Here is a 57,671-nt window from a genome sequence, read left to right on the forward strand (position 1 = left end):
CGTTCATCCTGAGCCAGAATCGAACCCTCCACAAAAAACCTTGCAGAAAGACATCGACAGATGACTCTCAAAAAAAACAATTGACGGAACATCCTATAAGGAAGGACGTTCGCACAAAAACCCCGACACCCATCAAACCCCCTCGGGTACTCCAGGAAAAACCCCGAGCGGGCATCGGACTGGCAATCATTGACTATAAAGAAGTAAGTAGTACAACACGCTCTTGAGTTCTCAAACCACCACACACAGCCAACCCCGGAAACCAACCACACAAAGGGAAGAACCAGAAGCTGACCGGCAGCAAGAGATAAACATACACCACCCCGCACCACACCGCAAACCCACACCACAAAACCACCCCGGAAACGTTGCAAACACAACACTCCCACGGCGTGTCGAAAACAAGCCCAACAAGCCCTACAACCACCACGATACCCACCACCACACCACCACCCACACCACAACCAACACAATTCACCCACAACCAACCAACCATTCACCCAACCCAACAACCACAACCCGGCGAAACCACCCACCGACGCGCTCCGCGCGCCACCTCCCGCCAGCGGGAGGAACAACACCCAGCCACACGCGGGGCTCCCGCCCCCGCCGGCGGGGGCTCCCGGCGAAGCCGGGTGGGGGTGGTGCCAAACAACCAACAACCACCACCCAACCACCCTCCGACGCGCTGCGCGCGCCACCTCCCGCCAGCGGGAGGAACAACAAGAAGCCCCGGCCGGCCACGACAAACCAACCAGCCAGCGGGAGGCTTCTAATACGACGAAACCCGTCTCGCGGGGAACGCGGACGGGAATCTGGAAACGAATGGGGCGGACGCCGTTGTCCGTATCTGTATCGGTTGTCGAACTCGCGGCACTCTTCCGATGCCTCAACCTCCCGGCATCGAACAGTCGAACCGCTACTTGGATACTGTCGAATCAGTAGGCGATTCAGCGGTTGCCGTGACGACGAGCGGTCTCGGCCATCTTTTCGCGGGCGATGCTCTCCGGGAACATGTTGTCCGCGCAGTAGCTGAGGAGATCACCGAAGATGTTCTTGTTGGCCATGATGTCCACCTTTCCTAATCAGTTCCGCCAGCCTCGTATTCCGGCTGACATCTCACATGATAGACACTGCCGACTTCTTTTGCAAACGTATTCTGAAACCGGTTTCAGAACGTTGTCATACCGCCGTTTCCTCGGCGTGTCGCATCGTAGGCGAGACGCATATCCACCACCGACCGCATCGCTCCAGCCCCGTCGCCGCCCCGTCCACCGGAATGGACCGAGCGGCTCGCCCACGCACATCCCGGGAGCCGTCCCATCCCGCACCGTCCCATCCCGCACCGATCGTCCCTATCGCGCAACTGATGTCCCGGCCTACAATGGGACCGAATCCACATCATCGACGAATGGGGGCATGATGAGCGGTCAGCAGACAACCATTTCACCGGAGACGTCATCAACGACGACAGCGAGCACGACGCCGGCGGCATCACCGGAACTGACGTTGTGCGACAAGACCGGCACGAGCATCCCGCAGATCGGGTTCGGCACGTTCCAGATCCCGCCCGAGGACACGCAGCGCGCGGTCGAGGAGGCGCTGGAGCTCGGCTACCGGCACATCGACACCGCCGCCGCCTACTACAACGAACAGCAGGTCGGCGACGCATTGCGCGCCACCGGCATGGCGGGCAAGGTCTGGGTGACCACGAAACTGCGCAACTGCGACCAGGGCTATGACGCGGCACGCGTCGCGTTCGACGAGTCCCGCCGCAAGCTGGGCGTCGACGTCATCGACATGTATCTCATCCACTGGCCGTTCCCCGCCGCCGGCTTCTACCGCGAGACGTGGCGCGCCCTGCTGAAGCTGCGCGACGAGGGCGCGATCCGCGTGCCGGGCGTGAGCAACTTCCTGCCCGAGCATCTGCGCGCGATCATCGAGGATTCCGGCGAGGCGCCGGCCGTGAACCAGATCGAGGTGCATCCGCGCTTCAACCAGCCGGGCGTGCGCGCGTTCTGCAAGGCGCACGGCATCGCGGTCGAGGCGTACAGCCCGCTCGGCCACGGCAGGGACATCGCATCCGAACCGGTCACGAAGGCGGCGGAGGCGCACGGCGTAACGCCCGGACAGGTGGTGCTGCGCTGGCATACGCAGGAGGGGCGCATCGTCATTCCGAAGTCGAAGCATGCGGAGCGTATGCGCGAGAACCTCGCGAGCGCCGGTTTCGACCTGACCGCCGCCGAGATCGCCGCCATCGACGCGCTCGACGACCCGCACGCGAACGTGAGTTCCGATCCGGCCACGTTCACGCACTCCCAGTCGTGGGCGGACCAGCACGTGCGCGGCAACATCTGAGCCGACGCTCGCGTCCACTTCCGCGGTAAGGACCGCGGACGGAGAACGGGAACGGCGCTCCCTCCTCACCTTGGAGGGAGCGCCGTTCCCGTCATATGGCGTCATGACGACCGTATGACGGTCATCGCGACGTCACCGGATACCGTCCGGGAGTCACTCGGCGCGCTTGCGTGCGAGCACGATGCCGGCGGCGGCGAGCGCCAGCGCGGCGATGGCGATGGCGGAGACAGAGGAGCCGGTCCTGGACAGGTTCTTCGTGCTCTTCTTCACCGTCGTGGTCTTCTTGGCCGCGGTACCCTTGGCCGTCGTGGTCTTCTTCGCGGCCGGCTTCTGGGCCGTGGGCTTGGAGGCGGGCTTGGTCTGGTCGCCGGGCTGCGGCTTGGTCTCGTTCTTCTTCCAGCCGGCGTACACGGTGGTGTCGGCGAAGAGCTTCAGCTCCTTGAGGTCGACGGTCGTGGTGAGGTCCTTGTCGGTGTACCAGCCGGTGAATGTGTAGCCGTCGCGCGTGGTGGCGGCGTCGCCGTCGTAGCCTTCGCCGGCCTTGACCTGCTGCGGGGCGATGGCGCTGCCGCCGTTGGTCTCGAAGGTGAGCGTGAACGTCTCGTCGGCCTTGACCCACTTGGCGTAGAACGCGGCCCATCCCTTTTCGGCGAGCGTGTGCTGCGCGTCGATCGGGCTGCCGGCCAGATTCTTGTTGTCGTACCAGCCGGCGAACACGTAGCCGTCCTTCGTGCCCTGCAGGTCGGCGAAGTCGTAGCAGTCGGCGATGGGCTTGCCGATGGTGCACAGCACGGACTGGTCGGACGCCTCGGAATCAGGGTCGGAGTAGAAGTGGTAGAACGCGGTGGCGGGTTCCGGCTCGTTCTTCTTCCAGCCGGCGTACACGGTGGTGTCCTGTTCGATCTTGAAGTTGATCAGGTCGAAGCGCTGGGTGAGGTCCTTGTCGGCGTACCAGCCGGTGAACGTGTAGCCGTCGCGTGTGGGTTCGTCCGGATAGTAGGTGCCGCCTTCCTGGACCGGCTGCGGGGCGATGGCGCTGCCGCCGTTGGTCTCGAAGGTGAGCGTGAACGTCTTGGGCTTGGGCGCTTCGGTCTTGACGGCGAGCCTGACCGGCGTGGTCAGCTTCCATGTCTTGGCGTTCTCGTCGTAGGTGAATGTGGCGGTGTAGTTCGTGCCGCTCCACGACTTGTCGAAGTCGGTGGCTTTGACCGACGGCGTGAGCCACGAGAACTTGCTCATGACCATGGTCCAGCCGTTGGACAGGTTGTTGGAGCCCAGCGTCGCCTGGATGGTCCAGACGCCGTTCGATTGGACGGGCTGGCCGAACTCGTATCCGCCAAGGAACTCGTTGAGGTTCGTCTCGATCGTCGCATTGCCAGCGTCCGGGGCGACGACGACCACGGTGCCGTCCTGTTCGGCGAGATTGTACCTGTCGACCGTCGGCGCGGATGCCGTCGGTTGCGCCGGAACCACGGCCGTCGGTTGCGCCGCAGCGGGGGCATGCGTCATCGCCGGAGCCTGCGTCGCGGCCGGTGCCGGAGCGGACTGTACCGGCGCCGGAGAGGCGGCCTTCGCGACCGGCGCGGCCGGTGCCGACGTCTTCGCCGTCGGAGCCGCCGCCGGTGCGGCCGGAGCCGACGACGACGTGCTCTGCGGCTTGGACGTGTTCTGCGACTGCGTCGCGGCGGACGCAGCCGCACCGGACTGCGCCGTCGTCTGCGCGGCGGCCGCCGCGGCGGACGGTGCCGCGCCTTCCGCGGCGCTGGCGGTCATGGCGAGGCCCGCGGACGGGACGATCATGCCGATGGTGAGCAGCGCGGCGATCAACGGACGCTTGAACGCGCCGGTGTGACGCGTGTCCTTCTGTGTCGTTGTTTCCTCCTCACGGGAGGCAGGGGACGGCGCCCGCACATCGGCCGGTCCGACGCGGCGCGGCACCGTCCCCTCCCCTCTCGCCCTCCATCATCGTCCGGCCATGCCGCGCCCGGACGGACGCGGATGAACGCGCGGGTGAACGTTGGGGGAACAACAGGCCATGCCGGTCAGATCACGTGATACTCCCTGAGCAGCGTGGCGATGTCAGTGCCGTCGAGCTTCTTCAGCACCTTGCCGAGCACGGCGCGTTCCACGAAGTTGAGCTTCATGTCCGTGACAGGCGCGCCGTCGCGCAGCTTCACGGTGGCGTTGAGCAGGTTCCTCACGTCGTAGACGCTGCCCCACACCTCGGGTACGCCGCGGTCCACGTCGAGCAGCGTGTAGACGGCCTCCATGCCGGTGCGCATCGAGTATTCGGTGGTGAAGATCGTGTCGCGCGGAGTCTCGGCGAACTGGCCAAGGAACGCGAAGTTGACGGCGCCGTCGGGCACGACGTCCGGACGGTCGCCGGCGGCGCGCGGCATGAAGAACGCGGTGATGTACGGCATCATGACCGGCACCGTGTTGGCGTGCTTCGCGGCGAGCGCCTCGATTCTCTCCGTCGGCACGCCCATGTGGTAGAGCCATTCGGCGCAGATCTCCTCGCCGGTGCATTCGGTCATCGGCTTCTTCACGTAGTCGCCGGGCTTGTCGGGGAACAGGCCGTACACCCACACGCACAGCTGGTCCTTGCTCTGGTCGCGGAACTGCTGCTGGCGGTTGAGGGTCCAGCTCATCAGCCAGCTGGAGTCGGTGACGGTGACGATGCCGCCGGTCACGACGCGGCCCGAGAACGGGTCGCGCTTGCAGATGCGCTGGATGTAGGGCGGGATCTCGCCGTCGAGCGTGGTGACGGTGGCGCTCATCCACTTGGTGGCCTGCGGGTCGGAGCAGAACGTGTCGGGGTGTCCGAAGCTCGGGTCCTGCGCGGCGATGCGGCGCCACATGTCCCAGCCGCCGCCCGGCTTCAGGTCCGGGTTCCACGGCGCGGGCGCATGCTGCGAACCCATGGTGGAGTTCTCGACGCAACCGCCGTTGGTGATGAACACGTAGTCGTTCTCGGTCAGGTCGATGGAGGATTTGTCGCCCTCGTGGTCGAGGTCGAGGCGCACGGCGATCTTCTTCGTGGCGCTGCCGTACGGGTTGCGCTTGAACACGCCGGAGGTCGCCTGGATCTTGAGGATCGTGTCCTGGCCGACGCCGGTACGCTCGCGCTTCGGCCCGTCGCCGCCGCCGATCGCGAATTCGACGTTCTCGACCTTGGTTCCGTAGCGGAATTCGACGCCGTGCGATTCGAGGTACCTGACCATCGGCAGGATCATCGACTCGTACTGGTTGTAGCGGGTGAAGCGCAGGGCGCTGAAGTCCGGCAGGCCGCCGATGTGGTGGATGTAGCGCTTGATGTACAGCTTCATCTCCAGCGCGGAATGCCAGTTCTCGAACGCGAACATGGTGCGCCAGTACATCCAGAAGTTGGAGTCGAGCACCTCGTCGTCGAAGAAGTCGGTGATCGGCTTGTCGTAGAGCTCCTCGTCGGGGGTGAAGAAGAGCTTCATGATCTCCTGCGCGGCCTTGTCGGACAGTCCGAACCGGCCCTTGGTGCCGGCGTCCTTGCCTTGGTCCTTGGTGGCGCGGCACAGCGAGTAGTTCGGGTCCTCCTTGTTGAGCCAGTAGTACTCGTCGAGCACGGAGACGTCGGGGTCCTCGATGGAGGGGATGGAGCGGAACAGGTCCCACATCACCTCGAAGTGGTTGTCCATCTCGCGCCCGCCGCGCATCACGTAGCCGAGTCCGGGGATCTGGGCGCCGTCGCACGCGCCGCCGGGCACGTCGTCCTTCTCGATGATGTGGATGTTCTTGCCGGGCATCTGCGCGTCGCGCACGAGATAGCATGCGGCGGACAGGGCCGCGAGCCCGGTGCCGATGATGTACGCGTGCTTGCCGTCGACGCCTTCGGGCTTCTTCGGCCGCGCGAACGCCTCGTAGTTGCCGTTGGAGTAATACATATGCCGCCTCCTTGAGGATATGTTGACAGACCGTCAACTCTGCCTATCGGTCATCTTGCCGCACTTCGCTCTCCCCTGCCATAGACAGTACACCTGTGTTTCGCGCAAATACGGCAACGACCGGCGGAACGGCGCGACGAAGTCCGCCCCGCGCGCGACGGCGACGACAGGCGTGCGACGGCGGGCGCATCGGCGCGCCCGCGACATGTCCGGCATACGGCGTTTGCGTTGAAGCGCACTTGAAGTGCTTCAATGGATTGTGAGCGATAACACCTGAATCACAGAAAGAGCAGCAACGATGAAGTACCGCAACGTAGGCAAGTCCGGACTGAAGATCAGCGAGATCGCGCTGGGCAGCTGGGTGACCGACCTCAAAGGCACCTCCGCCGAGGACGTGGCGAAGCAGACCGTCGACCTCGCGTTCGACAACGGCGTGAACTTCTTCGACTGCGCCGACGCGTACTCCGCGGGCGCGGCCGAACGGTTCTTCGGCGAGGTGCTGAGCCGCTTCCCGCGCCGCGAGCTCGTCATCTCCTCGAAGGTGTTCTTCCCCACCGGGGACGGCGTGAACGACCGCGGCCTGTCGCGCAAGCACATCTTCGAAAGCTGCGAGCAGAGCCTGAAGAACATGCGCACCGACTACCTCGACCTCTACTACTGCCACCGCTTCGACGAGTCCACCGACCTGGAGGAGACGCTGCGCGCGATGAGCGACCTCGTCGCGCAGGGCAAGGTCCTCTACTACGGCGTCTCCGAGGAGTGGGGCGGCGCAAGGCTCCAGGAGGCGCAGCGCATCATCGACCACCTCGGCCTCTACCCGATCACCGTGGTGCAGCCGCAGTACAACCTCGCCGACCGCTACATCGAACACGAGATCATGGGCGTGTGCTCGAAGCTCGGCATCGGCATCACCACGTTCTCCCCGCTCGCGCAGGGCCTGCTCACCGGCAAGTACCGCAAGGGACAACCGCTGCCGGCCGGCTCCCGCGCCACCTGGCAGGCCGACCACCAGATCAACGACCTGCTCACCGATGCCAACCTCGACATGGTCGAGAAGCTGCGCGGCGTGGCCGACGAACTCGGCACGAACCTGCCGGTGCTCTCCCTCGCCTGGATCCTCCAGCACAAGGAGATCAGCTGCGTGATCGCCGGCGCCAGCAAGCCCAGCCAGCTGGAGAACAACCTCAAGGCCTCCGGCTTCGAGATCCCCGCCGACGCGATGGCCGAGATCGACGCGATCACCGGCTTCCACCGCTTCGAGCGCCACGTCGGCTGAGCCGCGAGGCTCAGCTCCGGTACTCCCGGTCCGCGATCATCCTGCCCGACTGGTCGAGCGCGGTGGAGAACCGGCCGTAGTCGGACAGGATCACACCCATGTAGAGCATGTCGACGAGCGCCACGTTCGCGACGCGCGAGAAGATCGCGTTGCCGTAGATCGTATGCGAACCGGATCCGGTGATCAGCGTCACGTCGGCGGAACCGGCCAACGGCGAGCCGACGTGATTGGTCACGGCGATGGTGCGCGCGCCCGCCATCTTGGCGAGGCGCAGCGCCTTCACCGTGTCCGCCGACGATCCGGAATGGGAGAACGCGATCGCCACGTCGTCGCCGGTGAGATGCCCCGCGCCGATCTGCTGGAGGTAGGCGTCCGTGTTGAGACGGCAGTCCAATCCCAGGTACATGAGTTTGGTGAACAGGTCGGTGGCGGGCACGAGCGAGTTCTCCACGCCATAGATGTCGATGGCATCCGCGCCGGCGAGCAGCGTCGTCGCCTTGCGGAACGCCTTCACGTCGAGCGAACGCCGCAGTTCGTCGATGAGCGACGTGGCGCCGGCGGCCGCCTTGGAGGGCACGCTCTCCGGATCGTCCCACGGGTTAAGGTCGAATCCCTCCAACGGATCGAACGTCACCTGACGCTCCGCCTCGGGGTGACGCAGCACGTAGCGCAGCTCACGATAGCCGCCGAATCCGAGTTTGCGGGAGAAGCGGATCACGGTCGGCTGGCTGACGTGCGTCGCCTCGGCGAGCTGGCCGACGGTCAGCCCCGCCGCCTCCTCGATATGGTCGCGGATGTACCGGGCGACGGACCGCTCGGCCGGTCTCAATGACGGATACACATGGTCGATGCGCTCGCGAATTCCCACCGAAGGCTGCAAGGTTTCATCTCCTCGCGACAGTTCCACCATCATCTCGTATTGTCGAGGACGACGATAGCCCGCCCGGGTGTGCCGCCGGCTGACGAAACCTGACCGACAGATGAACCGTACGTTAACTTTCCGCGCCGACCGCCACCGGTTCCGAGCCGCTCACGGCTCGATGATCCAGGAGAGCCCCACGAGGACGATGAGGAAGAGGACGTTGACGGCCGAGTAGACGACGAGGTAGCGGCCATTGCGGTCCGGATACTTGCGCACGACGTTCTTGTAGCCGATCAGCGAGGCCATCGAGGCGATGAGCGTGCCCATGCCGCCCAGGTTCGTGCCGATGATGAGCGGACGCCACTGCTCGGTGAACCCGGACAGCAGGATCGTGGTGGGCACGTTGCTGATGAGCTGGCTCGAGCCGACCGCGACCTCCAGCGGGTGCGCGTCCACCAGCGAGGCGGCGAGCTCGTAGAATTCGGGCACGCGCTTCATGTTGCCGATGAAGATGAAGAACATCGTGAAGGTGAGCGGCAACCCCCAGTCGACGTTGCGGAATGCCTTGCGGTCGCACACGAGGAACGCGGAGAACACGATCACGCACATGAGCCACAGCGGGATGACGTCGCTCACCGCGAGCAGGCAGACCACGAACAGCAGCGCGTAGACGACGGTGCGCCATCCGCCGTAGCCGGCGCCGTAGCCGGTGATGCGGATCTCGTCGGGGCGCGGCTTGCCGCTTTCCGGCGCGAGCACGCCCTGCTCGATGCCGGCGCCGTCGAGCGCACTGAATTCGGAGACCGGTTTGGAGCCGAACACGACGCAGGTGATGATGACGAGCAGCACGGCGGCGGTCACGGAGTACGGCGCCATGATGCCGATCATCTCCATCGACGGCATGCCGGTGAGCGCCTTCAGATACAGGTTGTGTGCGTTGCCGATCGGCGTGAGCATGCTGCCCACGTTCGCACCGATGGTCATCAGCGTGCCGACGAGCACCGCATGCTCCTCCATGTGCGCCATGACGAGCACGGAGATCGCGAACGGGATGAACGTGACGAGCGCCACGTCGTTGGTGATGAGCATCGCGGAGAAGAACGTGAGCGAGATGAGCGTGAGGACTAGCCCGCGCGCGGTGCGCACGTGATGCAGCAGACGCGATCCGATGATGCGGAACACGCCGATGCGCTGCAGGCCGCACACGACGAGCATCAGACAGACGAGCTGGCTGATCGTGCTCATATGCACGTAGCCCTTGTAGTCGGAGTCCGGCGGGACGATGAAGCATGAGATCAGCGCCAGCACCGTGGCGACGATGAGAATCGTCTCGCTCTTCAACAGTCCGACCAGCCAGCGCCGCATCGATTCCTCCATGGAACAAGGGGATTTACCGTAAGTATCCTAACGGAAACCACGCCTAGGTACGTAGCCTCGGCGTGCTGTTTTCCGACCGTTTTTCGCGGAACATCGCGTGACGCTTACTCGTTATTGACTTTGTTTCCCGACTTTTTCGATTTCGATGAGATGAATTGCGAATGAATGGAACATGAAGAACAAGGTTTCCGCATCCCCTCGCCCCGCCCGCGCACGGCGCAGGACTACGTCGACTACACACCGTCCACGTAGTTTCACTTGCTGTTCACCATGGTTTCAGGCAACTTTCCCCTGCACGCCGTCCAAGCGGCCCGAAGCGGCGGCACGATAGGAGATGCAGCGCGGTTCGGCTGCCACGGTATGAAGTCCGACCGCGATAACTGAATACCGATCACGGCGCCGAGACCGCGGCGCCACCCGCGAACGGGCCGCGGACACCGCGCCCCGGACAGAAAAGGCAGTTGACGAAATATGCTCGAACTCAAGGACATCACCAAGTCGTTCGGCGACACCCACGTGCTGAACGGCATCAGCCTCGAACTGGACAACGGCAGGATCATGTCGATCCTCGGCCCGTCCGGCGGCGGCAAGACCACGCTGCTCAACATCATCCTGGGCATCACCGAGCCGACCAGCGGCCGGCTGATCTACAACGGCGAGGACCTCACCCACGTGCCGATGGAGAAGCGCGGCTTCAACATCGTGTTCCAGGACTACGCGCTCTTCCCGAACCTCACCGCCTACGAGAACATCACCTACGGCCTGAGGAACAACCCGGGCATCTCCTCGGAGGCCGAGATCAAGGAGCTGATCAGCCTGCTCGGCCTCGAGGAACACCTCAACAAGCACATCGACGAGCTCTCCGGCGGCCAGAAGCAGCGCGTGGCGCTCGCCCGCACGCTCGTCATGAAGCCGAAGCTGCTGCTCCTCGACGAGCCGCTGTCCGCCCTAGACGGCGTGATCAAGGAGTCCATCAAGGCGAAGATCAAGCAGATCGTCGAACAGTACGACCTCACCACGATCATGGTCACCCACGATCCGGAGGAGGCGTGCACGATGAGCGACAAGGTGCTCATCATCAACCACGGCAAGGTGGCGCAGTACGACACCCCGGAGAACATCATCGAGCATCCGGCGTCCGATTTCGTGCGCAAGTTCATCCTCCACCAGCTCGAGGTGAAGCGCAACAACATCTACACCCTGTTCAACGAGGGCGACGAGGCCGACACGGCCGCGCACGCCAATGCCGAACTCGCCGCCGCGGGCCAGGAGGACTGAACGCCATGTCGGTAGAATCCATCCAGGCGGGCAAACAGCTGCCCAACATCCGCCCCGAGATCCACAACTACGAGGCGCGCCCCTCCAAGCCGAAGCAGACCGAGCTGTGGACGCTGCTCGCGATCGTCGCCGTATGCTTCATCGGCTTCCTCGTCGTGCCGATGATCCTCGTGATCATCCGCTCGTTCACCACCGCGGGCGGCGAGGCCACGTTCGACAACTACACGACGATCCTGTCCCGCCCCGAGTTCGTCCGGTCGATCACGAACTCGCTGACCGTCGCCGCCGTCTCCGCGCTCGTCGCCGTGCTGCTCGCCTTCCTGCTGAGCTACACGATCAACTGCACGAACGTGCCGCGCGGGTTCAAGAAGGCCGTCGCCCTGCTCGCCCAGCTGCCGATGCTGCTGCCGACCATCACCTACGGCTTCGCGATCATCTACTCGTTCGGCAAGAACGGCCTGATCACGCAGCTCATCGGCCACCCGCTGTTCGACATCTACGGGTTCAACGGTCTGCTCATCGGCTATGTCATCTACACGCTGCCGACCTGCTTCCTGCTCATCAACAACAGCTTCCAGTTCGTCGACAAGAAGTTCATCATCGTCTCGCACATCATGGGCGACAACCCGCTGACGACCTTCCTCAACACCGTGCTGCGCCCGCTGGTCGGCACGCTGGCCGTCGCGTTCATCCAGTCGTTCTTCCTCGCGTTCACCGACTACGGCATCCCGACCTCGGTGGGCGGCACCTACGACGTGCTGGCCATGACGCTGTTCAACCAGATGCTCGGCTCGATCCCGAACTTCAACCGCGGCGCCGTGATCGCCGTGTTCATGCTCATCCCCTCGATCATCTCGATCATCCTGATGACCGTGCTCGAACGCTTCGCGATCCGCTACAAGCAGATCAGCCAGATCGACCTGCCGAAGGGCCGGAAGCGCGATTGGATCTGCGGCATCGCCTCGGTCGTCACGCTCGTGTGCACGCTCTCCGTGTTCCTCGTGATCCTGCTCATCCCGTTCGTCCAGGAGTGGCCGGACCATCTCGGCTTCACGTTCGCGCACATCGCGAACCTGTTCACCGACTCGCAGCTCACGCAGGTGTTCACCAACTCGCTGTACGTCGCCGTGATGACCGCCATCTTCGGATGCGTGTTCGTCTACGCCGCCGGCCTGGTCACCTCCCGCTCGAAGCTGCCCGCGTGGGCCCGCCGCTCGGTGGACGCGATCTCCGCGATCATCAACACGGTCCCGGGCATGGTGCTCGGCATCGCCTTCCTGTTCATGTTCTCCGGCTCGCCGCTGCAGAACACGTTCTGGATCCTCATCATCGCGAACATCGTGCACTACTTCGCCACCCCGTACCAGATGATCAAGGACTCGCTGACCAAGATGAACGCCGGCTGGGAGACCACCGCCAAGCTCATGGGCGACAACTGGATCAAGACGCTGGTGCGCGTCGTCACGCCGAACGCGTGGCCCACGCTGCTGCAGATCTTCGGCTACTACTTCGTCAACGCGATGGTCACCATCTCGGCCGTCGTCTTCCTGACCGGCGCCCGCACGCAGGTCATCACCACGAAGATCTCCGCCCTGCAGCACATCGCCAAGTTCGACGACGTGTTCGTGCTCTCGCTGCTCATCCTCGTCGTCAACCTCGTGGTCAAGGGCCTGATCGCCCTGTTCACCCGCGACCGTTCCGCCGAACGCGCCAAGGAGGCCCGCAAGGCCAAGGCCGCCGTGAGGACCCCGCAGGTGGCCGCCTCGTTCAGCACCGTGCGCCCCAGCCGCCAGCTCGCGGCCGCGGCCGCCACCTTCCGGCTGCCGGACAGCGGCAACCGCAGGAACCGCAGCCTGCTCACCGGCATCGCCTCCGCGGTGTGCGTGGCGCTGCTCGTCACCTTCGGCGCGGTCTCCACGTCCGCGTCGGCGGCCGGCGGCAAGGTCGTCATCTACACGAACGCCGACGAGGAGGCCGTCACCGCCTTCGAGCACGCGCTCGACCGCAACGGCTACAAGGACCAGTACATCATCCAGGAGTTCGGCACCTCCGAGCTCGGCGGCAAGATGCTGGCCGAGGGCAAGGCCCTCGAGGCCGACATGCTCACGATGAGCTCCTACTACGTCGACTCCGCCCAGGAGCGCAACCACATGTTCGCGAACCTGACCGACGTGCGTTCGCAGCTGCTCGGCGACACGGAGAACTCGAAGGCCCCGGCCTACCGCTCCCCCACCACCGCGCAGGAGGGCGCCATCATCATCAACACCGAGGCGCTCAAGGCCGCGGGCGTGCCGAAGCCGACGAGCTACGCCGACCTGGCCAAGCCCGAGTACAAGGGCCTGATCTCCGTGCCGGACATGGAGGGCTCCTCCACCGGCTGGCTGATGGTCCAGGCCATCGTCGACGCCTACGGCACCGGCGAGAAGGGCAAGCGAATCCTCACGGACATCTACCGCAACGCCGGCCCGCACCTTGAACAGTCCGGTTCCGGACCGCTCAAGTCGGTGCGCGCCAAGGAGGTGGCGATCGGCTTCGGCCTGCGCCACCAGGCGGTCGCGGACAAGAAGAACGGCCTGCCCATCGACTACGTGGACCCGACCGAAGGCAACTACTCGCTCACCGAGTCGGTGGCGGTGCTCGACAAGGGCCGCGCCACCAACCCGAAGGCGCAGAAGATGGCCGGCGTCATCATCGACAAGGGCCGCAAGGAGCTGCTCGAGACCTACCCGACCCCGCTCTACAAGGGCGAGAAGGCCCCGGCGAACGCCTCCAAGCGTTCCAAGTCGTTCCCCGAGCCGCTGACCGTCGACCTGCTCCAGAAGCATCAGGACTTCTCGTCCGAGTGCAAGCGGGCCGCGGAAGGCCAGGAGTGACGGGGCGCGTCCGGACCGCGCAGGTGAACGCGGTCTGAACGCAACTCGGTTACTACAAACGACACTCCGCCCGCAGGGCGAAATCTACGTAGAAATATCCGAAAACTTCCTTCGTGATTACACTCTGCGGGCGGAAGCCGTATCCAAAGCACCTAACGAACATCCACAGCATCCGACGCATACTTCGTCCAAGCCAGGAACCCACGGGATCCGACGGATCCATGGCATCCACGGAAAAGAAAGGAAACGACCATCATGGCCAACGAATACAAGCTGCTCACCCCCGGACCGCTGACCACGACCCGCACGGTCAAGGAGGAGATGCTCTTCGACCACTGCACGTGGGACGAGGACTACCAGCAGATCACCCAGAAGATCCGCCGCCAGCTGCTCGAGCTCGCCCACTGCGACCCGAACGACTACACCGTCGTGCTCATGCAGGGCTCCGGCACGTTCGGCGTGGAGAGCGTCCTGACCTCCGTGATCGGCAAGGACGAGAAGGTGCTGCTGTGCACCAACGGCGCGTACGGCGACCGCCAGGTCAAGATCTGCGAGCACGCGGGCATCGACTACGTGCAGTACGCCGAGCCGTACGACCGCATCCCGGACGCCGACAAGGTCGAGGAGTACCTGCGCCGCGACCCGTCCATCACGCACGTGTCGATGATCCACTCGGAGACCACCTCCGGCCTGCTCAACGACATCGCCGCCGTGGCCACCGTCGCCAAGGCGCACGGCTGCACGTTCATGGTCGACGCGATGAGCTCCTTCGGCGGCGTCGACATCCCGGTCTCCGGCTGGGGCATCGACTTCCTCGTCTCCTCCGCCAACAAGTGCATCCAGGGCGTTCCGGGCTTCAGCTTCATCATCTGCAACAAGGCGAAGCTCGAGGCCTCCAAGGGCAAGGCGCGCAGCCTGTCCCTCGACCTGTGGGACCAGTGGAACACGCTGGAGAAGGCGAACGGCAAGTGGCGCTACACCTCCCCCACCCACGTGGTGCTCGCCTTCTCCAAGGCCCTCGACGAGATGTTCGCCGAAGGCGGCATCCCGGCCCGTTCCGCCCGCTACGCGCTGAACAACCACCTGCTCATCGCCCGCATGGAGGCGCTCGGCTTCCGCGTGTTCCTCAAGGAGAACCAGGGCCCGATCATCACCACGTTCCTCTACCCGGAGGGCACGAAGTTCGACTTCCACGACATGTACGAGTTCATCAAGGAGCGCGGCTACGCGATCTACCCGGGCAAGCTCACCCACGAGGAGACCTTCCGCCTGGGCAACATCGGCGAGATCTACACCGACGACATCGAGAAGGTGACCGAGCTCCTGGCCCTGTACATGGGCGAGCGCGGCCTGCTCGAGGCGGCCACCGGCTCGGCCTCCGTGCCCGCGGCCATCGCCGCGATGGACAAGGCCGGCGAGCCGATCAAGGCCGCCGCCCCGGCGAACGTGAAGCTCACCGCCTGAGAACCGCCCGGACAATCGGAACAAAGGAGACAGGGACAATGACCAACCGTTTCGAAGCCGTGATCTTCGACTGGGCGGGCACGACCGTGGACTACGGCTGCTTCGCCCCCGTGAAGGCCTTCCAGGAGGCGTTCAAGGAGTTCGGCGTGGAGCCGACCATGGAGGAGACCCGCAAGCCGATGGGCATGCTCAAGCACGACCACATCAACACGATGCTGCACATGAACCGCATCGCCCGCGCGTGGGAGGACGCCCACGGCGCCGCCCCGACCGACGCGGACACGGATGCCGTGTACGCGCACTTCGAGCCGAAGCTGCTGTCCATCCTCGACGGCTTCGCCGACCCGAAGCCGGGCGTCGTGGACGCGGTCGCCGCCCTGCGCGAGGCGGGTCTGAAGATCGGCTCGACCACCGGCTACACGGACAGGATGATGGAGATCGTCGTGCCGAAGGCCAAGGAGAACGGCTACGACCCGGACTTCTGGATCAGCCCGGACGGCACCGACGGCTACGGCCGCCCCTACCCGTACATGATCTTCCGCAACCTCGAGGCCCTGCACGTGACCGACGTGCGCCGCGCCGCGAAGGTGGGCGACACGCTCTCCGACATCCGCGAGGGCAAAAACGCGGGCGTGTTCACGATCGGCGTGACCGAGGGCAGCTCGCAGATGGCCCTGAGCCAGGCGGAGTTCGAGGCGCTGAACGACGCCGACAAGGCGGCCGCGCGTGCGGCGGCCCGCGACGCGTTCGTGAACGCGGGCGCCGACGCGGTCATCGACACGATGGCCGAGCTGCCGGCGCTGCTCGCCCAGCTGGCCTGATCCATCGGGATTCGCCGGGTCCAGGCGATTCCCGGCGATTCCGAACGGCGGCCCCGTGGCGGTCTTCTCCCCGAAAGGATGGAGACCACCGCGGGGCCGCCGCCGTCGATGCACACATCCGTCGATGCACATCCGCCGACGGGCGCGGACGCACAGCATCCACGCATATAGCGCATATATAAGAACACATGCATATATAAGAACGTTTACGAATATGGACAACCGCCCATCCCCGTTACCTGCCGTTCATACAATGGTTCGCGGCCATTATGGAATAGGAGAAAGAAGAAGGTCCATGTTCTCAACCCATGCCAAGCGCATCGCCGCCTTGGGCGCGGCCTGCGCGATGCTGCTCACGGCGGCCGCCTGCGGCGGCTCGTCCAGCTCGTCGCAGTCCGACGGCCAGACCATCATCTCGGTGAACAACACCGAGCCGCAGAGCCCGCTGGTCCCCGCCGACACCAACGAGATGGGCGGCGGCAAGGTCATCCGCTACCTGTTCGAGGGGCTGGTCAGCTACGACGTCAAGGGCAAGCAGCACCTCGAGGTCGCCAAGTCCATCACGCCGAACGACGACGCCACCCAATACACCATCAAGATCAAGGACGGCTGGAAGTTCACCAACGGCGAGGCCGTGACCGCCGAATCGTTCGCCAAGGCGTGGAGCTACGCGGCGAACGTGAAGCACGCCATGAAGCAGGCGAGCCGCATGTCCATCATCAAGGGCTACGACGAGCTGCAGGACCCGAACGTGGCCGACGACGCGCAGCTGAGCGGCCTCGAGGTCAAGGACGACCACACGCTGGTCGTCACCCTCGACCACCCGGATTCCGTCTTCCCGGTGCAGATCGCCCACCAGTCGTTCTTCCCGCTGCCGTCCGTGGCCTACAAGGACATCAAGGCGTTCGGCAAGAACCCGATCGGCAACGGACCGTACAAGCTCAAGTCATGGAATGTCGGCAAGGACATCACCGTGGTGAAGAACCCCGACTACAAGGGTTCGCGCACCGTGAAGAACGACGGCATCGAGTTCCGCGTCTACACCGATGAGAACGCCGCCTACTCCGACGTGCTCTCCGGCAACCTCGACGTGCTCGACGAGGTGCCCGCCAGCGCCGTCAAGACCTTCCGCTCCAACAAGAGCGTGACCGCCTACAGCCAGCCCGGCTCCTCCTACCAGGGCTTCGTGATCCCGGAGCGCCTCGACCACTTCGGCTTCGACGAGGAGGGCCAGCTGCGCCGCCAGGCCATCTCCATGGCCATCAACCGCAAGCAGATCGTCGAGAAGGTGTACTCGAACACGAAGACCGTGGCCACCGACTTCACCTCGCCGCTGGTGCCCGAATACTCCAAGACGCTCAAGGGCGAGGAGAACCTCAAGTACAACCCGACCAAGGCCAAGGAGCTGTGGAAGAAGGCCGACGCCATCTCCCCGTGGAGCGGCAGCTTCAAGATCGCCTACAACGCCGACGGCGGCCACAAGCAGTGGGTCGACGCCGTGTCCAACCAGCTCAAGAACACGCTCGGCATCGACGCGCAGGGTGACGCCTACCCGACGTTCAGCGACATCCGCGAACGCGTCACCGACCGCAGCATCTCCACCGCGTTCCGCTCCGGCTGGATGCTCGACTACCCGTCCGCCGAGGACTACATGACCCCGCTGTACGCCTCCGCCTCCGCGGACGGCCACGGCTCCAACGACGGCGACTACAAGAACCCCGAGTTCGACGCCGCCCTGGCCAACGCCCTGTCGCAGACCGACGTGGCCAAGCGCACCGAGGCCCTGCGCACCGCCCAGGAGATCCTCATGCAGGACCTGCCGTCCATCCCGCTGTGGTGCGACAACGTGGCGGCCGTCTCCGCGCAGAACGTGAAGAACGTGCAGTTCGACTACACGAACATGCCCACGTACAACACCATCACCAAGTGATGATGCGGCGCGGTTGAGTCGCGCATCGATATGAAACAGCCCGACGGGAAATCCCGCCGGGCTGTTTTCTTTACGGCTCGGTCCTGCAATCAAGGACCGGCCTGCGGCCGGACCCAATCCTGCCTTCGCTCGGCTTCCGCCTCGCTCAGGCTGACGCTACGCACGGTCCACCGGACCGTGCGCCTGACGCGTCAGCCCTGCACCATGCCGCCGTCCGCGCTGCGGTAGCCGAGGTTCATCATCTCGCTGTTGTAGGCGATGACGCCGCGGCCCCGGGCGGGCAGGACGATCATGCCGCCGTCGCCGTGGTGGGCGGCGACCTCGTCGAGCGTGGCGACGGCCGCGTCGTGCACGGACTCGCCGGCGAAGCGCACGCGGTCGGACACCTGGTGCGCGGCGACGACCTTGATGAACGCCTCGCCGATGCCGGTGCAGGAGACCGCCACGGTGCGCTGGTCGGCGAAGGTGCCGCAGCCGGGCAGCGGCGAGTCGCCGACGCGGCCGTGCATCTGGTTGGTGATGCCGCCGGTGGACGTGCCGGCGGCGATGTCGCCGTTCACGTCGCGGGCCACGGCGCCGATGGTGCCGTGCTTCTCCCATTCGTCGCCGCCGGACTGGGCCTCGGCGAGCGACTGGCGACGCTGCTCGGTGATGAAGTACTCGTTGGGTTCGGTCGCGACGCCCCAGTCGGCGATCTCGCCGTCGGTCGGGTCGGCGAACAGCACGTGCTTGGTCTGCTCCTTGACCGCGCGGGCCGCGTCGATCGGGTTCCTCACCGTGGACACGCCGGTGACCGCGCCGACCTCGCCGTCGCCGGTCATCAGGCAGGCGTCCATCTGGGCGATGCCGTCGCTGGTGAGCGCGGCGCCGCGACCCGCGTTGAATTCGGGGGAATCCTCCATCACGTGGATGGCGGCGATGACGGCCTCGTGGGCCGGCGCGCCCGCCTCGAGCAGCGCGTAGCCGGCGTCGAGCGCGCGGTCGAGGTCCTTCTCGACCTGCGCGATGCGTTCCGGCGTGCTGCGCTTGCCGCGGCTGCCCGCGCCCGCGTGGATGATCAGGGTGATGCCGCTTTCGCTGCCCGCCGAGATGGCGGTCACCGGAGATGTGGACGATGCCGTGCCCATAGTGTCTGTTGTCCCTTTCCTTGCCGGCCCGCGCCGTCGGAGGCCGACGGATGCGCGGAGCCGTGCTTCCTGCGTCGTGATGTCCGCGCCGCGGCACCGGTCGCCCGGCGCCGCATGCGCCATGTGTATGATACGCGGCCGCGACGCGCAACGCGACCATGCGGCCGCACCGCAGGCGCGCTACGCCTCCGCCAGGGATTCCGGCAGCGCCAGCCCCGCGTCACGCAACGCGTCGCGCAGCGAGGGGGTGACCTTGCCGTCGCGGCCGCGCACGCCGTGCGCATGGAGCAGCGAGCTGACGATGGCCTCCTCGCTTGCGGCGGCCACGGCGCGGAAGCACCGGTCCATCGCGTTCTCGTTGAGCCGCGTCACGGTCTCGACGAGCGGCCCGCCGGCCGGCGTGGGATGGTCGGACGGTTTGGTCAGGTCGTCGCCGGCCCAGTGGTCGATGCGGTTGGCGGTGCTGAACGCGACGACGATCTCGCCGCTGCCGTTGCCGATGTAGCCGCCGCATCGCGCGATGCCGACGGTGACGCGCTTGGCCATGCGCCTCAGCTGGCGCGAATCGACGGGCAGGTCGGTGGCGATGACCGCGACGATGCTGCCCTTGTCCTCGCCGCCCGCGTTCCCGGCGGCGGTCCCGTCCCCGTCCCCGTCCCCGTCCGCGGCCGATATCGATGCCGATGCGATGCGCTCCGCTTCGGCGAGGTGCAGGCCGACCGGCTCGCCGTCGAGGCGCAGGCATTCGCGCGAACCGAAGTTCGTGAGCGTCAGCACGCCGATCACGTGGTCGCGGCCGTCCACGCGCACCACGCGCGAGGCCGACCCGACGCCGCCCTTGAGCCCGAAGCAGGTCATGCCCGTGCCGGCGCCCACGTCGCCCTCGTCGAAGTCCTCGCCGGCCGCGGCGATCGCCTCCAGTCCGTGCGCCGGCGTGACGGCGCGGGCGCGTATCGAGTTGATGGGGCCGTCGTTGCATTCCATGACCACCGGGTTCACCGTGCCGGTGTCCACGCCGATGGCGGGGTGGGCGGCGAGCGCATGGTCCACGAGCGCGTCGAAGCAGGCGCCGCAGGAGAGCGTGTTGGTCATGAGGATCGGCGTTTCGAGGCTGCCGAGCTCCCCGACCTGTACGAGTCCCATCGATTTGCCGAAGCCGTTGGACACGTATGCGGCGGCGGGCAACTTGCTCGCGAAGCAGTCGCCGGGCGGCACGATGGCGGTCACGCCGGTGCGGATCGCCGGTGCGGCGCCGTCGGGCGAGCGCAATGTGACGTGGCCGACCCTCACGCCGGGCACGTCGGTGATGAGGTTCCGCTTCCCCGCGGGGCCGTCGTACAGGTCATGGTTCCATATGGCATTCGTTCCCATGGAGGACCATGGTAGCCCGCCCGCGGCGCCGCCGGTCAGCGCGTCATGGCGCGCACGGCGTCGCAGATCAGGCCGATGCCGTCCTCCAGGTCGCGCGCGGCGGGACGGACCATGTTGAGACGGATGTGCGTCTCGTCGGTCTCGTCCACGTCGAACACGCCGCCGGGCATGAACGTGACGCCGAGCGTGCGGCACCGGGCGAGCAGGTCGAGCGCGCGCACGCCGTCGGGCAGCGAGACCCAGATGTAGTACCCGCCCTGCGGCACGGTCCAGCGCATGCCCTGCGGCGCATGCCGTTCCAGCGCGGCGACGGCCGTGTCGCGGCGGCGGCGGTAGGCGGCGGTCAGGTCGCGCACGTGCCCGGCGATGCGTCCCTCCTTGAGCAGTTCGAGGCAGATGCGCTGCGACGACGTGCTCGTGTGCTGGTCGACCATGCGCCGCAATGCGGCCAGGCGCGCGATGACGTGCGGGTCGGCCGCCACCCATCCGGTGCGCAGCCCGGAGGTGACGGTCTTCGAGAACGTGGACAGGTACATCACGTATCCGGCGTTCTCCATGCCGGCGAGCGGCACGGGGCGCGCCGGGCCGCCGGGCCCGCCGTACCACAGCTCCCCGTAGGCGTCGTCCTCGACGATGAGGCACTGGTAGCGGCGCGCCACGTCGACGAGCCTGCGGCGGCGCCCCATCGGCATCGTCGTGCCGGTGGGGTTGTGGAAGGTGGGGATGGTGTAGATGAGTTTGGGCCGGAAGCGCGCGCAGTAGCCTTCGAGCAGGTCGGTGCGCATGCCGTCGGCGTCGACCGGCACGCCGACGATCGACGCGTCGGCGGAACGGAACGTCTGCAACGCGGGGAAGAACGTGGACTGTTCGACGAGCACGCGGTCGCCCGGGTTCACGAACGCGCGCACGATGAGGTCGATGCCCTGTTCGGAGCCGGACAGGACCATGACGTTGCGCGCCTCGCAGGCGACGCCGCGCGTGCGCATGTGTTCGGCGAGCAGCGCGCGCAGCTCGTCGAAGCCTTCGATGGGCGATTCCGGCTGTCCGTCGAACTCGTGCGAGGCGAACGCCTCAAGGCTCACCGCGCGCAGCAGGTCGTCGGGGATGTCCGCCGGATCAGGCGAGCCGGTCGCGAAGTCGATGACGCGTCCGCCCGCGCCACCGCGCCGGGCGCGGTCGATCTCGGCGATGTCGTGGTAGGTGAACCGGTTGGAGTAGTCGCTGAACAGCACCGACCACGGGGGCCGGATGACGGACGGCTCGGGCGCGCCGGCGTGCTCGGGGGCGCCGGCGCCGCCCTCCGTGCGGACATCATGGATCGTATGGACCATGCCGCCGTTCCCCGCGCTCTCCCCCGGGGCGCCCGACGCGCCGGGCATGCCGATTCCCGTCGCACCGGAGGAGGCGCCGTCCACCGGCGTCACGAACGTGCCCTTGCCGACCTTCGACGCGACGAGGCCTTCGTCCTTGAGCCGCTGGTACGCCTGCAGGACGGTGGTGCGGTTGACGCCGAGCCGGGCGGCGAGCTCACGCTCGGGCGGCAGCCGGTATCCTTCGGCGAGTTCGCCGGAGACGATGCGTTCGCGCAGCTGCGCGGCCAGCTGCCGGTACATCGGCACGCTCGCGCGCCTGTCGAGTTCCAGCCGCATGGCCACCGTCCTTTCCCGTTCCTTGCCGCGACGATCGTCCCCCGACGATTATCTTCCGATCACAGGGAGAGGAACAGCTCGTGCAGGCGCGTGTCGTCGGTGAGTTCCGGGTGGAACGCGGTGGCGAGGATGTTGCCCTGCCGCAACGCCACCGGATGCCCGTCGACCCGCGTTTCGACGCGTGCCCCGTCGCCCACGGAGACGACGTAAGGCCCGCGGATGAACACGAGCGGGAAATCCTTGATGTATTCGGCGTCGCCCGGCTCGCCGAAGTCGGCGGTGGCGGCGAAGCTGCCCAGCTGGCGTCCGTACGCGTTGCGGCGCACGACGGCGTCGAGCGCCCCGAAGTACACGTGCTCGTCGTTGTCGAGCCTCTTCGCGAGCAGGATCATGCCGGCGCAGGTGCCGAACACGGGTTTGCCGGCCTTGATGTGCGCGTCGATCCGCTCGAACAGGCCGGTGGAGCGCAGGAGCTTGCCCTGCGTGGTGGATTCGCCGCCGGGCAGAATCACCCGGTCGATGGAGTCGTCGAAGTCCTCGGCGGCGCGCAGCAGCTTCCACGGCGCGCCGAGCCTGTCGAGCACGGCGGCGTGTTCCGCGAACGCGCCCTGCACGGCGAGGATGCCGGTCACGCCGTGCCGGTCCTGACCGGATTCGACGCCGTCGGATTCCTCCTTGGAGATGTATTCGACCGCTACGACCATGTCATTCCTTTCCCGCTCCCGCTGGCGGGAGCTGTCGAACGTAGTGGGACCGAGGGTGGTCCGTCGGCAACGCCCACCCCCAGTCAGCCTTGCGGCTGCCAGCCCCCGCCAGCGGGGGCTCATCCGGTCGGAACGGTCACTCGCCTCGGGCGGCCATGATGGTCTGGATCTCGTCCTCGTTGATGCCGACCATGGCCTCGCCGAGGTTCTCGGAGAGCTTGGCGAGCAGGTCGGCGTCCTGCCAGTTGGCGGTCGCCTTGACGATGGCGGCGGCGCGCTTGGCCGGGTCGCCGGACTTGAAGATGCCGGAGCCGACGAACACGCCCTCGGCGCCGAGTTCCATCATCAGGGCCGCGTCGGCCGGGGTGGCGACGCCGCCGGCGGCGAAGTTGACGACGGGCAGGCGGCCGTTGTCGTGCACGTACTTGGCGAGGTCGTAGGGCACGGCGAGCTGCTTGGCAGCCTCGTACACCTCGTCGTCGCGCAGGGAGACGAGCTCGTGGATCTGCTTGTTCATCGTGCGCATGTGGCGCACGGCCTGGATCACGTCGCCGGTGCCCGGCTCGCCCTTGGTGCGGATCATGGCCGCGCCTTCGGCGATGCGGCGCAGTGCCTCGCCGAGGTTCTTCGCGCCGCACACGAACGGCACGTCGAACCGGTTCTTGTCGATGTGGTAGACGTCGTCGGCCGGGGAGAGCACTTCGGACTCGTCGATGTAGTCGATGTCGATGGCCTGCAGGATGCGGGCCTCGGCGATGTGGCCGATGCGGACCTTCGCCATGACCGGGATGGACACGGCCTCCTGGATGCCCTTGATCATGGCCGGGTCGGACATGCGGGAGACGCCGCCGGCGGCGCGGATGTCGGCCGGGATGCGTTCGAGCGCCATGACGGCGCACGCGCCCGCGTCCTGGGCGATCTTCGCCTGTTCGGGCGTGGTCACGTCCATGATCACGCCGCCCTTGAGCATCTGGGCGAGGTTGCGGTTGAGTTCAGCACGGTTCTGCGTCATTCGAGTTCCCTTCTGGTTCATGCGATGCCATGTGACGCCGCGCGCCCGATGGGAGACGGGGCGGACGCGGCATCCGTCGCCGACCATTATCGGACTTAGGCGGCAAGACCAATCCAAACCAGTCCAATTTGGATGGGGCCAATCCGCCGGTTCCCGACCATACCAATCGCGGAACCAACCACGGAACCGACCACGGGACCGGAATCCCCCGCGCCCTCAGCCGACGTTGTTGCCGTAGACCTGCGACTGGATGTCCTTGCGATGGGTCTCCATCCGCGTGATCTCGCCGAGCAGCGCGATCTTCTCCGCGCCGTCGGGCATCATGGCCATCCGGCGTTTGGCCGCGCCGATACGCCGCATATACCCCATGTCGAGCAGTTTGACGAGCAGTTCGGAGGCGTATCGGCTCTCCGCCTTGGTGGGCGGCCTGAGCCGCGCGTCGACCATGCCCGAACCGTCGGCGCCGGATCCGTCGGCCGCGTTCCGCCCGTCGTCCGGCAGCGGCAGCGGCATGACGGCCAGCTCGTTGATCGTCGATTCGAGCATCGGCCCTCCCGCCTTGGTGAGGTTGTGCATCCACAATCCCTGCGGCGTGTCCGGGGAGGGCAGTCCGCCGGCCGCGGCGACCGCCTGAAACATCGTGCGGAACACCGGCGTCATGAAGTTCCCGAGCGTCAGTTCGGCGAACCCGTTGGGATTGACGGCGAGCGGCACCTGGATGAGCAGCGCCATGAACTGCTGTTCGGCGATGAACACGGCGTCGTCGATGCGGAAATACGTCTGTTCGGTCGCGTCGCGATGCTCGAGTTCCCGGCGTTTCGCCGGATCGGCGTACGGATCGCCGTCGCGTCCGCGCGACGATCCGTCGCGGTCGAACGCGCCGCCGCCGTTGAACCGGCGTCGCGGTGCGTACGCGTCCTCGTCGCGCACGTGCTGACGGCGACGCTCGCGTTCCACCTCGCGCTGCATGATGTCGAGGTCGACGCCGATGCGGCGCGTGGCGCGACGCGTGTACAGGTCGAGCAGCGACCGGTCGCGGATCTGCGCGACCAGCGGCGCCACCGCCTTGACCGCGCCCATCTGGCCGGTCGCGTACTGGGTGTCGAACCGGCCGATCGCCGCCTCGATCACGAAATCGTAGAGGGGTTTCGCGCGCGTGACGAGCGAGCGGACCGCCTCGTCGCCGCGTTCGATCCTGAGGTCGCACGGGTCGAGATTGTCGTCGGCGACGGCGACGAACGTCTGCGAGAGGAACGCGGAGTCGAGGCCGAACGCGTGCAGCGCCGCCTTCTGGCCGGCGGCGTCGCCGTCGAACGTGAACACGACGCGCGAGCTCACCGCCTGCCCTTCGACCTTCAGCGGACCGACAAGCTGGACGGCGCCGAGCGAATCGTCGGCGATGAGACGGCGCACGATCTTCGCGTGCTCCGCGCCGAACGCGGTGCCGCACGTGGCGACGGCCGTGTCGACGCCGGCCAGATGCATGGCCATCACGTCCGTGTAGCCTTCGACGATCACGACCTGGCGTTTCTTCACGATCGCCTTCTTCGCCAGATCGATGCCGTACAGCACCTGGGTCTTGCGGTAGAGCTGCGTGTCCGGCGTGTTGATGTACTTCGCGGCGATCTGGTCGTCGTCGTACAGTTTGCGCGCGCCGAAGCCGAGCGTGCGGCCGGTCGAATCGCGGATCGGCCAGGTGACGCGGCCTCGGAAGTAGTCGTAGACGCCGCGCTGGCCCTGGCGTGCGAGGCCCGCGTCGAGCATCTCCTGCTGCGTGAACCCCTTGGACGCGAGATGACGGACGAGGTTGTCCCAGCCTTGGGGCGCGTACCCGCAGCCGAAGCGTTCGCAGTCGGCCTGGCTGAACGTGCGGCCTCCGAGCAGCTTGCGGGCGGCGAGCGCCTCCTTGCTCATGATCTGGCTGGTGAAGAACCGCTGCGCCTCCTCGTTGGCCTCCAGCAGGCGCGCGCGCTTCGAGCCGGAGCGTTCGCCCGGCTTGCCGGCGCCCGTGCTCTCGTAGTGCAGTTCGATGTGGTATTTGTCGGCCAGCAGTTCGACGGCCTCGCGGAAGTCGATGTTCTCCTGCTGTTCGACGAATTTGAACACGTCGCCGCCGAGTCCGCAGCCGAAGCAGTGCCAGACGCCGAGCGCGGGGCGCACGTTGAAGCTGCCGGTCTTCTCGTCGTGGAACGGGCATAGGCCGACGTACGTGCCGGTGCCCGAGGGCTTGAGCGACACGGATGCGGATACGATGTCGTAGAGGTCCGCGGCTGCGCGCACCTTCTCGATGTCTTCCTTCTTGATCATTCCGGCCATGACACACTACCCTACCGCCTTGCCGCGGCACCGGTACGGGTATGCCGGTTTCCGCCGTCGGCGTGTGTCGGAGCGGCCCCGCGCCGACCGGCGGGACGGTTCAGAACAGGATCGAGTGGAGCGCGAGCGCCGAGGAGTCGGTGAGGGAGGCGACCTGGTCGACGGCGACGCGCAGGCGCTCGTCGTCGTTGGCGGCGGTCTCCCAGTCCTCGAGGAACTGGCTTTCGAGGATGTCGCTGGGGCGGGGCGCGTCGGACATGAGCACGTCGACGAGGTCCTCGACGATGCGGCGCTCCTCCTCGTGCATCGGCTCCTGCTCCCCCGGCGCCATGACGAAATGCACGGCGATGCCCTTCAGCGCGACGATCTCGTACGAGGTCTCCTCGGGGATGACGAGGCTCGCCGTATAGCGGGTGAGCGGGCCGGCGCCGTACGTGTCGCGCGTCGCCTCCTCGACGCTCCACGCGAATCGGCCGATCAGGTCGGAGGTGATGTTCTTGAGCTGCGCCAGGGCCGAGCGCGACCCGTTGAAATGGTCGGGGAACATGTCGAGCCGTCTGAGGCGCGCGAACGCCTCGACGAGCCGGTCCGCGTCCCATTGCGGGCCGTACCACGCGCGCGTCTGTCCGACGATCGCGTCGATCGTGCGCGGGTCGGCGAGCGCGATCGCGTCGATCGTGCGCGGGTCGGCGAGCGCGATCGGGTTGAACGCGCCGGTGGCGATGGCGTCCTCCACGTCGTGCACCGAGTAGGCGATGTCGTCGGCGAGGTCCATGATCATGCATTCCATGGGGCGTGCGGTCGGGTCGGCGAGGCCTTGCTTGAGCCAGTGGAAGACGGGTTCGTCGTCCGGGTAGACGCAGTATTTGGCGCTGCGTTCGCCTTTGGGGTGCTTCGCCGCCTCGGCGAGCGTCCACGGGTATTTGACGGCGGCGTCGAGGGAGGCCCGTGTGAGGTTCACGCCGGCGGAGCGGCCGTCCGGGTGGAACACCTTGGGTTCGAGCCGGGTGAGGAGGCGCAGCGTCTGCGCGTTGCCTTCGAATCCGCCGATGTTCCGGGCGATGCGGGAGAGCGCCTTCTCGCCGTTGTGGCCGAACGGCGGGTGGCCGAGGTCGTGGGAGAGGCAGGCGCAGTCGACCACGTCCGGGTCGCAGCCGAGGAGTTTGCCGATCTGGCGCCCGATCTGGGCGACTTCGAGCGTGTGGGTGAGGCGGGTGCGGGCGAAGTCGTCGGTGCCGGCGACGAGGATCTGGCTTTTCGCGCCGAGCCGGCGCAGCGCGGACGAGTGGATGAGGCGCGCGCGGTCGCGTTCGAACGCGGTGCGTGACTTCGATTTGGGTGGTTCGGGCGCCCACCGCTCCTCGTCGGAGGAGGTGTAGCCTTCGCCGCTCGGGATGCGTTCGACGCGGCTTTCCGGTTCGTCCCCGTATCGGCTGGATTCCATGATGCACCTCCCCTGCCCTCCAGCCTAGCAAGCCCGGCGGCCGTCTATTTCGCGGACCGTTCGCCGACTTCGGCGCGGAGCCGTTCGACCTCGGATTCGAGGTGTTCGATGAGCATCACCTGCTGGGAGATGAGCAGGTCGCGCAGGTCGCGCTTGCCGGCGCGCACGTTGAGCTCCGGCGTGAACGGCTTCGGGAGGCGGCCGTCCGTCCGCGTCGCCCCCGGTTCGCCCCCGTCCGTCCCCCCGACGGTTTCGGGGGCGTCCGGCATCGAACGCCATCGCGCGATGCAGCGTTCGATGCGCTTGTAGCCGATCAGGGACGCGTCCAGTCCGGCGTCGCGGAAGATACGGACGGGCGATTCGCCGGCGTGGTACCGGCGCATGCATTCGCGGCGGAACGCCTCGGAGTAGCGGATCCGTCCGTTGGATACGCGCGCGACGGCGGGCAGTGACCGCAGGTATGCGATCTCCTCGTTGGTGAACGCTCCGGTTCCCATGGCGGCCTCCTTTCGACGTATCCGATCGCCGTGCGGCTGCCGGCACGGCCTCGACGGCATGGCAATACCATCATTGATAGCAAGCTAAGCGGAGCACCGGTACATATCTACCGGAAAATTCCCCCGCATCGCGACACGCCGCGAACAACGGTCCTTCTTCGTCGCATGGTATCGGTATTTCCCCCGTCGCGAATACCCCCGTAACACCCGTATTGGAAGCGCTTATACCCCCGTTATCACTATGGATTCCATGAACGCTCTATGTTTCACAGACATACCCCCGAATAAGGGGAAACACCGGAAAAAAGAACGGGGACTCCCCCTTACGCAAGGGGAGTCCCCGAACATCGCGGAACGCGCCGAACGTCACGGGACCACCCGCGGCACCCGCGCCACCCGCGCCGCTACAGCAGCGAGGCCGGATCGAGCCTGGCGAGATCCGCCGCGGGCAGCACCTCGGCGGCATGCTCGTACAGGCGCGGGATGCGGTTGCGCAGGCAGGTGAAGATCTCGTAGCTGATCGTGTCGGCGGCGCGCGCCCAGTCGTCGGCGGTCGGCTCGGCGAACTCCTCGCCGCGGCCCGGTCCGAACAGTTCGACCGTGTCGCCCTCGTGCACGCCGAGCGCGGCGGCGGAACCGTGCAGGTCGAGGATGAACTGGTCCATGCACACGCGGCCGGAGACGCGGTACAGCTTCGGGCCTTCGGCGGTCATCACGCGCACCGGGCCGCCCGGCTTCTCCACGTGCTTGGCGCCCTGCATGTCGAATCCGGAGGCGGAGCGGTGGATGCCGTCCGCGTAGCCGAGCGGCACGATCGCGGTGGAGGTGTCGTCCGGGGTGAGGTAGGTGCGGCCGTAGGAGATGCCGTAGCCGGCCTCCACGTCCTTGACGGTGCCGAGCTGCGCCTGCAGCCGCATCGCCGGCTTCAGCGCGTAGCTGGACGGCGTGCCCATCGCCGGGTCGGGCTCGTAGCCGTACAGGCCGATGCCCGGGCGGGTGAGCTCGAAATGGATCTCCGGACGGGACAGCGTGGCCGCCGTGTTCGCGAGATGACGGATCTCGGGGGCGATGCCGGCGGCCTCCATGCGGGCGGTGAACGCCTTGAAGTTCTCGATCTGGCGGTCGGTGGAGGCGACGAACTCGGGCACATCCGGCGAATCGGCCACGGCGAGGTGACTCCACTGGCCGACGATGTGCAGCACGCCCTCCTTGGCGAGCGGGACGAGCTTGGCGAGCGCCGCGTCGAAGCCCTCCGGCGTGAAGCCGTTGCGGCCGAATCCGGAATCGACCTTCACGTGCACGCGCGCCGTCCTGCCGAGCTTGCGGGCGGCCGCGGCCACCGCGTCGATGCCGGGCAGCGAGCCGACGGACACGTCGATGTCGTTGGCGATGAGCTCGTCGAACGGGACTTCGGCGCCGTTGTAGACCCACGTGAGGATGCGGCAGCGGTCGGGGCCGATGCCGAGCTTCCTCAGCAGCAGCGCCTCGTGCGACTGGGCGGTGCCGAGCCAGGTCGCACCGCCGGCGAGCGCCGCGAGCGCGGCGGGCAGCAGGCCGTGGCCGTAGGCGTCGGCCTTGACGACGCCCATCACGGCGGTGCCGGAGTGCGGTCCGCCGACCACGCTCACCAGATGCGCCATGTTGTCGCGCAGGGCCTTGAGGTCGACGATGGCCTGCGCGGGGTAGCGGCGTCGGGCGGCCGCGTAGTTGGCCTTGCCCTTCTCCGAGCTGAATTCGATTTCGGGAGCTGCGTTCATACTCATGGTGCCCCATTGTCGCGCGCCATGGTGACGTGCCCGTTTCCGCGCTCACATGGCGGCCGCCGCGACGGCCCCGGATGGCGGCGGGACCACGTCCCGCATCCATGTTCCGCGCCGCATCGCAAGACGCGCCGCGCCGGTTTTCCGGCAGTCCATGTACACTCGCTTTTCACGGTTTGTTTGCCGTTTTCCCGCCCGTAACGTTCGGGGGCAACAATCGACCGTATTCAAGACTCCCGGCGTTGAGGCGTGCCGGGGTCCCGGAATTCCGTCCGGCCAAGCCCATTCCACGTGTTCATGAGAGAAGACCATGAATCTGTTCCGTAAGAAAACGGTGGATCAGCTTGTCGCCGATTCCACCCCGCTCAAGCGCACGATGCGCACCTTCGACCTGACGATGCTCGGCATCGGCGCGATCATCGGCACCGGCATCTTCGTCCTGACCGGCAAGGGCGCGCTCACCGCGGGCCCGGCCCTGTCCGTGTCGTTCCTGCTGGCCGCGATCTGCTGCGGTTTCGCCGGCCTGTGCTACGCCGAGTTCGCGTCGATGGCCCCCGTGTCCGGATCCGCCTACTCGTACGCGTATCTGGCGTTCGGCGAACTCATCGCGTTCGTGATCGGCTGGAATCTGATCCTCGAATACGCCCTGCAGGCGGCCACCGTGTCCGCCGGATGGGCCGGCTACTTCAACAAGCTGCTCGAAGGGTTCGGCCTGAGCCTGCCGGTCGAGCTGACGGCCGCGTACGGCACCACGCCGGGCGTGACCACCTACTTCAACCTGCCCGGCTTCGTGGTCGTGCTGCTCATCACCTGGGTGCTGTCCATCGGCATCAACCAGACGAAGAAGACCAACGACATCATGGTGATGATCAAGCTCGCGATCATCGCGCTGTTCATCATCTGCGCCGTGTGGTACGTCAAGCCGTCCAACTGGCAGCCGTTCTCCCCGTACGGCATCTACACGTTCCAGCCCGGCTCCACCCAGCCGTACGGCATCCTGCCGGCCGCGTCCATCGTGTTCTTCAGCTTCATCGGCTTCGACGCCGTCTCCTCCTCCGCCGAGGAGACCATCGAACCGAACAAGACGCTGCCGCGCGGCATCCTCCTGTCGCTCGCCGTCTCGACGGTGATCTACATCATCATGACGCTCGTGATGACCGGCATCGTGCCCTACCAGGAGTTCGCGAAGTTCATCGACGCCCCGGTCGCCGGCGTGATCCTGTACACCGGCATGAATTGGCTGGCCGTGATCGTCAACATCGGCGCGCTCGTCGGCATGACCACGGTGATGCTCGTCCAGCTGTACGGCCAGTCGCGCATCTGCTACGCGATGGGCCGCGACGGCCTGTTCCCGAAGTTCTTCAGCGAGGTGCATCCGAAGCACCGCACCCCGTTCAAGGGCACCTGGTTCTTCGGCATCCTCACCGCGGTCGCCGGCGGCTTCATCAACATCAACATCCTGTTCGAGCTGGTGAACATCGGCACGCTGTCCGCGTTCATCATCGTCTCCGCCGGCGTGCTGTGGATGCGCAAAACCGCCCCGGACGCGCACCGCGGCTTCAAGGCGCCGGGCGTGCCGGTCGTGCCGGCGCTGTCCATCATCTTCTGCCTGGTGTTCATCGCCGGCCTGAACTGGGAGACCTGGGTGCGGTTCGCGATCTGGCTGGCCATCGGCCTGGCCGTCTACTTCGGCTACAGCCGCCGCCACTCCAAGCTGGAGGGCGCGGACGAGGCCGGGACCCCGCAGGTCGCCGCGGCGAAGGCCGAATAGCCGCCACGTCCGCCCGATACGATGAAGCCCCTCGATGCGCATCCGCGTCGAGGGGCTTTCCCGTAGATTCGGAGCATTGGAATAACGCGTGCGGCATCAAGGCGCACCGAGGGAAGCGGTACAAAGGTACCGCGACCGAGGAGCAACGCGGATGACGCTCCGTTATTCCGATGCTCCTCACCATTCGTGACGCTGGTAGGCTATGCGCGTCGTGTCCGTCGGCCTGTCGATGAGCTGGATGAGGCCGCAGCGGGCGAAGCCGCTCGTCTCGAGCACATGCTGCATGGCCTTGTTGTTCGGATGCGTGTCGGCGCGCACGTTGCCGTAGTGCTTCAGCGCCCACCGGATGCAGTCTCGGGCGGCGTGGCGCACCAGACCGGACGAGGCGATGCGGTGGATCGTCACATACGTGTCGTCGTCGAGCCATGCGCCGTCGATGTGCGCGTACGTGGGGTCCTCGCCGGGGCACAGGGCGAACTGGGCGAGGATGCGCTCATGCCCGTTCTGCGTGTCGACCAGCAGCATCGTGCGCTGGTTGGCGATGTCGTCCCGCACGACCTCCTCGCGGGGGAACATGGTCCCCCACTGCGTGGGATTGCCGTTGCGGGCCATCAGCTCGCGCGCATGCGCATACACCTTGAGCATGTGCGGCAGGTCACGCATGGTCGCGTGGCGGAAACGACGGGACGACGCATTGGAATCGGACACCACACCTCACCTCACGGTCGCGCGAGAGCCCCGCACGGGGGATTCGATCGGGAAAAACAATCAACTGACGCGCTACGCTACCATGCCCGCCTCACAAACACCGCGCGTTTCCTGTGACGCGGCTGGACGACGCCCGTACGGAGACGCAAAGCGCCCGCCCGCCTGCGACGGCGGACGGGCGCCGGCGGCCGCGACGCCGCAGGACCCGTGTCCGGCGTTCAGACGACCTTGCGCTCGAACGGGTCGGAGCTGATGCCCTTGGCGAGGATGTCCTTGCACCATTCCTTCGCGGTGAACAGGCTGTGGTCGCGGTAGTTGCCGCAACTCTCGATCGTGGTGGCGGGCACGTCGTCCCACGTGGCCTTGTACGCGATGAACTCCAGCGACTCCTTCAACGCCTTGGCGACCTCCTCGGTGGGATGCTCGCCCCAGGTGAGCAGGTGGAAGCCGGTGCGGCAGCCGAACGGCGAGCAGTCGATGTAGCCGTCGATGCGTTCGCGCAGCAGCACGGCGATCGTGTGCTCGATCGTGTGCAGTCCGGCCGTCGGGATCGCGTTCTCGTTCGGCTGCACGAGACGCAGGTCGTAGTTGGAGATCACGTCGCCGTGAGGCCCCTTCTCCGTGTCGATGTAGCGCACGTACGGCGCCTTCACCTTCGTATGGTCGAGCTGGAAGCTCTCCACCACGGGCTTGTCGGTCTTCTCCGCCATGTTCGTTCCTTTCCGTATACGCCGCCCTTCGACGCGTTCCTGCACGCCGCCGGCGTATCCGCCGCCCATCCTAGTCGCCGATCGCCGGCGAAGGCGCATCGCACCCGGCCGGCGTTATAGACGCTCGTTATAGACGGGATCGCCGAAACGGCTCAGGCCGCGCCGCCGAACGCGGCGATCTCGTCCATGAACCGGCGTCCGTACGCCTGAAGCTTGCGTTCGCCCACGCCGGAGACGGCGAGGAACTGCGCGTCGGTGACCGGCCTGATGCGCGCCATGTCGCGCAACGACCGGTCGGAGAACACGATGTACGGCGGCTTGCCGATCTCCTGCGCGATGGTCTTGCGCAATCCGCGCAGACGCTGGAACAGCGCCTCCTCCTCGTCGCCCGGCACATAGGCGTCCGCGTCGACGGGGCCGTTCGTGCCCGCAGCGCCGAACACGGTGGAGGACGGCGCGCCGGCGGAGACGCCGAGCCGGCGCATCCGACCGCCGTCCGCCGCGCCGGCGCCGGAACGCCCGGCCCTGCGTTCCACGCGTTTGATCTCATAGCGGAAGTCCGGCGCGACCGTCTCCGCCGCCCGCGGGCCGAAGCCGACGATCGGCAGACGCCCGTCGGCGATGACGAGATGGCCGTCGGTGGCCATCTGGCTGAGCACGTCGCGCACCCGCGCCTCCGGCTCGTCCTTCAACGCGCCGAAGCTGGGCATGCGCTCCGGCTTGAGCCATGCGAGATCCTGCGCCTGCGAGCCGCGCAGGATCCTCACGATCTTGCCCGAGCCCACGCCGCGGCGCACCGGACGCGGCGTCGTCTCGCGCCCCTGCTCGTCGTGGTCGAACATCACGTCGTGCACGCAGCGGCTGATGTTGCGCGCGATGGCGGTCACGTCGATGGTGGTGAACGTGCGTTCGCAGCAGTTCGCGCACGCGCCGCACGTGGCGGTGCCGGCCACCGCGCCGGAATCGCCCGCAGCCGCCGGACCGTCCTCCTGCCCGAAGTAGCGCGTCATGTAGCGGTGGAGGCACTCGGTGGTGCGGCAGTAGCCGATCATGCCGTCGAGCAGGCGGCGCCGGTTGCGTTGCGCGGTCTCCTGCTCCTCGGGGGTCATGCGATCGTTGTCGTAATCCGAATCCAGCAGGCGGCGACGCGTGACGATGTCGGACTCGTTCCACAGCAGCGTGCACCGGCTGGGTTCGCCGTCACGGCCCGCGCGCCCGGCCTCCTGATAGTAGGCTTCGATGGATTCGGGCATGTTGTGGTGGATCACGTAGCGCACGTTCGACTTGTCGATGCCCATGCCGAACGCGTTCGTGGCGACGACGACCGGCACCCGGTCGGTCACGAAGTCGCGTTGCGCACGCCCGCGCGCGTCCGCGTTCATGCCGCCATGGTAGGCGACGGCGATGGGGCCGCGCTCCCCCGCGCCCATGCCGGGACGCTGCGGGACCGACTGGTTCAGCGTGCCGGCGAGCGTCTCGGTCTCCTTACGCGTGGCGCAGTACACGATGCCGGATTCGTCCGGATGCGCGACCACGTAGTCCACGATCCACGCGGCCTTGCGTTTGCGTTCCATGTTGATGACGTCGAAGTACAGGTTCGGCCGGTCGAATCCGGTGACCGTCACCTGCGGCGAGGCGAGGCCGAGCAGGCCGACGATGTCGCAGCGCACTTTCTCGGTGGCGGTGGCGGTGAACGCGCCGACGACCGGACGGCGAGGCAGGGAGCGGATGAAGTCGCCAATGCCGAGGTACGAGGAGCGGAAGTCCTGCCCCCATTGGGAGACGCAGTGCGCCTCGTCGACGGCGACGAGCGAGATCGGCGTATGCATGGCGAAATCATGGAACCGCCCGGTCTCGAGCCGTTCCGGGGCGACGTACAGGATCCTTACCTGCCCGTCCGCCGCCTGGGCGAGCACCATCGACTGTTCGTCCGGCGTCTGCGTGCCGTTGACGAACGCCGCCGCCAGACCCTGGTCGTTCAGCGAGTCGACCTGATCCTGCATGAGGGAGATGAGCGGCGAGATGACGACGGTGACGCCGGGCAGCAACGCGGCAGGTATCTGGTAGCACACGGATTTGCCGGCGCCGGTGGGCATGACGGCGAGCACGTCGCGCCCGCGGAGGAGCGCGTCGACCACGCCGTCCTGCCCGGGGCGGAACGATGCGTAGCCGAAATACCGTTCAAGCGCGGCCGAAGCCGCCGCACGCATGTCAGCCGTCTGTCCAGGTCCAGTCATGGTTCCACCATACATTCCCCATGGTGCGGCAACACACTTTCTCCACAACGGCGGAATACGGCCGTTTTGGGGCACCGCACCATGGGAGGTTCACCGCACCATGGGGAATGTGGGGCTCACAGCCGGGCCAGCGCCTGGTCGAGGTCGGCGATGAGGTCGTCGGCGTCCTCGATGCCGACGGAGATGCGGATCAGGTTGTCGGGAACCTGCAGGGTGGTGCCGGACACGGAGGCGTGGGTCATGGCGGCGGGCACCTCGATGAGGCTCTCGACGCCGCCGAGCGATTCGGCGAGCGTGAAGATGGCCGTATGGTCGACGAGGCGCTTCGCCGCCTCGGCGCCGGCGGCGAGCTGCACGGAGACGATGCCGCCGAAGCCGCCGTGCATCTGGCGCGCGGCGATCTCGTGGCCCGGATGGGATTCGAGACCCGGGTACCAGACGCGTTCGATCACGTCGGACGGCTGGGATTCGAGCCACTGCGCGACCTTGAGCGCGTTGGCGGAATGACGCTTGACGCGCAGGTCGAGGGTCTTCAGGCCTCGGATGTCAAGCCAGGAGTCGAACGGGGAGGGCACGGCGCCGGCCGCGTTCTGCAGGAACGCGACCTGGTCGCGCACGTCGGCGTCGTTGAGGACGACGGCGCCGCCGACCACGTCGGAGTGGCCGCCGATGTACTTGGTGGTCGAGTAGACGACCGCGTCGGCGCCGTCGTCGAGCGGATGCTGGAGCGCGGGCGAGGCGAACGTGTTGTCGACGACGACCTTCGCGCCGTGCTTGTGCGCGAGTTCGGCGGTGAGCGCGACGTCGGTGATGTTGAGCAGCGGGTTGGACGGGGTCTCGACCCAGATGTAGCGGTACGGCTTGGCGGCGAGCGCCGCCTCGACGGCCTGCGGGTCGGTGATGTCGACCACGTCGAGGCCGACGCCCCACGGCACGAACACCTTGGCGAGCAGACGGTAGGTGCCGCCGTACACGTCGTTGCCGAGGAGGATGTTGTCGCCGGGCTTCAGGGTGGAGCGCAGCAGCACGTCGATGGCGGCGAGTCCGGAGGAGAAGGAGAGCGCGTATTTCGCGCCTTCGACGGCGGCGAGTTGTTCGTCGAAGCTGGTGCGCGTCGGGTTGATGGAGCGCGAGTAGTCGTGGCCGCCGCGAAGGCCGAGCACGCCGTCCTGCTTGAACGTGGAGGTGGCGTAGATGGGTGTGACGACGGCGCCGGTGGTGGGGTCGGGTTCCTGTCCGGCGTGGATGGCGCGGGTGGCGAGGGCGGTGTCGGTGAACTGGGCGTTGTATGCGGCGGTCATGATGTGGTTACCTTTCGGTTGATGCTGTTGGGTTGAGGGAACGATGCGGGGTCACAGGTACTGTTCGGCGAGGGATGGCTGCGCGGTGCGGTCGACCACGTCGCCGTAGCCGTTGGCGCGCATCCAGTCGTCGTCGAAGATCTTCTCCAAATAGCTGCGGCCGGAGTCGGGGGCGAGCACGACGACGAGCTGGTGCTCGTCGAGGTCATGCGCCTTCGCGTACTTGACGGCGCTGGCGACGGCCATGCCGGAGGAGCCGCCGACGAGCAGCGCCTCCCGGGAGGCGAGGCGACGGGTCATCTCGAACGCTTCGGCGTCGTTCGCCTTGACGATCTCGTCGGGGATGGAACGGTCGTAGGCCTTCGGGTAGAAGTCCTCGCCGACGCCTTCGATGTCGTACTGGTGGACGTCGGCGGGATCGGCCGCGGAGTAGATGGAGCCTTCAGGGTCGGAGCCGACGACCACGACGCGCCCGTCGGACGCCTCCTTGAGGTACTTGCCGGTGCCGGAGATGGTGCCGCCGGTGCCGATGCCGGCCACGAAGTGCGTGACCTTGCCGTCGGTGTCGCGCCAGATCTCGGGGCCGGTGGTGGCGTAGTGGCTGGCGGGACCGTTCGGATTGTCGTACTGGTTGGGCCGATAGCCGCCGGGGATGGCCTTGGCGAGGCGTTCGGCCACCTGATAGTAGGAGCGCGGGTCGTCGGGGCCGGCGTCGGTGGGGGTGACGACCACTTCGGCGCCGTACGCGCGCAGCACGGCGCGTTTCGATTCGGAGACCTTGTCGGGCAGGGTGAAGATGGTGCGGTAGCCGCGCTGCTGGGCGACCATGGCGAGGCCGACGCCGGTGTTGCCGGACGTGGGTTCGACGATGACTCCGCCGGGCTTCAGTTCGCCGGAGCGTTCGGCCGCGTCGATGATGCGCGCGGCGATGCGGTCCTTGGAGGAGCCTCCCGGGTTCATGTATTCGATCTTCACGGCGATGACGGCTTTGACGCCGTCTTCGGCGGGGATGTGGTTGAGCCTGACGAGCGGGGTGTTCCCGATGAGGTCGGCGGTGCTGTTCGCGATGGTCATGATCGTCTCGTTTCCTTGTGGTTCGGGGGTTCGGTGGGGTTCAATCCGTTGTGGATGGAATGTCGTCGTCGTGAACCGGCGTTCCCCTGCGAGACGGTCTGAGTGTGCTGCGTTGGTCGGGATGCAGAGCGTCCGCGCGCCATGCGCGCGTTCGATGATGTTTCCTTCGCGGATTCCGTCAACAGTATCGGCACCCCCAACGTGCCAATACTCCACGCGCACGCCGGTATGGTTCTGCCCGTTTGAAATCCGAAACGAAAATCGCGGCGATTCCCCTGCCGCATTCGAATGCCCTGTCTCAAGTTATGCGTCACTGACCGTTCGCCCGGGGGCGTCGGTTAGCGACAACAACACAAGAGAATCTGCATGCCTCACACCATACCACCTCCCTCCCCGCCCGCGTGTCGCGGATGTCCGCATGACGGGAACGCCGCGGATTCCCAGTGAGGGAATCCGCGGCGTTCCAAGAATCCAAAGCCGTTTCGGTTCAGATCGCCCACCGCCGTGCGGCGTGGACCTCGCGCCGCATCGTGAGCCGGCGCGCGACGGCCACGCATACGGCGAACAGCGCCACCGCCTCGACGAATGGGATCCACGCGACGTACAGATGCCATTCGTTCCAGTTCGATCCGTATCGGACGACCTCGCCGGTCATGGCCTGCGCCAGCCATGCCAGCGTCACGGAACCGTTGAAGAGGAACAGCCGCATCGCCGCCACGTAGGCGACGACGACCGCGCCCACGGACAGCGCGAACCGTTTCACCCCTCCCGCGCACGCCCACGCGGCGGCCGCGCCGGCCAGCAGGCCCAGCGCCATGGCGGCGAGCATCAGCGCGAAGCAGGCCGCGCCCATGAACAGCCATCCGCCGGGGATGATGCCCGACACCTTCGCAGCGCCGCCCGTGGAGGCGGGCACATACTGCCACGCGTACAGGAACCGGTAGGAGAACGGCGTCTGGTAGAGGTCGTTGCCCCACCAGCCGTAGACCGGCGACGCGCCGGCCATCACCTCGGCGGAGCCCTGCCGGACGCGATCCGCCAACCCGTATTCCAGCACGGTCATCGCCACGGCCGACAGCGCCGCCGCGGCCACACCGCACGCGGCCGGCGCGACCGCCAGCGAACGCCGGTTCACTCCGTGGCACAGTTCCGGCCCCACGAACGCCAGGAACCAGATCAGGCCGGCGGCGAACAGCAGCAGTCCCGTCAATGATTCGACGTCGGCCGCGCCGGCGCCCAGCATGCCGTCGAGCGCGTACGGAATCCGCACGTGCCAGCGCCCCTGCATGGCGAGGTACCGCACGCCGCCGCCGATCGCGGCCAGCACGACGCCCACGCCGAGCACCGCCGCATACAGTCCCGCGCATCGCCGCATCATGACGTGCGTCTGCCGGCCGGTCCGATGCCGCCGCGCTTGCCGCGCCGTCTTCATCATCGTCGCGTCCATCGCGATCACCTCGTCTTTCCCTCGCCGCCGGCGGCCGCCGCGACGAACCGTATGGAACGGACCTCATGGCGCGACGCGAGTCGCCTCGCCACCGCCGCGCACGCCGCGAACAGCAGCACTGATTCGATGAGCGGCAGCCACGCGTACAGCATGGCGAGTTCCGCATGGCCCACATCGTATTCGTTGTACAGAGAGTCGCCTCGCGTCAGGCGTATCCACAGCGGGCTGAGCACGCCCACCCATCCGGACCATGCGGGGTCGCGCGTCGTCTCCATCCATGGGATCACCGCCAGCACGCCCGCGGCGTAGGCGGCGATCAGGACCGCGGCCGCGCCGACGATGCGCCGTATCCCGCCGTCAAGCGTCCACATGATCGTCGCTCCGGCGAGCATGCCGAGTGCCGTGGCGGCGATCATCAGCGCGAGGAAGATGACGCAGGCGAACAGGAGCGGCGGGAGTCCGGCGTGTCTGATGGCGGCGTACGGATCGCGCGGATTGAGGTCGTAATCGACCCACGCGTTCACGAACCGGTTGACGCGGCCCATCATGACGCCGTTGCCCAGCCAGCCGTCGACCCATCTCCAACCGTCGTCGGGCCCTTCCGCAATCCACGTGCCGCCTTCAAGACGCCCGGTCCGATACAGCCGGATGCTGCCGAAGTAGGTGCCGACATACGCCAACGGCACCAGCAGCACGGTCGAGACGACCGCCGTGAACGATCCGACGCCGCCGGACGTCGTGGCGAACGAACGCCGGGAGACGCCATGGCACAGCATCCGGTCGAAACAGCACGCATACCATGCGATCGCGCCGAGGAACAGCATCGTCGCCGTGAGCCGGTCCAATCGGAACGGCGAGACGGAGGCGCTGCCGGTCAGCGGATTGACCCACAGGAATCCGAGTCGCTGCGACGCCAGATACAGCCCCCACCGCATGGCCGCCAGCAGCAGGATCACGACGGGCAGCGCCACGGCCGCCAGCAGGCCGTCCCGTCGCATCGCACGGGATTGGACGCCGTTCGGAGGATGTCCGTCACGCATCGCGATCGCCTCCCGTCACGGCATCGGCGGAACCGTTCGCGGCGCCGTCGACCACCATGTCGTCCATTGTGCCGGCGACCGAACCCTTCCCCGCCGTGCCGCCGTCGCCGGTCACGCGGATGAAGTAGTCCTGCAGGCCGAGGCCGCTGACGGCGATGCCGTCGGGCACGTCACGTTCGTCCACGTGGCCGCGCACGGTGACGGTGGCGAGACGCCCCATGCGTTCGACCGCGACCGGCTGCAGTCCTTCCGCGTGGACGAACGCGTTCACGCGCGTCCCGTCGCCGACGAGCACGGTGGCGCGGGAGGCGACGTCGCCAGCGTCGAACGCGTCGACGACGCGGCCGTGGTCGAGGATGACGGCGCGTTCGACGACCTGCGCGACCTCGTCGATGATGTGCGTGGACACGACGATGACGCGCGGGCGTTCGGCGAACGATTCGATGAGGAACCGGTAGAAGCGTTCGCGGTTCGCCGCGTCGAGCCCGTTGACCGGCTCGTCGAGCAGCAGCACGTCGACGGGCAGGCACAGTCCGGCGACGAGGCGCACGATCTGACGTTGTCCGAACGAGAGACCTCCGTACGAGGCGTTCGTCTTGATGCCGAACGCGGCGAGCATGCGTGCGGCCGCTTCGCCGTCGATGCCGCCGTAGTAGCGGCCTTCGCGCTTCAAGAACGCGGAGACGCGCATGCCGAACAGGAACGGCAGCGTTTCGTTGACGAGGTGGATGCGCGCCTGCGCGTGCTCGTTGTCGCGCACGTCCTCGCCGTCGAGTTCGACGTCGCCGGACGTGGGCAGGAGCCGGTTGGCGATGGTGGCGAGCAGTGTGCTTTTGCCGGCGCCGTTGCGGCCGAACAGGCCGTGGATGCCCGGTTCGAGCGTGAGGTTCACGTGGTCGAGGGCCGGCGCGGACGCCTTGTGGAAAGTTTTGGTCAGGTCGTTGATGATGAGGCTCATGATCGGTATCCTCTGTCGATGATGTCCTTGAGTTCGTCGGCGCCGATGCCGAGCCGCTTCGCCTCGGCGGTGAATTCGCCGACGCGCGTGGTGAGGAATTCGTCGCGTTTGGCGTCGCCGGCCTTGCGCCGTGCGCCGGCGGTGACGAACATGCCGAGCCCACGGCGTTTCTCCAGCAGTCCCTGGTCGACGAGCAGGTTCATGCCTTTGAGCACGGTGGCCGGGTTGATCTTGTAGGTGGTGGAGATCTCCGTGGTGCTGGGCACCTGCTCGCCTTCGGCGAAGGCCCCGGAGACGATCGCCTCGCCCAGCTGCTCGGCCACCTGCCGGAACAGCGGCGTGGTCCCCGAAAAATCGAATCGCACGGTATGGCGCACCTCCTTGAAGTCGAACGAATGATCCGGTACAAGCAACCTTGTTGGTTCGTCGGTTAGTTACTTGTGTAACTAACCATATAACCAATCGCCTACGGCGTCAATCCCGACATGTCCGCAACGACACACCGAATCGCCCTACCGTCATCGGTGATATGGTTATTGATAGTCAATCAATATCATTACCGATACATAGGACGATGTCTTGGCCCACATGCCCGCAAGATTGGCCGAAAGGAGGCAGCCATGCTGTTGCGCATCGATTCGACGAGACTCCGATATCTGCTCGAACGACGAAGAGAACGAATCGGATTCGGACACCGGGAAACGCATCTGGCCGCGGTCGCGGAAGGGCTGTTCCTCATACTGACCACGTGTACGACGTCCATGGGCATATGGTGGCGGCTCGGATTCACCGCAATCGCAGTCGCGGTCACCGTATACGCCGTAGCGTCCACTATCATTACTTGGAGCAAAGGCTACAATGCCGGGAATCTGTACAGGGAGCTGATCGATTTGGACCGCACGGAGATACGAAGCAGCATCATCGCCGTCAACGACGGCAACCGGTACCTGCTCTACCACGACACCGGCTGGGACTGCGACTTCTTCCCCAACCATGCGACACGCGACGACGAGTCCGAGAACCTTCGCACGCTCGCGGAATACCTGTCACGCGGATTCGACATCCCGCAGTCGGATTTCACACTTACTCGTGTGGGCGGCGAATCCCATGAGAAGTGGTCGGCGGAACATCATGAGACACGATTCTATGATTACGTTCTCTATAAGGCGGACATCACGCGCATGCCCGACGCTTGGAAGGCCGACCGGTTCCACGTGGATTCCAAGGATTGCCGTTGGATGACCGTGGACGAGATGCTCGCCGACCCGCGCATCCGCGAGATCAACGCCGACGTGGTGGGCATGGTCAAAGCACGGCTGTGAACCTGCCCGCCGCCGCGAAACGCTACAGCGAGGCGGCCTCGATGAGGCGGCGCGTGTAGTCGGACCGCGGCGATCCAAGCACCTGCGCGGTGGGGCCGGTCTCCTCGACGCGGCCGTCGTGCAGCACGAGGATGCGGTCGGCGATGTGCTGGACCACGCCCAGATCATGCGAGACGACGATCAACGCCGGACGGTCACCCCGCCCGCCGCCGGTCCCGGAGCCGTGCACGATCGACTGCAGCGTCTCCAGAATCCGCACGCGGGCGGCCACGTCGATGGCGCTCATCGGTTCGTCGGCGAGGATCACCTTCGGCTCGTTGACGATGGCGCGTGCGATGGCGACGCGCTGCGCCTGCCCGCCGGACAGGTCGCACGGGTAGCGGTTCAGGAATTCGCGCGGGTCGAGGCCGACGCGCGCCAGCGCCTGCACGGTCTTCGCACCCACCTCGTCGAACGCGTAGCCGAGCGCGCGCCGACGCAGCCACAACGGTTCGGACACGGAACGTTCCACCGTCCACCGCGGGTCGAGCGAGCCGTACGGGTCCTGGAACACGATCGACGATTCGGCGCGTAGGGCGCGCATGCCGGCGGAACCATGCGAGACCGGCTCCCCACGATACGCGATCTCACCGGAATCGGCGGCGCCGAGTCCCAGCATGATGCGCGTCAGCGTGGTCTTGCCGGAACCGGACGCGCCGATCACGGCGAGGCACTCCCCCGCACGCACCTCGGCGGACACGTCGAACAGCACCTGGCGACGGGCCGGACGCGCGAACAACCGCGTCAGACCGCGCAGTCCGGCGTGCATGTCGCGCGACGCGAACGACGCGTCGATGTGACGGGCGGCGAGCAGCGGCCGGGATTGGATCGGTTCGGTCATCGTTGTACCCCCTCGGTCGGCTTCACCGCCGGCTCCCCCTCACCGGAGACGCGACCGGATGCGTCGTCGCGCAGCGTGAGCATGCGTGCGGCGGCGACGAGTTCGCGGGTCGGCGCGGCCTTGGGCGCGGCGAGCAGGTCGGCGGTCGCGCCGGATTCGACGATGCGACCGGCGTCGAGTACGTAGCAGCGTGTGGTGGCGCGTTGCAGCACGGCGAAATCATGGGTGATGAACAGCATGGACGCGCCCGCGTCGTCGACGAGCGAGACGAGCAGGTCGACGATCTGGCGTTGCGTGATCGAGTCGAGCGCGGTGGTCGGCTCGTCGGCGATGATGAGACGCGGCGACGTGACGAGCGCCGCGGCGATGCCGACGCGCTGCCGCTGCCCGCCCGAAAGCTCATGCGGCCGTTTGAGCAGCACGTCCTGCGGCAGACCGACCTTGTCGAGCATCGCCTTGATGCGGTCCACGCGTTCGGCGAGCGTCAGATCGTAGTGCAGGTAGAGCGGCAGTCCGACGATCTGCGCGACGGTCATCACCGGGTTGAGCGCGCGCGTCGGATTCTGGAACACGACGCCCACGTATCGCCCGCGCAGGTCGGCGAGCGTGCGCTCGTCCGCATACGTCGCCGCCGGTCCGCGACCGCCGCGGGCATCGTCGACCCCGTCCCCGGCGGCCCCGGGCGCGAGGACCGCGGTATCGCCCATCGCGATCGCGCCGGACAACGCCGCCTCGCGCGGCAGCAGTCCCAGCAATGATTTCGCGATCATCGACTTGCCGGAGCCGGACGATCCGATGAGGCCGACGCGCTCCCCATCGCCGATACGCAGGTCCACGCCGTGCACGATCTCCTTCGCGCCGAGCGCGACGTGCAGACCGAAAATCTCAACGGACATCGGCAGCCTCCTTTCGACCGGCGTCACGGAGCTCCCGACCGGCGTCGTGCGGGACCGTCGTCGCGGCCATCGCACGCAACGCGGGATTCGCGACCGGATCGGCGGCGTCGCGCAGCGCGTCGCCGAACAGGTTCAACGCGACGACGACGAGCGTGACGACGAGCCCCGGCCACAGGACGGTCAACGGGAACACGTTGATGAGTTTGACCGACGTGGCGAGCGAATGTCCCCAACTCGGCACGCCCGCGCCGACGCCCACACCGAGATACGTGAGTCCCGCCTCGGCAAGCACGGACGTTCCGGCGGACATGGACAACTGCACGGCGAGCACCGGCGTGATGTTCGGCACGATGTGCCGAACGAGCACGCCGAAGCCGCCGGCGCCGTTCGCGCGCGCCGATGCGACGTACTGCGAGCGTGCGGCGAGCAGGGCGGCGGGCCGCGCGACGCGGGCGAGGTTCAGCCCGTAGGCGATCGAGCAGGCGCCGACGACGACCGCGGCGGACGCGCCGAACGGCACGGCGAGCAGGAGCGCGATGAGCACGGTGGGGATGGAGATGAGCGCGTCGACGACGGCGACGGAGATGGAGGCGAGCGCGTTCGAGCGCGCGACCATGAGCCCGACGAGCAGCAGTCCCAGCGCGCCGGAGCAGACGACGGTGAGCGCGGCGATGGCGAGGTTCGTGCGCGAACCGGCCATCAGCCAGCTCAGTACGTCGGCGCCGGTGCCGTCGGTGCCGAGCCAGTGCGCGGACGACGGCACGGCCCACACGTGGTAGCCGTCGGTCTCCAGCAGCGGCCGCGGCGTCCAGAACAGCGAGACGAACGCGACAACCAGCCAGATTCCAAGCATGACGAGCGCATAGCGTCCGGTGCCGCGCGACCACATGGTCCGCGCGGTTACGGCGATGCGCCGTGAGACCACCCTCCGGCGCTGCGCGCCACCTCCCGCCAGCGGGAGGCGATTCCCGGTGCCGGCCGGGGACTCGGATGCATCGCCGACCGGCATGTTCCCCCCGTCCCCGCCGGCGGAAACCCCGTCACCGACGACAGACACGTTTCCCCCGCCCCCGCCGGCGGAAACCCCGCCACCGACGACAGACACGCTCTCCCCGCCCCCGCCGGCGGGGGCTGTCGTCGGAGACGACTGGGGGTGGTCAACGGCAACGATCCCACGCATGTCCATCATTCCTCCTCTGCGGCGAGACGCGGGTCGAGCGCGCGGTGCGCCAGGTCGACGACGAGGCCGAGCGTCAGGAAGAACGCGGCCAGCAGGAACAGTTCGCTCTGCACGGCGACGAGATCGCGGTTGCCGACGTCGCCGACGAGCAGCGCGCCGAGTCCGGGCAGGGCGAACAGGTTCTCGATGACCATCACGCCGGTGATCATCGAGGCGAACGTCAATCCGACGACGGAGACGAGCTGCGGGGTGGCGAGGCGGAGTCCGACGCGCAGCAGCGCCTGCGTGCGCGTCATGCCGCACGCCATGGCCATGTCGACCGGACCGCCTTCCGCGGCGATGTCCTCCAATGCGGCGCGCGTGTAGCGCATGATGCCGGCGGCGGCCACGAATCCGGTGGCGAGCGCGGGCAGGATGAGCGAGGCGAACGCGCTTCCGGGCGCGCCCGTCCAGCCGTCGGCGGGGAATCCCTGCGAGGGCAGCACGCCCAACAGACCCACGCCCTGGCCGAACAGCAGGAGCAGGAGCAGGCCGCTCCACAGGGCGGGCACGGCGCCGCCCGCGATGGCGAGCACGTGGAAGAATCCGCGCAGGCGCTGGTTTCTGGTGATGACGGCGGCGCAGCCGAGCGGCAGTCCGACGGCGAGCGCGACGATGAGGCTCATGACGATGAGCGGGAACGTGATCGCGGCGCGCCGGCCGACCTGCGCGGCGACCGCGCGGCCGGTCAGCGCGGACATGCCGAGGTCGCCGTGCAGGAGTCCGCCCGCCCAGTCGAGGTATTGGACGGGGTACGGGCGGTCGAGGCCGAATTCGGCGCGCAGTTCGGCGACGCGCGAGGCGGTCGCGTTGGTGCCGGCCATGACGACGGCCACGTCGCCGGGCAGGATGCGCAACGCGGCGAACACGAGAACGGAGATGCCGAACAGCGCCGCGGCGAACAGCAGCAGCCGTCGTATCACGAATCGCATCGATGACTCACTTCTCGTAGGTGATCCGCCACAGGGGCAGCACGGTCTGGCTGAGGTTCTGCGGGAAGCCGTGGACGCCCTTCGCGTAGGCGATGGTGACGCGCCAGGAGAACAGCCAGTCGTCGGGCGCGTCCTCGGAGACGATCTTCGCGGCCTTCGCAAGGTAGTTCGAGGCCTGCTCGTCGGTGGTGGCGGCGAGCGCCTTCGCGTACAGGTCCTGCACCTGCGTGTTGTCGTAGTGGTAGTAGTAGCTGGGCGTGGCCCACTTGTAGAAGTCGTGGCTTTCGGCGTGGTCGACGAGGGAGAGCTCGTAGTCGCCGTTGGTGTGCACGTCCTGCAGCCAGGTGGAGAATTCGACGTAGTCGATCTTCAGGTCGATGCCGATGGGCTTCAACTGGCTTTTCAGCTGGTCGCCGAGCTCGGTGCCGTACACGTTCGCGTAGGTGAGGGTCAGCTGCAGCGGCTTCGACTCGCTGTAGCCGGCCTCCTTCATGAGCCGCTTGGCCTTGGCCGCGTCGTGCGGGTAGACGCCGGTCAGGTCCTCGTAGCCGGGGTCGACCTTGGGGATCGGGCCGCCGAGCTTCGCGTCGACGCCGCCGCGCGAGGCGATGAGCTGCTTGTGGTCGATGGCGTATCGGATGGCCTGGCGCACGCGCTTGTCCTTGAGTTTGGCGTCGGTCATGTTGAACGCGAGCACGAACTTGTCGGAGCCGTCACCGGCCTTGACCACGTAGTCGGGGTTGTCGCGGAACAGTCCGGCGAGGGTGGCGGTGATCGGCGAGAGCACCTGCACGTCGCCGCTCTTCAACGCGTTGATGCCGGCGTTGTCGTCGGGAAGGAACCGGATGATGACGTTCTCGGTCTTCGCCTTGTGCGCGCTTCCCCAGTACTTCGGGTTGGCCTTGAACACGATCTTGTCGCTCGGGTCGAAGGATTCGACCGTGTACGGTCCGGAGCCGAGCGCGCCGGTCTTCTCGTCCCAGGTCGCGTCCTTGTCGTAGACGAGGCCGGGGCGGCCGGTCAGATACCACAGCATGTTCGAGTCGGGCGCGGAGAGCGTGAGCTTCACCGTGCGCGCGTCGACGGCCTCGGCCTTGTCGAGGTTGGCGACCTGATCGTAGTTGTAGTACTTCCTCGCCTTGAGTTCGTTGATGGACCAGGCCACGTCCTCGGCGTCGAGCGTGTCGCCGTTGGAGAAGTTCATGTGGTCGTTGAGGTGGAACGTGTAGGTGAGCCCGTCCTTGGACACGTCCCAGCTTTTCGCGAGGCCCGGATGCACCTTGTTGTCGGAGCCGCGGGAGACGAGGCTTTCGTACACGTTGCCGATGAGGATCTGTTCGAGCGCGGAGCCGGACTGGTGGCGGATGTCGAGGTTCACGGGGGCGAGCTTCAAGCCGATGGCGACGGTGTCCGCCGTCTTCGCGCCGCCCGCGCCGTTCGCGCCGTCCTGCTTGTTCGTGAAGAACGCGTTGACGCCGACGACGAGCGCCGCGACGACGATGACGGCGATTAGCGACCACAGCCACGCCTTCGACTTGCCGCCTCCCCGTCGTTTCGATGATTTCGCGCGGCCTTCGAGGCTCGCGTCGGTGCTGGCCGCGCCGGTCGTGTCGCCATTCGCCGTGACGTCTTTCTCCGCCTTGTCGCTGGTTGCGCCGGCTTCGCCGTGCACACCGTCATGCTGGGACATGCAATGCTCCCTTGTCGTGGCGCACGCGTTCGCGGGCATGCTTGCGCCCCGCGAATCCACGCGCGTGAATCGTGATGAATCGTCGGTTGACCGCCCGTACGGGTCGATCACCGCGTCCCACTATAGACCACACGGGAGTCCGTCGCGCGCGCATCCGCCGCCCGGCCCGTCCCGTTCCCCCACGGAATCGCTCCGAGGCACCTGCTCCCGCAGACCGCGATGGCGTTTGCGCGGATACGGCGGTATGCTTAAGGGAGCCGCATCGTTCAACGAGGACACGGCAAGAAGGGGACCGACATGAGCCAGCCATATCCGCCGCCACAGTATCCGTCACCGCAATACCCGCAATATCCGGGCGGACGGTATCCGCAGTATTCCGGCGGCCCGGGGTATCCGGGCGGACCGCAGTATCCGTATGGGGGCGGTCCGATGCCGCCGCGCCGCCCCCCGCGCAAAAGCAACGGCACGACGGTCGCCGTGGTCGCGATCTCCGTGGTCGTGGTGGTGATCCTCGCGATCGGTCTCGTGTTCGCCGGCATCGCGTGGAAGGTGAACGCTGTCAGACACGATCTGACGAGCGCCGTCGAGAACGGCTACGGGAGTTCGGGGGACTCCGGTTCGGGTTCCGGCGGGTCGGGAGGTTCGACGGGCGGCGGCAGCGACGACGGCGGTCTGCCGGACGACGGCACGGACATCGTCCCCTGCTCCGCTTCGGAGCAGTACGCTTCGTACACGCAGCTCGTGAACGACACGTACGACAAGTACGAGCAGAAGATCGAGGCAGGCACGATCTTCAACGATCTGAACCTGCCCGCCACGCAGGAGTCCGCCGACTACGTCCACGATTTCATGATCATCCTCACGGACCGCAAGTCGGCGCTGCGGTTCGGCTGCGAAATCACCACGAGCGTGGACGAGCTCGACGACATCTACGAGACGAAGTCGGGCGAGGTGAAGGAGCTGGAACGCAAGCTCAACGCGCATGAGGACTTCGGCATCACGATCCGCATCAAACGTTCCGACGGCTCCGTCTACGAGTCCGACGGCGGCGCACCGCCGGAGCAGACGATCGCCGACGTGGAGAACGCGATCCGCGCGGTGCCGGTCACGGCCGGCGCCGACGGCACGTATCTGGGCGTGGGAGAGAGCATCGTCAAGGCGGCCGGACTGTCCGCCAACTACGATTTCCAGCAGATCTACCAGTATTGCTCGCGTACCGGCAGCGACGAATACACGATGGCCGCGTTCTGCGCGGCGAATCCGCGCGTGATCTACGTGAACCAGGCGCATGCGGGCTACGCGTCCAACATCACGACCCCGTACTACGCGGACGTGATCAAGCATGAGATGGGCCATGCGCTCGTCTACCAGCAGTGCGGCACGACCCGCCCGCCGGTCGGCGTGAACGGCGAGGCGCTGGCGAACAGCTACGCGCTCAAGTATCTCGGCGGGAACCGGGAGAACCTGCAGCGCAACACGCAGGACTTCCCGGAGTACACGATGTCGGATGCGAGCGACCAGGCGGCCGAGCGCATGCACAACAAGCAGTGCACGGGCTGACCGCCCGGACCCGCGGCCATGGGCCGGCCATAACGGCCGGCCCATAGGTCACAGCTCGAAGCCGAGCTCCTCGGCGGCCGCGGTCGGCACCGGGTCCTCGCACCAGAAGTCCTCGAGGTTCTCCGTGGTGGTGAGGGACCGGATCTCCGCCCGGTCGATGTAGAGCTCGCCGCTCAGATGGTCGGTCTCGTGCTGGAAGATGCGCGCCGGCCAGCCGTGCAGCCGCTCCTTGTGGTGGGCGCCGTCCTCGTCGTCCCATTCGGCGTCGATGTCGAGCCAGCGGCGGCGCACCGCCTGGTAGCCTTCGAAGCTCAGGCAGCCCTCGTAGAAGCTGGCGGTCTTCTCCCCCGCCGGCGTGTACTTCGGGTTGATGATCACGTGGAACGGGAATTCGGCGATCTCGCGCGGATCGTCCTCGTCGTCGCGCACATGGTCCTCGACGACGGCGAGCGCGAGGCCGAGCCCGATCTGCGGGCCGGCGAGGCCCACGCCGGGCGCGTCGAGCATCGTCGTGCGCATCACGTCGATGAGCTTGGCGAGCGTGCGCTTGGACAGCTGGCCCGTGTAGGCGGCGCATTGGACGCGCAGCACCGGCTCGCCGGCTTCGACGATCGGCAGGATGCCCTCCTTGCCGCCGGATCTGATGAGTTTCTCGACGTCGCGGTTGAGCGCGAGGTCGACCTTCGTGTTCTTGCCGAACATTTATCTGTCCTTTGCCGCTCCCGCTGGCGGGAGCTGTCGAACGAAGTAAGACTGAGGGTGGTTCGGTCTCCTGCCTCGGACCACCCTCAGTCAGCCTACGGCTGCCAGCTCCCGCCAGCGGGAGCCAGGGGACAGCGCGGCATGATTATCGGATGACTACAGGGCGAGTTCGTCGGCGACGACCTTGGCGAGGCGCTCGCACACCTCGTCGGCCTGCTCCTGCGTGGCCGCCTCGGCCATGACGCGCACGAGCGGCTCGGTGCCGGAGGGGCGCAGCAGCACGCGGCCGGTCTCGCCGAGCAGCTTCTCCTCGCGTTCGACGGCGGCCTGCACCTTGGCATTGGTGGTGGCGGCCATCTTGTCGACGTTCGGCACGTTGACGAGCGTCTGCGGCAGCTGCGGGAAGTCGGCGGCGAGCTCCTTGAGGCTCTTGCCGGAGCGGACGACCTCGTTGCACAGGGTGAGGGCGGTCAGCGTGCCGTCGCCGGTGGTGGCGAACTCGCGGTTGATGACGTGGCCGGACTGTTCGCCGCCCAGCGTGTAGCCGCCGCGCAGCATCTCCTCGAGCACGTAGCGGTCGCCGACGGCGGTCTGCACGGTCTTGATGCCCATGTCCTTGAGGGCGAGCTTGAGGCCGAGGTTGCTCATCACGGTGACGACGAGCGTGTTGTCGGCGAGCTTGCCCGCCTCCTTCTTGGCGCGCGCGAGGATGCCCATGATCTGGTCGCCGTTGACCATGTTGCCGTCCTCGTCCACGGCGAGGCAGCGGTCGGCGTCGCCGTCGAACGCGACGCCCATGACCGCGTCGGTGGCCTTGACCATGGCCTGCAGCTGCTCCGGGTGGGTGGAGCCGGCGTGCTTGTTGATGTTGTAGCCGTCCGGGGAGGCGTTGATGACGATCACGTCGGCGCCGGCGCGGCGCAGCGCCTCGGGGGCGACGACGGAGGTGGCGCCGTTCGCGCAGTCCGCCACGATCTTGAGACCGCGCAGCGGCTTCGGCTGCGTCTTGTCCGGGTTGAGCGGGGCGATCGACGAGACCAGATGGTCGATGTACAGGTTGGTGGCGGTCACCGTGTCGTGGCTGACGCGGCCCACGCCGGCGCCGGTCGGGCGATCCCAGTCCTGGCCGAGCACCGCCTCGATCTCGTCCTCCTTCGCGTCGGGCAGCTTGAAGCCGCCGCGCGCGAAGAACTTGATGCCGTTGTCGGGCATCGGGTTGTGGGAGGCGGAGATCACGGCGCCCATCTCCACGTTGAGCACGGAGGTGAGGAACGCGACGCCCGGCGTCGGGATGATGCCGGCGTCGATCACGTCGAAGCCGCCGGCCGCCATGCCGGCGGACAGCGCGGAGGCGAGGAAGTCGCCGGACACGCGCGTGTCGCGGCCGACGAGCGCGCGGCGGCGTCCCTCCGGCTGGTTCTCGTCCTTCTGGCCCGCCTTGCCCAGCACGCGCACGGCGGCGTCGCCCAGGTCGAGCGCGAGACGCGCGGTCAGATCACGGTTCGCCAATCCGCGGACACCATCGGTTCCAAACATCTTCGGCATTGTTCTGCATCCTTCATTCGAATATCCGGACATCCTCGGGGCGTCGCGCGGCGCACGCCGCAGGACGGACACGCGCGGGCGCGCCCCGTTACCCTGCCCCATGGTAATCGGCGTGCGCCGGCAAATCACCCGTTTCGTCCGATTGCCGCCCAAATCGGCCACATTCGGCGTGCGGCGTGACGCCCGCGCCCGTCCGGGACGTTACGCCGCCACATCAGGGCGAGTCTCCCGCCACATGCGAATCGCAACATGTGAAGATTCACGAGAGCGCCGACCACATCGCCGTGCACGCTTGCGCCGCACTTCCCCTCATCGTTACCGTCGATTCATGGACAATGGACCGGATCACATCATCATGGCGAACGCGGCGGCGAGCATGACGGACGATCTCGTGCAACGCCGACGCGACACCATCCGACGATGCACCGAAGCGGCGACGGCGGCAGGCCGCCGGCTCATGTTCGGCATGACCACCTCGCTCATGCTCCAATCCGTGCCGCTTCCCGCCACATGCGACCTCGACACGTCGTTGCTCCACACCGTGTCCAGCACCAAACGACGCCGCACGCGCAGACGCGGCATCCCGACGCAGCCACACGTCTGGCGGGCGCTCGCCGACACCGAACCGGTGCGCATCAACCGGCACGTCTATGCACTGGACCTGATGCACACATGGGCGCAACTCGCACCACACGTGCCGTTCGAGGAGCTGATCGCGCTCGGCGACGCGATCGTCACCGCGATCGCACGCCGATCCCCATCGAGTCATGGGCGCACCGCGACACAGATACGCGACGGCCTTGCCGCATTCGCCGCGGGATTGCCCGCGTTTCGCGGCAAACGCGCATGCGTCGCGGCCTGCGGCCACATCATGGCAGGCGTGGATTCGCCGATGGAGACCCGCAACCGCCTTGCCCTGATACGGCACGGCATCCCCTGCCCGGTGCCCGGATACACGGTACCGGGCATGACGTTCGCCAGCGGCGCGCCGATGACGCTCGACATGGCATGGCCGGAGCAGCTCGTGGCGGTCGAATACGACGGCGACCAGCATCGCACCGACAAGAACCAATGGCGACGGGACACCGAAAAACGCGACCGGCTGCTCGGCCACGGGTGGATCATCCGTGTCGCCACGGGCGCGACGATGGCCAACGCCGACGCGAGGGCGGAGCACGCGTTCGGCGTGGCGCGATCGCTGATGCTGCGCGGAGCCGAGTTCACGTTCCACCCGGTGGAGCGGCCGCTGCGGTGAGGCGCTGGTGCGGGGGTGAGTACTGGTGCGGGGTGAGGGTGAAGTGCTGAGGCGAGTGAGGTGAGTGAGCTTGTCCCTCGGCACAGATATCAGAGAAATTCGTGTCGAGGGACAAGAAATCTTGCCCCTCAATGAAGATTACGAATGATTCGGCATCTAGGGACAAGTCCGAGCATCATGGCCTGTGAAGGAGAGCAGAGAATCGTTGGAAAATGGCGGTTTTTGAAAAAGTGATCCCGCCGACCGCACGGAATCCGTGCCCCTCGGCGCGGAATGTGCCTGATTGCGCGTCGAGGGGCGAACTTTCTTGTCCCTTCACGCGGATAATCATCCATTCCATGCCGAGGGGCACAGATCTTGCCCCGTCCCTTGCCCCTCGACGGAGATTCCGAATGATTGAGCATTGAGGGGCAAAACCGCACCGCACCGCTACGCCACGCCCAGCAGCGTGAGCACGATGAGCAGCACGTTGAGCGCGACGATCAGCGCGGCCACGGCGATGAACACCGCGTGCTTGATCGGGCCGTCCACGTACTTGCCCATGAGCTTCTTGTCGTGCGTGTAGCGCAGGAGCGGGATGATCGCGAACGGGATGCCGATCGAGAGAATCACCTGGCCGATGACCAGCGCCTCGGTGGGGTTCGGCGCGAACCACAGCACGATCAGCCCCGGCACGAGCGTGACGATGCGGCACGCCCACATCGGCGCCTTGATGCGCAGCAGCCCGTGCATGATCTCCGAGCCGGCGTAGGTGCCGACCGACGTGGAGCTCAGCGACGAGGCGAGCAGGCCGATCGAGAAGATCGTGCCGATCACCGGGCCGAGCACGCTGACGATCGCGTGCTGCGCGCCGCTGATCGAATCGGTGCCCTTCATGCCGTACAGCGAGTTCGCGGCGAGGATCAGCAGCGCGAGGTTCACGGTGCCGGCGAGCACGAGCGCCCAGAACACGTCGATCTTCGAGCCGTGCAGCAGTTCGCGCGTGGTCGGCCGTTCCTCGCCGCCCGCGTAATGGTCGTTGACCAGCGTCGAATGCAGGTAGATAGCGTGCGGCATGACGGTCGCGCCGAGCATCGAGGCGGCCATCAGCACGGAATCACGGTTCGAGAACCGCGGGATCAGGCCGCCGAGCACGTCGGCCGGCGCGGGAGGCGCGATGAGCAGGCCCGCGATGAACCCGAACGTGATGACCAGCAGCAGCGCGATCACCATCTTCTCGAACAGGCGGTGCGTGCGCCCGCCCTCGAACATGAGCAGCACGGTGGAGACGATGCCGATCACCACGCCTCCCGCGAACAGCGGCAGGCCGAACAGCAGGTTCAACGCGATCGCCCCGCCGATGAGCTCCGCCAAGTCGGTGGCGATGGCGATCACCTCCGCCTGCATGAAGAACATGAAGCGCCCGGCGTCGCTCATGCGCGAGCCGAGCAGTTCGGGCAGCGAGCGCCCGGTCACGATGCCGAGCTTCGCGGACTGGTATTGGATGAGCACGCTCATCGCGTTCGCGACGACCAGCACCCACATGAGCATGTACCCGTAGCGTGCGCCGGAGGTCACGTTCGCGGCCACGTTGCCCGGATCCACGTAGGCGACGGCCGCCACGAACGCGGGTCCGAGGATGCTCGCGAGCGAATGGCCGTGGTGGGAGGCGCCCGCCTCATGCCGGGCCCGCTGGCGTTCCTTCTCCAACTCCGATTCGACGCGTTCCGGCCCACCGGCCTTCACGTAGTCGCGGTGCTTGTCGACGCTGTGCCGGCGTCCGTAGCCCTTGCCGGCGGAGGTGCCGGGCGCGACGCGCACCGCGTGCCCGCGCCCGTAGCCTCGCCCTTGCCGTCGCGCGTTCGCGACGGTCGGATCGTTCGTCGCCGCCGCGCCGTCCACGACGCGATCGTCGTTCAGCGCCTTGCGCGCCGTTTCACCGCGCGTATCCCGCGTCTCGCGCGCTCCGTCATCCGCAATACCGGTATCCTGCACTTGCCGCACTCTCCCTCGCGATTACCGCATGATCACCGCACACCGGTATAGCGCACCCATGTTGCGCGGCGCAACCCGCCGGCCGGAGTCATGCCGGAGTCCGTCTCAAGTCCGTCTCACTGGTCGGCGGGGACGGCCTGGCCGGGGCATGTGTGGAGGACGGCGAGCATCGCGTCCTTTTCGGCGGACGTGACCGTCAGGCCGTATTTCGATTTGACGCCGATCTGCCGTGCCACGTAGTCGCAGCGGTAGGCGCCGTTCGTCGGCAGCCAGTACGCGGCGGACGCGGACCCCTTCTCCTGATTGGCGGGGCCGTCGACCGCGAGCAGATTGTACGGATCGTTGCCGTAGCGGTACCGTTTCGCCGTGTCCCACTCGCGCGCGCCCGACTGCCACGCGTTCTCCAACGCGACCACATGGTCGATCTGCACGGCGGCGGACGTCGTCGCGCCGCGCGTGAACCGTATCGTCTTGCCGGTGTACGGGTCGTCGAGCGTGCCGGACGCGACCGTGCACGCGTACCGGCCGGTCGCGCCCTTGAACGTGACGTCCTTCAAGTCGCGGGCGAGGACGTCTTCGCGGATGTCGCAGCCGTTCCCGTCATCGTCGGTCTCGCGGTAGCCGAACGCGTCACGGCTGTAGCCGGACGCGTTCGGATCGTCGTCGACGGCGAGCGTGGCGAGCACGTCGGCAGCCTGTCCGGTCGCCGCCCGCTCGCCGGTGATGCTCGCGACGGTCGGGCTGATCTCCGGCAGGCCGAGGCCGACCGCCGCGCCGACGAGCGCGGCGAGGATGACGAGGATCAGCACGCGCTCGACCAGCCGCTCCGCGCTGAAGCGGCGGCGACGGAACCGCGCGGGATGATGACGGCGACTCACGCGTAGGTGAAGGTGAGGGGGTCGTGGCCGGCGCGGGTGGGGCCGTCGAGCGCGTCGATCGCGGCGTGTTCGGCCGGTTCGAGCACGAAGCCGAACAGGTCGAGGTTCTGACGCTGGCGGTCCGCGTGTACGGACTTGGGGATGATGATCGTGCCGTTCTCGATGTGCCAGCGCAGGATCACCTGGGCGGGCGTGACGCCGTGCGCCTCGGCGATGCGCTCGATCGTGCCGTCGCCGGCGTTGAGGTCGGCGCCGCGGGCCATCGGCGAGTACGCTTCGACGGCGATGCCGTGCGCCTTGCAGAAGGCGACGACCTCGCGCTGCTGCCACGTGGGGTGCAGTTCGATCTGGTCGATGGCCGGCCATTCGCCGGTCTCCTCATGCAGCTTCTCCAGATGCTCGGGCAGGAAGTTGCACACGCCGAGCGTCTTGACGCGGCCCTCATCGCGCAGCTTCGTGAACGCCTTCCACGTCTCGCCGCTACGCCAGTCGAACGGCGTGGGCCAGTGAATCATGTACATGTCGACGTAGTCGACCTGGAGTTTGGCGAGGGAGTCGTCAAACGCCTTGAGCGCGGAATCGTAGCCCTGCTGGGAGTCGCGCAGCTTGGTGGTGAGCCACAGGCTCTTGCGCTGCTCGCCCGTGTTGTAGCCGGTGGCGGCGAGCGCGCGGCCCACGCCCGCCTCGTTGTTGTAGCCGGCGGCGCCGTCGATGTGGCGGTAGCCGGCTTCGAGCGCGCTTTCGACGACGGGCACGACGCCTTCGTCGTCGATGCGCAGGACGCCGAGGCCGATCTGCGGGATGAGATGCCCGTCGTTGAGGGTGACGAGGGGCGTGTGGAAGGTCTTGGGGGTGCCGGTGGCCGGGGTTCCGGGGGTGTTCGTCATAGTGGTTGTCTCCTTATCCGTCTTCCTCATCATAGGTGCCGTCGCCGCCGTTACCACAAGTGCCGTGGCCCGCGGGAGACGGGGCGCACGGCACTTGGTGATGTCACAGTGATGTCATGGTGGCGTCATGGTGACGTCGCGGCGGCATCGCGGGCGCGACGGTCACGGCTCACAGGCGCTCGAGCAGCTCCTTGACGGCGTCGGCGGCCGGCACGACCACCTTGTTCCCGCCGTCGCGGTCGCGGATCTCGATGGTGCCGTCGTTGACGAAGTCGCGGCCGACCACGGCGATGACGGGCACGCCGATCAGCTCGGCGTCCTTGAACTTGACGCCCGGGGAGACCTTCTTGCGGTCGTCGTAGATGACCTCGACGCCGTTCGCCTCGAGCTCTTCGACCAGCCTCTCGGCGCCGTCGAACGCCTCGGCGTTCTTGCCGGTGGCGACCACGTGCACCTGGGCGGGGGCGCAGACCTTCGGCCAGGCGAGGCCGCGCTCGTCGTGATGGGTCTCGGCGATGCAGGCGAGCACGCGGGAGACGCCGATGCCGTAGCAGCCCATCCACACGGGGACGGCCTTGCCGTTCTGGTCGAGGACCTTGAGGCCCAGCGCCTTCGAATACTTGAGACCGAGCTGGAAGACCTGGCC

Annotated in this window: 43 protein-coding genes and 3 pseudogenes (1 of these 46 running past the window's edge); 12 read left to right on the plus strand and 34 right to left on the minus strand. The window is 67.0% G+C overall.

What is annotated here, in order from left to right; genetic code table 11:
* Positions 1 to 1,419: 1,419 nt before the first annotated feature.
* Positions 1,420 to 2,358, plus strand: coding sequence for an aldo/keto reductase (locus Uis4E_RS03565; RefSeq protein ID WP_243394310.1), 939 nt, complete (start codon positions 1,420 to 1,422; stop codon positions 2,356 to 2,358).
* Positions 2,359 to 2,511: 153 nt separating this feature from the next.
* On the opposite strand, the gene Uis4E_RS03570 is transcribed toward Uis4E_RS03565, so the two are convergent.
* Positions 2,512 to 4,296, minus strand: coding sequence for an InlB B-repeat-containing protein (locus Uis4E_RS03570; RefSeq protein ID WP_101621893.1), 1,785 nt, complete (start codon positions 4,294 to 4,296; stop codon positions 2,512 to 2,514).
* Positions 4,297 to 4,400: 104 nt separating this feature from the next.
* Complete coding sequence (locus Uis4E_RS03575) at positions 4,401 to 6,278, minus strand: oleate hydratase (protein ID WP_101621894.1); 1,878 nt, start codon at positions 6,276 to 6,278, stop codon at positions 4,401 to 4,403.
* Positions 6,279 to 6,576: 298 nt separating this feature from the next.
* On the opposite strand from Uis4E_RS03575, the gene Uis4E_RS03580 reads away from it, so the two are divergent.
* Positions 6,577 to 7,554 (plus strand): aldo/keto reductase family protein, encoded by a 978-nt coding sequence (locus Uis4E_RS03580; RefSeq protein WP_101621895.1) that lies wholly within the window; start codon positions 6,577 to 6,579, stop codon positions 7,552 to 7,554.
* A 10-nt stretch (positions 7,555 to 7,564) separates the two neighbouring features.
* On the opposite strand, the gene Uis4E_RS03585 is transcribed toward Uis4E_RS03580, so the two are convergent.
* Both Uis4E_RS03585 and Uis4E_RS03590 read right to left on the minus strand, forming a co-directional pair.
* Positions 7,565 to 8,434 (minus strand): MurR/RpiR family transcriptional regulator, encoded by an 870-nt coding sequence (locus Uis4E_RS03585; RefSeq protein ID WP_101621896.1) that lies wholly within the window; start codon positions 8,432 to 8,434, stop codon positions 7,565 to 7,567.
* Positions 8,435 to 8,584: 150 nt separating this feature from the next.
* Positions 8,585 to 9,781: an SLC13 family permease gene (locus tag Uis4E_RS03590; RefSeq protein ID WP_101621897.1), complete on the minus strand. Its 1,197-nt coding sequence runs from the start codon at positions 9,779 to 9,781 to the stop codon at positions 8,585 to 8,587.
* A gap of 483 nt (positions 9,782 to 10,264) precedes the next feature.
* On the opposite strand from Uis4E_RS03590, the gene Uis4E_RS03595 reads away from it, so the two are divergent.
* Positions 10,265 to 11,071 carry an ABC transporter ATP-binding protein gene (locus Uis4E_RS03595; RefSeq protein WP_101621898.1) on the plus strand — a complete coding sequence of 269 codons (807 nt, stop codon included), beginning with the start codon at positions 10,265 to 10,267 and terminating at the stop codon, positions 11,069 to 11,071.
* A gap of 1,130 nt (positions 11,072 to 12,201) precedes the next feature.
* Positions 12,202 to 12,750 (plus strand): annotated as a pseudogene (locus tag Uis4E_RS12400) (ABC transporter permease subunit); the annotation flags it as partial.
* 261 nt (positions 12,751 to 13,011) lie between these two features.
* Here the strand turns inward: Uis4E_RS12400 and Uis4E_RS12405 are convergent.
* A pseudogene (locus Uis4E_RS12405) lies at positions 13,012 to 13,065 on the minus strand (hypothetical protein); the annotation flags it as partial.
* Positions 13,066 to 13,089: 24 nt separating this feature from the next.
* Between Uis4E_RS12405 and Uis4E_RS12410 the strand changes: the two are divergent.
* The 4 genes and pseudogenes from Uis4E_RS12410 to Uis4E_RS03615 all read left to right on the plus strand — a co-directional run.
* A pseudogene (locus tag Uis4E_RS12410) lies at positions 13,090 to 13,944 on the plus strand (extracellular solute-binding protein); the annotation flags it as partial.
* A gap of 255 nt (positions 13,945 to 14,199) precedes the next feature.
* On the plus strand, positions 14,200 to 15,408 hold the full coding sequence (locus Uis4E_RS03605; protein ID WP_101621899.1) for a 2-aminoethylphosphonate--pyruvate transaminase: 1,209 nt from the start codon (positions 14,200 to 14,202) through the stop codon (positions 15,406 to 15,408).
* A gap of 38 nt (positions 15,409 to 15,446) precedes the next feature.
* Positions 15,447 to 16,229, plus strand: a complete 783-nt coding sequence (gene phnX, locus Uis4E_RS03610; protein WP_101621900.1) for a phosphonoacetaldehyde hydrolase — start codon at positions 15,447 to 15,449, stop codon at positions 16,227 to 16,229.
* A gap of 295 nt (positions 16,230 to 16,524) precedes the next feature.
* Positions 16,525 to 18,159, plus strand: a complete 1,635-nt coding sequence (locus Uis4E_RS03615) for a peptide ABC transporter substrate-binding protein (protein ID WP_101621901.1) — start codon at positions 16,525 to 16,527, stop codon at positions 18,157 to 18,159.
* A gap of 191 nt (positions 18,160 to 18,350) precedes the next feature.
* Here the strand turns inward: Uis4E_RS03615 and Uis4E_RS03620 are convergent, their stop codons facing one another.
* From Uis4E_RS03620 to alr, 9 genes are all read right to left on the minus strand, one after another.
* Entirely contained in the window at positions 18,351 to 19,286 is a 936-nt protein-coding gene (locus Uis4E_RS03620; RefSeq protein ID WP_101621902.1) for an isoaspartyl peptidase/L-asparaginase family protein, read from the minus strand.
* Positions 19,287 to 19,466: 180 nt separating this feature from the next.
* Positions 19,467 to 20,657, minus strand: coding sequence for a DmpA family aminopeptidase (locus Uis4E_RS03625; protein WP_101621903.1), 1,191 nt, complete (start codon positions 20,655 to 20,657; stop codon positions 19,467 to 19,469).
* 35 nt (positions 20,658 to 20,692) lie between these two features.
* Positions 20,693 to 22,306, minus strand: a complete 1,614-nt coding sequence (locus tag Uis4E_RS03630; RefSeq protein WP_101621904.1) for an aminotransferase-like domain-containing protein — start codon at positions 22,304 to 22,306, stop codon at positions 20,693 to 20,695.
* Positions 22,307 to 22,365: 59 nt separating this feature from the next.
* The gene (gene pdxT / locus Uis4E_RS03635) at positions 22,366 to 23,010 is read right to left on the minus strand and encodes a pyridoxal 5'-phosphate synthase glutaminase subunit PdxT (protein ID WP_101621905.1); all 645 of its coding nucleotides are present in this window, start codon (positions 23,008 to 23,010) and stop codon (positions 22,366 to 22,368) included.
* A 136-nt stretch (positions 23,011 to 23,146) separates the two neighbouring features.
* The gene (gene pdxS / locus Uis4E_RS03640; RefSeq protein ID WP_101621906.1) at positions 23,147 to 24,022 is read right to left on the minus strand and encodes a pyridoxal 5'-phosphate synthase lyase subunit PdxS; all 876 of its coding nucleotides are present in this window, start codon (positions 24,020 to 24,022) and stop codon (positions 23,147 to 23,149) included.
* Between the two features lie 216 nt (positions 24,023 to 24,238).
* Positions 24,239 to 26,338: a DNA primase gene (dnaG, locus tag Uis4E_RS03645; protein WP_101621907.1), complete on the minus strand. Its 2,100-nt coding sequence runs from the start codon at positions 26,336 to 26,338 to the stop codon at positions 24,239 to 24,241.
* Between the two features lie 100 nt (positions 26,339 to 26,438).
* Entirely contained in the window at positions 26,439 to 27,782 is a 1,344-nt protein-coding gene (locus Uis4E_RS03650) for a deoxyguanosinetriphosphate triphosphohydrolase (protein WP_101621908.1), read from the minus strand.
* Positions 27,783 to 27,826: 44 nt separating this feature from the next.
* Positions 27,827 to 28,279 carry an HTH domain-containing protein gene (locus Uis4E_RS03655; RefSeq protein WP_207764541.1) on the minus strand — a complete coding sequence of 151 codons (453 nt, stop codon included), beginning with the start codon at positions 28,277 to 28,279 and terminating at the stop codon, positions 27,827 to 27,829.
* A 404-nt stretch (positions 28,280 to 28,683) separates the two neighbouring features.
* Entirely contained in the window at positions 28,684 to 30,042 is a 1,359-nt protein-coding gene (gene alr / locus Uis4E_RS03660; RefSeq protein WP_101621910.1) for an alanine racemase, read from the minus strand.
* A 307-nt stretch (positions 30,043 to 30,349) separates the two neighbouring features.
* Here alr and Uis4E_RS03665 point away from each other — a divergent pair, with 307 nt between their 5' ends.
* Positions 30,350 to 31,810 (plus strand): amino acid permease, encoded by a 1,461-nt coding sequence (locus tag Uis4E_RS03665; RefSeq protein ID WP_101621911.1) that lies wholly within the window; start codon positions 30,350 to 30,352, stop codon positions 31,808 to 31,810.
* Between the two features lie 177 nt (positions 31,811 to 31,987).
* On the opposite strand, the gene Uis4E_RS03670 is transcribed toward Uis4E_RS03665, so the two are convergent.
* From Uis4E_RS03670 to Uis4E_RS03710, 9 genes are all read right to left on the minus strand, one after another.
* Complete coding sequence (locus tag Uis4E_RS03670) at positions 31,988 to 32,473, minus strand: GNAT family N-acetyltransferase (protein ID WP_165784841.1); 486 nt, start codon at positions 32,471 to 32,473, stop codon at positions 31,988 to 31,990.
* A gap of 263 nt (positions 32,474 to 32,736) precedes the next feature.
* Entirely contained in the window at positions 32,737 to 33,228 is a 492-nt protein-coding gene (locus Uis4E_RS03675; RefSeq protein ID WP_034526894.1) for an S-ribosylhomocysteine lyase, read from the minus strand.
* 152 nt (positions 33,229 to 33,380) lie between these two features.
* Complete coding sequence (locus Uis4E_RS03680; RefSeq protein WP_243394311.1) at positions 33,381 to 35,465, minus strand: RecQ family ATP-dependent DNA helicase; 2,085 nt, start codon at positions 35,463 to 35,465, stop codon at positions 33,381 to 33,383.
* A 116-nt stretch (positions 35,466 to 35,581) separates the two neighbouring features.
* Positions 35,582 to 36,766 carry a cystathionine gamma-synthase gene (locus Uis4E_RS03685; protein WP_101621913.1) on the minus strand — a complete coding sequence of 395 codons (1,185 nt, stop codon included), beginning with the start codon at positions 36,764 to 36,766 and terminating at the stop codon, positions 35,582 to 35,584.
* A 51-nt stretch (positions 36,767 to 36,817) separates the two neighbouring features.
* Positions 36,818 to 37,840, minus strand: a complete 1,023-nt coding sequence (locus Uis4E_RS03690; protein ID WP_101621914.1) for a pyridoxal-phosphate dependent enzyme — start codon at positions 37,838 to 37,840, stop codon at positions 36,818 to 36,820.
* Between the two features lie 487 nt (positions 37,841 to 38,327).
* Positions 38,328 to 39,296: a hypothetical protein gene (locus Uis4E_RS03695; protein ID WP_101621915.1), complete on the minus strand. Its 969-nt coding sequence runs from the start codon at positions 39,294 to 39,296 to the stop codon at positions 38,328 to 38,330.
* A complete protein-coding gene (locus tag Uis4E_RS03700; RefSeq protein ID WP_101621916.1) occupies positions 39,293 to 40,327 on the minus strand; it encodes a hypothetical protein in 1,035 nt (344 codons plus the stop codon). Before Uis4E_RS03700 ends, Uis4E_RS03695 begins: the two co-directional genes overlap by 4 nt.
* Complete coding sequence (locus tag Uis4E_RS03705; protein WP_101621917.1) at positions 40,320 to 41,285, minus strand: ATP-binding cassette domain-containing protein; 966 nt, start codon at positions 41,283 to 41,285, stop codon at positions 40,320 to 40,322. Before Uis4E_RS03705 ends, Uis4E_RS03700 begins: the two co-directional genes overlap by 8 nt.
* The gene (locus tag Uis4E_RS03710; protein ID WP_101621964.1) at positions 41,282 to 41,650 is read right to left on the minus strand and encodes a GntR family transcriptional regulator; all 369 of its coding nucleotides are present in this window, start codon (positions 41,648 to 41,650) and stop codon (positions 41,282 to 41,284) included. The genes Uis4E_RS03705 and Uis4E_RS03710 overlap by 4 nt, the downstream gene beginning before the upstream one ends.
* 255 nt (positions 41,651 to 41,905) lie before the next feature.
* Here Uis4E_RS03710 and Uis4E_RS03715 point away from each other — a divergent pair, with 255 nt between their 5' ends.
* Entirely contained in the window at positions 41,906 to 42,607 is a 702-nt protein-coding gene (locus Uis4E_RS03715; RefSeq protein ID WP_243394312.1) for a DUF1206 domain-containing protein, read from the plus strand.
* Positions 42,608 to 42,629: 22 nt separating this feature from the next.
* Here Uis4E_RS03715 and Uis4E_RS03720 read toward each other — a convergent pair whose 3' ends face one another.
* The 5 genes from Uis4E_RS03720 to Uis4E_RS03740 form a co-directional block, all read right to left on the minus strand.
* Positions 42,630 to 43,415, minus strand: coding sequence for an ABC transporter ATP-binding protein (locus Uis4E_RS03720; RefSeq protein WP_101621966.1), 786 nt, complete (start codon positions 43,413 to 43,415; stop codon positions 42,630 to 42,632).
* Positions 43,416 to 43,483: 68 nt separating this feature from the next.
* Complete coding sequence (locus Uis4E_RS03725) at positions 43,484 to 44,383, minus strand: ATP-binding cassette domain-containing protein (protein WP_101621918.1); 900 nt, start codon at positions 44,381 to 44,383, stop codon at positions 43,484 to 43,486.
* A complete protein-coding gene (locus Uis4E_RS03730) occupies positions 44,373 to 45,272 on the minus strand; it encodes an ABC transporter permease (protein ID WP_101621919.1) in 900 nt (299 codons plus the stop codon). Before Uis4E_RS03730 ends, Uis4E_RS03725 begins: the two co-directional genes overlap by 11 nt.
* 296 nt (positions 45,273 to 45,568) lie before the next feature.
* Positions 45,569 to 46,534: an ABC transporter permease gene (locus Uis4E_RS03735; protein ID WP_101621920.1), complete on the minus strand. Its 966-nt coding sequence runs from the start codon at positions 46,532 to 46,534 to the stop codon at positions 45,569 to 45,571.
* Positions 46,535 to 46,541: 7 nt separating this feature from the next.
* A complete protein-coding gene (locus Uis4E_RS03740; protein ID WP_101621921.1) occupies positions 46,542 to 48,224 on the minus strand; it encodes an ABC transporter substrate-binding protein in 1,683 nt (560 codons plus the stop codon).
* A gap of 297 nt (positions 48,225 to 48,521) precedes the next feature.
* On the opposite strand from Uis4E_RS03740, the gene Uis4E_RS03750 reads away from it, so the two are divergent.
* Positions 48,522 to 49,784 (plus strand): hypothetical protein, encoded by a 1,263-nt coding sequence (locus tag Uis4E_RS03750; protein WP_165784833.1) that lies wholly within the window; start codon positions 48,522 to 48,524, stop codon positions 49,782 to 49,784.
* 48 nt (positions 49,785 to 49,832) lie between these two features.
* Here the strand turns inward: Uis4E_RS03750 and Uis4E_RS03755 are convergent, their stop codons facing one another.
* Together Uis4E_RS03755 and glmM are read right to left on the minus strand one after the other, a co-directional pair.
* Complete coding sequence (locus Uis4E_RS03755) at positions 49,833 to 50,486, minus strand: peptide deformylase (RefSeq protein ID WP_101621924.1); 654 nt, start codon at positions 50,484 to 50,486, stop codon at positions 49,833 to 49,835.
* 156 nt (positions 50,487 to 50,642) lie between these two features.
* On the minus strand, positions 50,643 to 52,031 hold the full coding sequence (gene glmM, locus Uis4E_RS03760; protein ID WP_101621925.1) for a phosphoglucosamine mutase: 1,389 nt from the start codon (positions 52,029 to 52,031) through the stop codon (positions 50,643 to 50,645).
* 355 nt (positions 52,032 to 52,386) lie between these two features.
* Between glmM and Uis4E_RS03765 the strand changes: the two genes are divergently transcribed.
* Positions 52,387 to 53,286 carry a hypothetical protein gene (locus Uis4E_RS03765; RefSeq protein WP_243394313.1) on the plus strand — a complete coding sequence of 300 codons (900 nt, stop codon included), beginning with the start codon at positions 52,387 to 52,389 and terminating at the stop codon, positions 53,284 to 53,286.
* Between the two features lie 429 nt (positions 53,287 to 53,715).
* On the opposite strand, the gene Uis4E_RS03770 is transcribed toward Uis4E_RS03765, so the two are convergent.
* From Uis4E_RS03770 to Uis4E_RS03785, 4 genes are all read right to left on the minus strand, one after another.
* On the minus strand, positions 53,716 to 54,975 hold the full coding sequence (locus Uis4E_RS03770; RefSeq protein ID WP_423734908.1) for an Nramp family divalent metal transporter: 1,260 nt from the start codon (positions 54,973 to 54,975) through the stop codon (positions 53,716 to 53,718).
* A 401-nt stretch (positions 54,976 to 55,376) separates the two neighbouring features.
* Complete coding sequence (locus Uis4E_RS03775) at positions 55,377 to 56,138, minus strand: HNH endonuclease family protein (RefSeq protein ID WP_101621926.1); 762 nt, start codon at positions 56,136 to 56,138, stop codon at positions 55,377 to 55,379.
* Entirely contained in the window at positions 56,135 to 57,025 is an 891-nt protein-coding gene (locus Uis4E_RS03780) for an aldo/keto reductase (RefSeq protein WP_101621927.1), read from the minus strand. Before Uis4E_RS03780 ends, Uis4E_RS03775 begins: the two co-directional genes overlap by 4 nt.
* Before the next feature lie 169 nt (positions 57,026 to 57,194).
* Positions 57,195 to 57,671: the end of a proline--tRNA ligase gene (locus tag Uis4E_RS03785; RefSeq protein ID WP_165784834.1), read on the minus strand. It continues 1,326 nt past the right edge of the window; only the last 477 of its 1,803 coding nucleotides appear in the window; its start codon lies beyond the right edge, outside the window; its stop codon occupies positions 57,195 to 57,197.

The sequence above is a fragment of the Bifidobacterium parmae genome (assembly GCF_002860365.1).
Lineage (GTDB): Bacteria > Actinomycetota > Actinomycetes > Actinomycetales > Bifidobacteriaceae > Bifidobacterium > Bifidobacterium parmae.

Bases quoted from the DNA above. Each gene is read 5' to 3' on its own strand.
- Uis4E_RS03565 (WP_243394310.1), top strand. From the start codon at position 1,420: ATGATGAGCGGTCAGCAGACAACCATTTCACCGGAGACGTCATCAACG.
- Uis4E_RS03575 (WP_101621894.1), bottom strand. From the start codon at position 6,278: ATGTATTACTCCAACGGCAACTACGAGGCGTTCGCGCGGCCGAAGAAG.
- Uis4E_RS03580 (WP_101621895.1), top strand. From the start codon at position 6,577: ATGAAGTACCGCAACGTAGGCAAGTCCGGACTGAAGATCAGCGAGATC.
- Uis4E_RS03590 (WP_101621897.1), bottom strand. From the start codon at position 9,781: ATGCGGCGCTGGCTGGTCGGACTGTTGAAGAGCGAGACGATTCTCATC.
- Uis4E_RS03595 (WP_101621898.1), top strand. From the start codon at position 10,265: ATGCTCGAACTCAAGGACATCACCAAGTCGTTCGGCGACACCCACGTG.
- Uis4E_RS03605 (WP_101621899.1), top strand. From the start codon at position 14,200: ATGGCCAACGAATACAAGCTGCTCACCCCCGGACCGCTGACCACGACC.
- phnX (WP_101621900.1), top strand. From the start codon at position 15,447: ATGACCAACCGTTTCGAAGCCGTGATCTTCGACTGGGCGGGCACGACC.
- Uis4E_RS03615 (WP_101621901.1), top strand. From the start codon at position 16,525: ATGTTCTCAACCCATGCCAAGCGCATCGCCGCCTTGGGCGCGGCCTGC.
- Uis4E_RS03620 (WP_101621902.1), bottom strand. From the start codon at position 19,286: ATGGGCACGGCATCGTCCACATCTCCGGTGACCGCCATCTCGGCGGGC.
- Uis4E_RS03625 (WP_101621903.1), bottom strand. From the start codon at position 20,657: ATGGGAACGAATGCCATATGGAACCATGACCTGTACGACGGCCCCGCG.
- Uis4E_RS03630 (WP_101621904.1), bottom strand. From the start codon at position 22,306: ATGCGGCTGGAACTCGACAGGCGCGCGAGCGTGCCGATGTACCGGCAG.
- pdxT (WP_101621905.1), bottom strand. From the start codon at position 23,010: ATGGTCGTAGCGGTCGAATACATCTCCAAGGAGGAATCCGACGGCGTC.
- pdxS (WP_101621906.1), bottom strand. From the start codon at position 24,022: ATGACGCAGAACCGTGCTGAACTCAACCGCAACCTCGCCCAGATGCTC.
- dnaG (WP_101621907.1), bottom strand. From the start codon at position 26,338: ATGGCCGGAATGATCAAGAAGGAAGACATCGAGAAGGTGCGCGCAGCC.
- Uis4E_RS03650 (WP_101621908.1), bottom strand. From the start codon at position 27,782: ATGGAATCCAGCCGATACGGGGACGAACCGGAAAGCCGCGTCGAACGC.
- Uis4E_RS03655 (WP_207764541.1), bottom strand. From the start codon at position 28,279: ATGGGAACCGGAGCGTTCACCAACGAGGAGATCGCATACCTGCGGTCA.
- alr (WP_101621910.1), bottom strand. From the start codon at position 30,042: ATGAGTATGAACGCAGCTCCCGAAATCGAATTCAGCTCGGAGAAGGGC.
- Uis4E_RS03665 (WP_101621911.1), top strand. From the start codon at position 30,350: ATGAATCTGTTCCGTAAGAAAACGGTGGATCAGCTTGTCGCCGATTCC.
- Uis4E_RS03670 (WP_165784841.1), bottom strand. From the start codon at position 32,473: ATGCGTGACCTGCCGCACATGCTCAAGGTGTATGCGCATGCGCGCGAG.
- Uis4E_RS03675 (WP_034526894.1), bottom strand. From the start codon at position 33,228: ATGGCGGAGAAGACCGACAAGCCCGTGGTGGAGAGCTTCCAGCTCGAC.
- Uis4E_RS03680 (WP_243394311.1), bottom strand. From the start codon at position 35,465: ATGACTGGACCTGGACAGACGGCTGACATGCGTGCGGCGGCTTCGGCC.
- Uis4E_RS03685 (WP_101621913.1), bottom strand. From the start codon at position 36,766: ATGACCGCCGCATACAACGCCCAGTTCACCGACACCGCCCTCGCCACC.
- Uis4E_RS03690 (WP_101621914.1), bottom strand. From the start codon at position 37,840: ATGACCATCGCGAACAGCACCGCCGACCTCATCGGGAACACCCCGCTC.
- Uis4E_RS03700 (WP_101621916.1), bottom strand. From the start codon at position 40,327: ATGCGTGACGGACATCCTCCGAACGGCGTCCAATCCCGTGCGATGCGA.
- Uis4E_RS03705 (WP_101621917.1), bottom strand. From the start codon at position 41,285: ATGAGCCTCATCATCAACGACCTGACCAAAACTTTCCACAAGGCGTCC.
- Uis4E_RS03715 (WP_243394312.1), top strand. From the start codon at position 41,906: ATGCTGTTGCGCATCGATTCGACGAGACTCCGATATCTGCTCGAACGA.
- Uis4E_RS03720 (WP_101621966.1), bottom strand. From the start codon at position 43,415: ATGCACGCCGGACTGCGCGGTCTGACGCGGTTGTTCGCGCGTCCGGCC.
- Uis4E_RS03725 (WP_101621918.1), bottom strand. From the start codon at position 44,383: ATGTCCGTTGAGATTTTCGGTCTGCACGTCGCGCTCGGCGCGAAGGAG.
- Uis4E_RS03730 (WP_101621919.1), bottom strand. From the start codon at position 45,272: ATGTGGTCGCGCGGCACCGGACGCTATGCGCTCGTCATGCTTGGAATC.
- Uis4E_RS03735 (WP_101621920.1), bottom strand. From the start codon at position 46,534: ATGCGATTCGTGATACGACGGCTGCTGCTGTTCGCCGCGGCGCTGTTC.
- Uis4E_RS03740 (WP_101621921.1), bottom strand. From the start codon at position 48,224: ATGTCCCAGCATGACGGTGTGCACGGCGAAGCCGGCGCAACCAGCGAC.
- Uis4E_RS03750 (WP_165784833.1), top strand. From the start codon at position 48,522: ATGAGCCAGCCATATCCGCCGCCACAGTATCCGTCACCGCAATACCCG.
- Uis4E_RS03755 (WP_101621924.1), bottom strand. From the start codon at position 50,486: ATGTTCGGCAAGAACACGAAGGTCGACCTCGCGCTCAACCGCGACGTC.
- glmM (WP_101621925.1), bottom strand. From the start codon at position 52,031: ATGCCGAAGATGTTTGGAACCGATGGTGTCCGCGGATTGGCGAACCGT.
- Uis4E_RS03765 (WP_243394313.1), top strand. From the start codon at position 52,387: ATGGCGAACGCGGCGGCGAGCATGACGGACGATCTCGTGCAACGCCGA.
- Uis4E_RS03780 (WP_101621927.1), bottom strand. From the start codon at position 57,025: ATGACGAACACCCCCGGAACCCCGGCCACCGGCACCCCCAAGACCTTC.